Here is a 57,671-nt window from a genome sequence, read left to right as displayed (position 1 = left end):
AGAACAAATTTTAGAAGCGTATCATCAAGGTCCAGAAGCTGTTGTTTCCTTGTTTACGGAAACATTCACAGCCTTAGAAGCACGTGTTCAAGAATTGGAAGCTCGCACTAAAAAAAACTCCAAAAACAGTCATAAGCCCCCGTCATCAGACGGGCTACAAAAGCCGAAGACAAAGAGTTTGCGCGGGAAAACAGGACGGCTCACGGGTGGACAGCCAAAGCATGTGGGCTATACCCTTCATCAAGTTGAGACACCTGACCATACGGTGCGCCATTCTGTTACTTCCTGTTCGCAGTGCCAGACTTCCTTACAAGGAGAGCCTGTTATCGGTGTAAAGAAACGACAAGTGTTTGATCTTCCGCTCATCATTTTGGAAGTGACAGAGCATCAGGCAGAGAGAAAAATCTGTCCACACTGTCTTCATACAGAAGAAGCTACTTTTCCAACAGAAGTGAAAAATGTTGTACAATATGGACCGCATGTGGAACTCATGGCGGTGTATTTGGCATGCCATCAGCACTTGTCTCTCTCACGGACAGCTGAGTTTTTTCGAGATGTCTGCCACCAATCCATTAGTGAAGGAACTCTTAACACGATGATTCAACGTTGGAGTACGCGCCTTCAGCCAGTTGAAGAAGAGCTGCGTGAACTCGCTCTGATATCTCCTGTCGTACACTGCGATGAAACTGGAATCCGTAACGAAGGAAAGATAGAGTGGGTGCACACATTCAGCACAGAACGGGTAACGCTCCAATATCATCATGTCAAGCGCGGCAAGGAAGCGATGGATGAAATTGGGCTTCTTCCTTCTTACGAAGGAATCACTGTGCATGATGGCTGGTCTTCTTATTTCAAGTATGACAAGTGCCAGCATGTGTTGTGCAATGTCCATCATTTACGAGAACTGCAAGGCATCTATGACCATCGCAAAGAGGAGTGGGCCAAGGACATGATGGACTTCTTCCAGTCCGCCAAGAAAGCAAAAGAAGAAGCAAACGGAACATTAACACCCCATCAACTCCTAGACTTGGAACGAAAATACGAAGCCATTCTTACCGAAGGTGAGAAGATTCATCCACCCGCCAAGAAGGAAACGAATACGAAAGGTCGCGTCAAACAGAGTAAGGCATATAACCTTCTCCGTCGTCTAAGACTTCACAAAGATGCGGTGCTGGCATTCCTCATTCATCGGGACCTTCCGTTTGACAATAACTTAGCGGAGCGAGACATTCGCTCTATCAAAATTCGCCATAAAATCAGCGGCTCGTTCCGAAGCAAGTACGGTGCCAAGAACTATCTGCGTATCCGCAGTGTAATCGGTACTCTACGGAAACAAGGAAGATCTGTTTTTCAAACACTCAAAACGTACAACGAAACAGGAGTGATGACTCTGACTCCTATGCGATAAGCATAGGGGCTGCCGCTTGGTAGCCTCTATTTGTCTTGCATATCTTTAGGGAGCCTGAGTAGTTACCTGAATTCATTTTTTTCAAGAATACAGTTAGTAAAAGACTTTGACAAAAATACATATTTACAAAGTGTTTCTGAAATAGTTTTTCTGAAATACGCAATAGATAGTAAGTATGTGTACGAATTAAATAAAATTTTAAATACTGATAGAAATACAGATATAGATTTGCAGTAACTACTCAGGCTACCCACCTTCACGGTGGTTTCATATTTTCTAGTTTTTCAAGGTTTAGTCCCTCCCATCCCCGTTTACACTAAAGATAGACGATAAAATGGAGGTGAAGGGTATGATAAACCGAGAACAAATTTTAGAAGCGTATCATCAAGGTCCAGAAGCTGTTGTTTCCTTGTTTACGGAAACATTCACAGCCTTAGAAGCACGTGTTCAAGAATTGGAAGCTCGCACTAAAAAAAACTCCAAAAACAGTCATAAGCCCCCGTCATCAGACGGGCTACAAAAGCCGAAGACAAAGAGTTTGCGCGGGAAAACAGGACGGCTCACGGGTGGACAGCCAAAGCATGTGGGCTATACCCTTCATCAAGTTGAGACACCTGACCATACGGTGCGCCATTCTGTTACTTCCTGTTCGCAGTGCCAGACTTCCTTACAAGGAGAGCCTGTTATCGGTGTAAAGAAACGACAAGTGTTTGATCTTCCGCTCATCATTTTGGAAGTGACAGAGCATCAGGCAGAGAGAAAAATCTGTCCACACTGTCTTCATACAGAAGAAGCTACTTTTCCAACAGAAGTGAAAAATGTTGTACAATATGGACCGCATGTGGAACTCATGGCGGTGTATTTGGCATGCCATCAGCACTTGTCTCTCTCACGGACAGCTGAGTTTTTTCGAGATGTCTGCCACCAATCCATTAGTGAAGGAACTCTTAACACGATGATTCAACGTTGGAGTACGCGCCTTCAGCCAGTTGAAGAAGAGCTGCGTGAACTCGCTCTGATATCTCCTGTCGTACACTGCGATGAAACTGGAATCCGTAACGAAGGAAAGATAGAGTGGGTGCACACATTCAGCACAGAACGGGTAACGCTCCAATATCATCATGTCAAGCGCGGCAAGGAAGCGATGGATGAAATTGGGCTTCTTCCTTCTTACGAAGGAATCACTGTGCATGATGGCTGGTCTTCTTATTTCAAGTATGACAAGTGCCAGCATGTGTTGTGCAATGTCCATCATTTACGAGAACTGCAAGGCATCTATGACCATCGCAAAGAGGAGTGGGCCAAGGACATGATGGACTTCTTCCAGTCCGCCAAGAAAGCAAAAGAAGAAGCAAACGGAACATTAACACCCCATCAACTCCTAGACTTGGAACGAAAATACGAAGCCATTCTTACCGAAGGTGAGAAGATTCATCCACCCGCCAAGAAGGAAACGAATACGAAAGGTCGCGTCAAACAGAGTAAGGCATATAACCTTCTCCGTCGTCTAAGACTTCACAAAGATGCGGTGCTGGCATTCCTCATTCATCGGGACCTTCCGTTTGACAATAACTTAGCGGAGCGAGACATTCGCTCTATCAAAATTCGCCATAAAATCAGCGGCTCGTTCCGAAGCAAGTACGGTGCCAAGAACTATCTGCGTATCCGCAGTGTAATCGGTACTCTACGGAAACAAGGAAGATCTGTTTTTCAAACACTCAAAACGTACAACGAAACAGGAGTGATGACTCTGACTCCTATGCGATAAGCATAGGGGCTGCCGCTTGGTAGCCTCTATTTGTCTTGCATATCTTTAGGGAGCCTGAGTAGTTACCTCCATTTGATATTATGATTCCTCAGTCTTAAATTCTTCCCTAATCCAAAACCAAAAAACCAACCAAACTCTGATAAATAACTCTTTAGTTTTTCTTATCTTGATGGCGATGGGTACATACCCATTTCTGCACTTTGTCAGCAATAATAATACTTTAGGATGTACATAGAGTTAGTTACTAGCGAAGCTGTGATTGCCAAGAAGAAATAACTTTAATTTTGTTTGTTAGGATCGTAGAATTATCCCCAGCTTTTTTACCATAATTTAAATCTTTTCCATATAATTGATAATCTCAACAACAAAATATCCAGAATAGAGTCTTATCTTTTACTTCATACGATTAAATTGCTTAAGGTAATCAGTAAGCTCTGCACCTAAATCGTTGTCAAGTCTTCTGGAAAGAATAATCTTTATTTTTTCGATATTCATTGTGGTGAATTTAACAACTAACTCCTCCGCTCGCGTAAAGGCCTCAATTTCGATACTTCTTTCTTTGTATGGTAGAGACTTTTGCTTTTTAATTACCTCTGCATTTATTCTCTCTTCTTCATGTTGAAGAATATGTACATATTCGTGAGCAATAGCGTTATATATATTGACTTTTGCTATAATTTCCATTGCATTATAACTATGGATCCGATGTGCAAAAGAATTATTAATCTTCTCTGTCAATGTTTCAAGATAAATTTCTATACGCTGAACCTGTGCATAAGATGGAGAAAATATTAAACTCGCATCGGTATCCTCAACGGCAAACCCAGTAATATCCTTTTGATGATTTTCTGGCACGATGGGACACTCATAATCCTCCCTGATACCTAATTCCTTTTTTGTAAATTGTATAAACTGTTGTAATTCTTCACTTTTTAGGATATTTTTAAGAACAGTCTCATTGATATGTTGCCCTAAAAAAAACAAAGAAATCACCTCATTTTTATTTTTTACACTAATTGTGAAATTTGAAATCGTATGGAGAGAACACATTTTCGCGTAACATTGCAATTCGCTTTTCGACTGTCACCTCTAGCAACACATGGTTCAATGGAAATCTTTGTTCTACCCTTTGTGGATGGGGATGTTTGGGGAATAGTCGATTAGTGTTCTCCTTACCATAACCAAACACCCTGAGCTTGTCATGATGTGTTTCCAACAGTTCAGCTAACGGATAATTTGATTTTAAAATGGGGATCCCATATTTTTGCCCATTCTTTCCCCAATCAAGAACTACCTCATTTGCATTATTAAGGGCATGTTCGATATAAAACCAATTATTTTTGTCAGCTGGAAAATCATTTTCAATTGTATTACTACCTTTTATCACTGGACTTGTATTTACGACTAACAGTGTTCCATAACCATGGTGTTTGGCATATAACATCATAAAATCAACCGTATCATCACTAGTAAGTTCACTAGCAGCACTCGGGTTCATCATAAATGTAGTTAGAATTGGAAGATTCGCATTCCAGGTACGACGAAGGAAATAACGCCTATTAACCTCTGGTACACTATCCTTTCCATTATATTCTGGATGAAATACGGCTGATCCAATTGCGTGAACCGGTCTAAATCCATCATCCGGGATTGCAATCGAATCTACATTCCTAAATTCCCATTTATTATCTACAATCCATTCATTAGGTTTTTTTCCAGATTCCAAATCAGTCTCCTCCTTTAAAGTAATCAGTCCATTCACCATTATTCACACAATCAACAGTCCCCTTTTATACTTTTAATAATTCTTTAATGGTTATCTACTATAAAACTCCGAATCGATTAGTTACTTTCTACGAGAAGCAAGATATCCCTCCCAATTTAAGATAATCTCATTATAGGAGATTTCCATTCCTTAGGGATAACCCTTGTATACCTCCGAATCTCACTCAAATATTCTATGTATTTTCATTAATAATGAAATCCATCTCGGTATTGTTTTTTGGGTATATACAATTACACACCACATTAACATGGTGAATTTGACCATTTATTGTCTTTAGCAACTGAAGACCAAAGCATATAATGTTTGTCAAGCGTTGAAAAGCACTTTTCTGCATACTCTATATCGTCACTAAATTTTTCAACTGGCTTGCCTATGTAATTCATTTTCCACTATTTAATATAAAAAAGGCCAGTGGTTAGATGAACAGCTGATTCACAAAGATAACTCTTGTTTTCCTTTAAATTAATACCTCCAACATCAATCCCATCTTGAACATCTTTAATATAAAGATTTCGCTGAGCAAAATCAAAATTCTTTACGTGCTCTAAACATTTTCCTCCCCCATATTCATACTCCCGCCTAACATTTTCAGGACACTGCTAATTTGATCTTCTTTTTCGTTTAAAGATTCCAACAAGTCCAATAATTCCCTGCCCCCCCTTTCTTGCACCTGTTTTGATAGTAGGTACTTTTAATTAAACAAAACACAGGATTAAATTACCATTCTTTTTTTTGTTCTGGTGGAAGCATTATCAACCTGAGATTATTTTAGTGACCGTGAGATGGTACCTACGGTACAACCTCAGTTTTCGTGATTTAGTCGAAATGATGGAAGAACGCGGCCTATCTATTACTCATACAACCATCATGCGCTGGGTTCATCAGTATAGTCCTGAATTAGATAAGCAAGTACGGCGTCATCTTAAGCCAACCAATGATTCTTGGCGAGTCGATGAGACGTATGTGAAAGTCAAAGGTCAATGGATGTACCTATATCGTGCTGTTGATTCAGAAGGAAAGACGATTGATTTTTATTTAGGTAAAACCAGAGATCCTAAGGCTGCAAAGAGCTTTTTCAAGAAAGCTTTGCGGTCTTTTCATATTTCAAAGCCGCGTGTCATAACAGTGGATAAAAATCCAGCTTATCCTATAGCAATTGAAGAATTAAGGAAGGAAAAAAGCATGCCATCAGGTACGCAACTCAGACAAAAGAAATATTTAAACAATATCGTGGAACAAGATCATCGTTTTATCAAGAAACATGTTCGTTCTATGTTAGGATTGAAATCATTTCATACTGCTACTTACATACTGAGTGGTATAGAAGCGATGCATATGATGAAAAAAGGACAAACTCTCCAAGGGAAGAAGTCTGTCCAAAATCAAGTGAACCTAATTCATCAAATATTCGGCCTTTTAGCATAAAATAGTTCCATTAGGAAACCTTTTCGCCTCTCTATAGCTCTTCTGAAGTATTTGCACCAGAACCATTTCGATTGTTTTTTTTAGTAGATTGCAAATGGTGCTTTTTCCAACCTTCGCAATACCACAGTTCAATATCTTTTTAGCTGTAAGCGAACTGACATTTTGAGCGACTTTCATGATTTCTTGTTCCAAGCGAGTGGATTTTTTCGCTTTATAGGGTAAAAATAAAAATGGTTCAGCAAATGTTTTGCGATAGCATTGCACATTATGACAGAACATTTTGCAGTTATGGATCACATATACAACGTTCTTTCATAGCGAGAATTAGCAGAAGGTGCATTACAGGAATGGCATGTTAATGACAACTTCTCCGAGGCAACCCGAATAAATAGTGTATCTTCTAGAATTTCATGTGAGATATATCTAAGGTTTTCATCTAACAGTTTCACCACATCATCCACTTTACAGCACCATCCCTCACTTAAATAATAGGAACATATGGACAAATTGTTAGAATTTCAACCAACTTTGGAAAGAACCATTTTTTTTGCCACAAACACTCTAATTCTTTTTCAATGCAATATTTCACGAAATCCTCACGCACCGATACTGGAACTGAACCATTTAGTAAATCAAAAAGAGGATATCCGCTTATAAGTAACTCAAAAGCTACTAAAAGCACGATATCCTTTGGTTTTTTAATTATATAGAGTTCTTTGTTCTTTCCGCTTTAAAACTCAAATTAATTACTTGTTCGTTAACATTGCTTCTAGGATTAAGTCTCCCTATCCCTAGATTTGCTAATAATTCAACATCCGTTTGAGGTAGCAGTAGTTCTTGTAATATATCTTCTTCTGTCTTAATTTTATTATCTAAAATTAACTCAAAAGCCTTATTTAAAACTGTCGGTGAGGGTACTTTGATTATATCATCCAAAGGCTCTTTTGTTCGCATCTTTCTAGCCGACATTTGTTTATTAAGATATATATACTGATTTTCACTTAAGTAGCCTAAATCATAACATCTTCTTATCATAGCTTGCATAGAAACTTTCCAATATTTTTTTAGGTCTTTAAAATCCTCTAATCTGGTCCCTACAACTGTTTTGATAAAAGTATCTGCAGGCAATAGAAAAGTTGAAGCAAACCGATCTGCCTGTGCTTCCATCTTTTTAAATTCTTCCTTAGTTAGCTGTTCTTGATCATCAATGATATGATGATGCATTAAAAGATGACCTAATTCATGAGCGCAGTCAAAGTTCCTTCTTGCAGCAGAGCCCTTATCATTACCTAATACAACAATCGTCCGCTTTTCTCTTCTTTGAGAAAAAGCATCTATTTTATTGTTATGAATATCAAGAGATGATACAACAACTCCATTTAGTTCAAGAAGATGAACCATATCAGATATAGGTGTATCTCCTAGTTCCCAATAATTTCGAGTTATAATAGCAAGTTCTTCTATAGTTTTATTATCCCATTCTTTATCCTCAAACATAGATGTATCCGGAAGATTTAGTTCTGGAAATTCAATGAAACTTTCTAAGTAAGAATGGATTTGCGATAGCCATTTTACTCTTATCCGCTGCATTTCTTTTAATTTTTGGGAAGTACTTGAAGAGGCCCTGAAAAATGTATTACCGGCAGCGTCTTCTTCATTATGTCCATAAAAATACATTTTAGGAAAATCCAATGAATGGATAATATACATCAATGTTTCTGCCTTGGGTACTGCTTGACCTAGTTCAAATTGTGAAATAGCTTGCTTAGTCACATGAGCTTTTTTAGCTAATTCAGTAATGGTCATTCCACGAGCTAATCGAGCTTCTTTTAATCTTCTAGGGTTAAATGTATTTAACTCCTTATTCAATATACTCATCCTTTAAACCCCTTTTATCAAAAAGAACAAAAGGACTATTTTGTATCTTCCTCACGATCCTTTTTCAGTGCATCCTTTTTTATTGTTAAAGGAATAACATTATCTTTTTTCTGTACATTAACTTTCAGTTTAACAGATGGTTTTAGAATTCCTAAGTTGGATGTGGCTGGAGCGTCCTTTTGTTCTTCTAGCGCTGTTTTATTTACTCTTGCTGATAAGTTCATTGAGTATATCCATGTATCCTGTTCGGACGTAGTGGCACCGAGATAAACAAACTCTGGAATAGGTCCTTTTTTCCCGTTGTAAGTAACAACCATTGATTTTGGTAGAGATTCATCGAAATCAACTTCAAATAATGTTTGTTGTGGGTCAAAACGGTCATTTCCAGCAGATAAATCAGCCCGATACTCACTCACTTCCGGTAAATCCCCCAGTTTATCAACGGAACTAATTGTAATTTTTATATTTTCTTTTTCAAGAGTCAACAGAATATATTCATAAGATCCCACTTTTTTTACTTCTGTTGTTATCCCAAGAGAGGGGTTTTGTCTCACAAGTTTATCAATAGCATTATTAATACAAACGATTCTAATGTATGGGAAAGAAATCTTTGCTGTTGGATAATTTATGAATGGCCATTTTTCCTGATCTTTTTGATCATAAAAGTCTTTCAAACCATTCTTGATTCCATTTAAAAGTAGATCATAGATTTGTTCATTTAATGCAAATTCTTTTTCAATGATAGGATTCAACAGATTCACTCTCCCAAGTTCCATTAATATATTCTATGAATATTTTTACCTTTTATTTAAATTTTGTCAAGTGAATTGCCTGATAGTTATAAAAAAGTAAACTTTTATTTGTTTATTACCCATGTATTTTAAATTTTTCTCCATTAGATGTCATGACTTGTTAGAACGAGAGATACTCTAATCAAAGTTGCTAATCTTACTAAATAAGGATATAGAATACAAAATCAAGTATGAAACAAATAAAGAATGTTGAGGAGAAATTTTACAGTCAGGAAAGTATTTGAGCGTGCTCAAGAAACATTTATAGGAGTACTAACGTCAAAAAGATCTGTATTTCTACAACTCCTTGACATAATTCGGACTTTGGAAACGAAGGATAGATTCTGTTTTGTGGTAATATTTAGATTAAACTAATCCTATTGGCATAAATACAGTACAAGGAGGATATTTTTATGGATGAAGCAACTTGTAAAAAATGTGGTGAAGACTTTCTTTACAAAGTGACTGATATGCAAGTTCCTGGAGGTAAAGTTCGTGAAGAAATAAACTGCCCATATTGTGATGAATCAAATGGTTCAGTTATAACTAGCGGTTCCGTATACACTTACAGATCTAAGAGTTAAAAACCTATAAAACTCAATTAAATTGAAAATAACTGTCAGAAAACGAAACATACCTTTGGTTTCCTACTTAACATAAGGAAATCAGAGTTTTAACTTTCAGAAATTGTATTAGTAGATAATATCCGTGTTTTAAAACAATTCCCCCCCTCCGGCCGTTGAAAAAGAGCGGGTGCAGCCGTAGCTTTAAAGAGAAATGAATTAGTAAGTCTGGAGAGTTTTGTCCATTTCACTGTTATTTAAATACTTCTCGAACACATACTGAAGGGCTAAACATTACAGTTAGTCCTTATCTCTTCAATCGTGATTAGTGTTTCGCTATAATAAATTTGTTTAAAAAACACACGTTTTTGATTACAATTACGGGAAGAGGAAAGGAAGACATCGACTAAATCCAAAAAAACAGGATTAGATTTATACCTAATGAGGGAAATATTGTAGAGGAGAGCGAATTCTTTAGGATATAGAGCTATGTTTTAGATTAATTACTAAAAAATAAACTATTACTAAGATGCTTCCTTAATTAAACTATATAAAGTTGAAAGGGGTTTTTGTATGAAATTAGATATTGTACGTGGTATTGTTAAGAATGTTCATGCCACAGAATTATTAATTGAAAAGCTCACAGCATTTAAGGATGGAAGTTTAGAAGGTACATTGTTCTTAGGTTATTTGCTAAAAGCGGCGGACCAAAAGGTTATTACAGTAGATGGATTATTAATAACTGAAGAATTTGGATTAGTTGCATTTGTATTTTCAAGAGGGACAGCAGCTGATATATATGATGATCAGGATAAGATGTTTTATCAATTGCAGAATACTCTAACACAATATAATTCATTGAGAAGAGGACGAACATTAGCCTTTGAACCAAATGTAATTACATTCTTTCCTACCCAAGAAACTTATGACATCGAAAAAGTAGTGAATGGAACAGAATATCTCTTAGCTAATCCAAACAATCTAGAAAGCGTACTAGAGGAACTTCCTCCCTTTGACAAAGCTTTATATAGTAGACTTGGTGAAGCATTGCAAAAAGTCTCTACAATGAAACCTAAAAAAGACAGGGAAAATGTGTCTAAACCAAATTCTCTAGGGACTAAAATTAAAATTATTGAAAAAGAAATAGCAAATTTAGATCAGTGGCAAAAAAAGGCCGCTTTTGAGGTTCCTGAAGGACCTCAGAGAGTAAGAGGGCTTGCAGGTTCTGGAAAAACAGTAGTATTAGCTCTAAAAGCGGCTTATTTACACGCGCAGCACCCAGAATGGAATATCGCCGTGACCTTCTATACTAGGGCGCTAGGACAACAATTTAGAGACATGATTACTAACTTTTCATTTGAATATTTAGGGCATAAACCTAACTTTAAAAAGTTACACATTTTGCACGCTTGGGGTACAGATGATGAGCCAGGAATATATTCTCTTACAGCAAGGTCTCTCAATATAACCCCAATGACTTTTAATGCAGCTATGTCTAAATATGGAAGGAATGATGCGTTCGAAGGGATGTGTAAAGAATTATTGTATAATATCCCTACAGACTACCCGTCTATTTATGATGCTATATTAATTGATGAAGCACAAGATATGCCAATTAGTTTCTTTAAAATTTGTTACAATGTCACTAAAGAACCTAAACGAATAGTATTTGCCTACGATGAGTTGCAAAATTTAAGCAATCTAAGTATGCCAGATGTAAAAGAGCTTTTTGGAGTCGATGAACACGGTAACCCACTTATCAATCTGAATAGCGCTAAGAATGAAGCTCAGCAGGATATCGTTCTACCAATTTGTTATCGCAACTCTCGCTGGACATTAACATTAGCTCACGCTCTAGGATTTGGGATATATAGAAACGGTGGTTTAGTGCAGCTATTTAAAGACTTAGATTTATGGGATGACATTGGATATCGTAAGGTTTCCGGCGATTTGGATTATGATAAAAATGTTGTGCTGAAGAGAAAAGATAGTTCATCACCAAGTTATTTTGACGAACTAATTAGTGCAGAAGAAGCAATAGAAGTAAAAACATTTAATAATGTACTTGAACAATATAGATGGGTAGCAGAGCAAATAGAGAAAGATATTTCAGAGGAAGAACTTGACCCGGATGATATTTTGGTTATTTTTCCAGAAGCTTATTACTCAAAAAGTGAGTATATGGAATTCAGGCCGTTTTTAGCGTCTAAAAATATTAATTCGATTTTGGCTGGTGTAACTACTGACCGAGATACTTTCAGATTGGAAGATACAGTAACATGCTCAAGTATTTATAGAGCCAAAGGTAATGAAGCTCCTAAAGTATATATAGTTAACTCTGAACACTGTGCAGTCGGTACAGAGATGATAAGATTACGTAACACTTTATTTACAGCAATAACCCGTTCAAGAGCATGGGTAAAAGTCTGTGGTGTTGGTCCTCAAATGAATATTATTGCTAAAGAGGTAGAAACATGTATTAGTAAAAATTACACATTAGACTTTAAGGTTCCTACAATAGATGAACTGGACAGAATGAGGCTGATACATCGAGATAGAACAGAGGAAGAAAAGAAAAAGATATCTAAGGCTGCATCTAGTATTTCAGATTTAATAGAAATGGTTGAAAAAGGGGAAGTCGATCCAAGTATCTTACCGCAACTCCAAACCTTAATTAATACTGTGAAAATGAAGACAAATGATGAAACAGAAGATTAATCAAAGTATTTTAGCTATGCAGGAACAAATCGACAACTCCCTTCAACAGCTTACGAATCTTAATTTGGTAAAATTTTATAACCCTTCTAAAATCGATGTAAATAAAGAAAAAGAAACGACAAGAATATCATGGCTTAATCATGTAGGAGGGAGAGAAGTTAGTAGCAATGCTTTTCTTCAATTAAGTCAATACTTAACTATTCTAGAGCATGGAGCCTATCATGCTCTGATGTATGACTATTCCATTTTACGGGTTTCGTTTACCTATAAATTTAACAAGCTTGTTTCTCAGAACTTACTATGGTGGCCTTGTCCTGTACAAATAGAGTATGAATATGAAGAAGAATTCACGGCATTTGAATTAGTAAATCTTCTCTTAGCGGATAAAGAAAATTATAGAATGCGGTCACCTATTAGAATTGATTTTGATGCAGACAATGATACAGAAGATCATCCGAAAGCTCATATTCATACACAACACCCGAAATCAAGAATGAATACGGTCAAACCTATTTGTTTTAATACATTTTTATGTTTTATTTTTAATCACTATTACCCGCACATGGATTTCGATAATTCAAAATTTCAAAAGTGTCCTATTAGTTATCCTACTTCTAAAGACATACAATATTCACTTCAAGATAAATTGATAATCGGATAAAAAGTATTGGAAATGGAACCATATTTTTACCGAAAATTTTCAGATAGAAGCTGCCGTGTAAACGGGCAGCTTTTCTTATTCTTAGCCAGCCTATTATTTAGCATACGGTATCCCTATCATGCCTAGGATATAAAGCTTTAGTTCGATGGATAAAGAATAATATAATATCTGCATTTTAGGTATATACTGATGTGTTCAAACTCATGAGTATTCATTTAAAGTAAATGTTGGGCATAATATAATTCGGATACGCATCAGTATCTTTTTGTATTTCCGGGGGTAGTTAACATAGTGATGTTTCATATGAACAAAAATATTACAGAATTCCTCTAGCCTTTAGTTCTTTTTCAATACAATATTTCACGAAATCTTCAATGGTAAGGTCTTCATCCCTAACTAGTTGAGCCACTTTTTCCTTTACACTAGAAGGAACAACAGTGTGAATCGTTTCCAAATCACTATCTACCATAACTCCTCGATGACGAACAGATACAGTTCCTTCTATTATATTGTGTTGAAGCAGATTGATTTCCACATCATGCCCTTCCTTATTAAATGGAAGCAAGAAAGGTTTTACGAACACCTCAATCGTTGCGTCCTCCCGTTCCTTTACCTTCATATTATAAGGACCAACAAACAGAAATAATTGTTCAAGTACCTTATAAATGGGGGAACTCAGCTGACTCGGTTTTACGAACACAAACTTGGCATATCCTCTTTTGTTGATGGCTTTCATTGCTTTTAGTTCAACGGATGTCGCATATCCTTGTTCTAGTAACTCATCCAACTGTAAGATCGTTCCTCTTTCCGTCTTTGCCCAAACTGTTCCATCTGGTGTAATTTCTATAATTCTTGCGATTTCTTTTGTAGTCGCATGTACAAAAGACTGATACAAGAACGTATTCGTCTCTTTATGATAGATTGGCGTTTTACTTTCAAACTGATGATTTTCCATATAATCGATGAGATCTTCTTCTCGTACAAAAGAGATCTGTTTCCCTAAGTAAAACGCCGTAAACGAAGGAATTTTCCCTGTTTTAATCAACTTTTGTGCGGTTGATAAGGATACCCCGAGCATTTCCGCCACATCCTTGTTCGTGAGACCTGGTTTCCGGTACATCTCCTTCACCTTTTCTACGGTCTCCGGTGAAAAGTAATAGGTCCCATCAATGGTCCAGTCATTCTTATTAATGGGTACAATCTCTTTCCTTTTCACTAAGCTGTAAATCGTTTGCTCTGAAATGTGTAGAAGCCTTGCCATCTCCTTTGTGGAAATGTCTTGGTTGAGTGTTTCTTGTGTGTTTGTCTCCATTGTCATCTTCTCCTTCTCTTTTCACACCATCTATGCTGTCATCTTATAAAATTCGGTTTCTTATTTCTACTGTTCATTATCAATAACACAAAGGCATGAATGATTTTTATGTATATGAATCTATCATCTAACAATACAAAACCAAAACATAACAACTGATATCCTTTTACTCTTAGAGTATTCATTCTACTCATCTATATCTATTATACTACAATTCATTCACATATCATCAAATAAACTGAAAGTATAAGTTTATTTATAAGAAAGGAAAGAACGAATGATATTATAACAAAAATGATAGGAACGTTATGTCTATGAGGAGTGCAAATAATGGGTTATTATTTGAATATCTCATGATGTACCAGTATTTTGATTCAAGGTATAATAGTATGAGTTAGAGAAATTGAATACAGATAGTATGATGTAATCCGTATCTTATAGAATGGAGTTGATGATATTGGAATTGATAAAAAGAAATACAAGTGGGTCCTCACTCATAAAACAAGCATTATCTACAATAGATACCTTACACATGATACAGAATGAAAAAGTAAAAGAAGAAATGATCCATGATCAATACTTACCTGTATTACAATCCATTATGTATGGGAATGAAGAAGATAAAAAACATCGGTTTGATGGATTTACCGATGTAGAAATGATCTATTACTTTGTACATAGACAGAAACATGTAGATAAAAACGAAACGTTATCAGAAACAACTGTGAAGGATTATATACGAGATATCTTTCAGTTTTATACACATTGGCTACAATATCTGGCTTCCTCTGACCATGGAGAAGCTTCTCAAGAACAAACAGGAAATTATCTTCAATTTCTTGAACCGCGACATATTGAAATGTATCAAACAGAGTGGATGCCGGAACAGGCTGGTTATAAGCCAGCAACCATTGCAAGAAAGAGTATTGTCATTCGAAGTTTTTTACGCTGGTTACATAAAGAGGGATATCTACAGACACCGTTGCATTCTTATTTTGTGAGTTCAGCCGTGAAGCAAAAGCATACACCGAATCGGGATTTAACATACGAGGAGGTAAAAACGCTGTTGGAGTATTGGAAAGAGAAAAACCATCCGATTAACTACGCAATTCTGACCTTGTTAGCCACTACAGGGCTGCGGATTCAGGAAGTATGTAAGGCCAAATGGTCAGAACTCTTCTATGATTCATCGACAGGACATTACTTTTTATCGAGTACGGGGAAGAATGAAAAGCATAGGGATGCGCTTATTTTCCCTTATGTATTAGAAGCTCTTAAAGATTGTAGAAAAAGACGAAGATTACCAACTGAACTAAACCGTTTGGATGAGACTCCTCTTATTTCTACTAGAAGCCAGGAGTTTTATGATTACACCTATCTAAGTCGTTATGTAAAAAAGATTATCAAGGAGACTGAACTGCCCTTTTTAGAAACCAAGCCAAGTGACATCACTCCACACTGGTTTCGCCACTTCTTTGCGAATCATTCATTGGATAACGGAGCTAATATAGAGTACATTAGACAAACACTAGGCCATTCCATGTTAAAAACGACACTAGGCTACCTAAATAAGAATATAGAACGGAAAAATAATGCAGCATTAGTGTGGCAACAGGAAGAATTTTAACAACCTCTCTAATGTGGGTGTTAGTACTAACGGATAACCATGATGATAAAATACAGATATTACACGCCAAGGATATACAAAATTTATGCAGGCTGCTGGAACTTTCAGTTCCAGCAAACGTTAGTTAATGTAAATAGATTAATGTATAAGTTAATGTAAAAACAAATGCTGAAATTCATAGATTTTAAGTGTATCGTCAAACATTACATTAAACGAACGTTTTTTGTGTTGCTTTAAAATAAAGTTTGGTCAAATTAATACTAATAACCTTATCTTTCTGAACACATTAATTTACATCTACCATGCTGTTTTTGGACTTATCTCAGACTTACCCCAATTATCGCTTAAAGAATAATTAATTGTACAAACAAATGGCAAGGACTTCTTCTTGTCATTTTGCATTATAAGAAAAAATCATTCCATTACTCTTGAATATTGAATTTGCTAAATATTTTTGTTTGAAAGTGTGGTAAATTTGTATTTGTATACCAGTTTAAAAGTTTACTTGCTAATAATTCATGAAAGGGAGGTTTACAATGTTTTTGGATTTGCTAGCCAGTTATGTTGGAGCATTTATTTATGCGTTTATTGTTTACAATGTAATTTTGATTGTCCTAAAGTTTGTAACAAGGTACAAACTTATTAAAAGAAAAGCCGTGATTACAGCATTCAGTTTAGCTATTGTTTTAACTACCGTTTTATCAGCAGTGTTTAATTCCTGGGGAGAGGTCCTCCTTTATAATTTTCCTATGTTGATTCTAGTTTTTCTGATTGATTATAGAAAAACCATGTATCAAAAATGTCCCAATTGTGCGGAACGTATTAAAGCTGATGCGATTAAATGTAAGCATTGCCACTCATTGATTAATGATCAGAAAGAGGTCAACAATCTAAGTGTCTAAACCTAAGTAAGACATGAGAATTAATACAAATTGCGGGTGCTTGGGGTGAATGGCACAGGTTGTACATTTCGGTACGGAAAAGGCGGACCATACACGGATTATTACAGAAAAGGCGGGTGTTTCGTGTAAACGCGCCCGGCCTCCGTCTCGCTCGTGTTTTTACTGTCAAAACTCAAGTGAAAAAGGAATTATGCATAATAAAAAGCACCCTCGAAAGGATGCTTTAATTTTATTTACACATTGCTTTTTTCTTTTGCCGTACCTCTTCCGAATTCATACTTTTCATTACATTCTTTGCAGGTACACCAAATGCTTGTATCCTTAAAACCAGGAATATCATCTTTTTCGTAAATTACCTCTCCATTACCGCAAGGGCACTGATATTCTTCTCGTATTATCTCTCCACTACCAGCGCCATATCCTGCACTTGGAGTTCTAGAACTATCGACTAACTTAAGTTCCACAAGATCACCTCCCTTCGCCTAATTATCAGCGAAAACTGCCCTTTACAATTAAAAACAAGCCTAATAGATACATTAGGCTTGTTACTTACATTTTCTTAATTGCTCTGTTAACTGCATTAAAAGTCTTCATGATGGAACCATCGCGATTTCTCAAAGCTCTTCCAGCATGAGGTCCAAATTCTTTTAATACGCCTTGAGCTCCTCTTTTGTAACCTATTTTCGTAGCCTCTTTAATAGGCCTAATACCAGCGAAGCTGCTATGAACCGCAATAAGAAATCGGAATCATATTAAACCCTTGATTTCATTAGGTATTTATCTGATTGAGTGTAACAAAAGCGATCTGTTTAGATACAGTACCAATTTGCATTCTATTTGCCGCTACAATACAACAGATGCAGTGTAATAAAATACTGGCACATAATTATTTTGTAACAATATTTAGTTCAAATCCCTTGTGATACATCTAAAATTGGCTATTCTATTGCTTACTTTGCCCCTCATCGCAGCAACGCCGGAACTGGGCCTATTAGGAAGGAACAACGCTTTCCAGAGCGCTGTCTACTATGACTCATTTATGACGAACAGGTACATATCCTTCTATAGATGCTTTATTCGGTTAAATGGGAAGTAGATTCCCTCTGCTATCCCTACAATATACGAAGAATCAATATAACCGAGACCATTTCGGCTATCGAGACTGTTCAACCGATTATCTCCCATTACAAACACTTTACCCTGTGGAACAGCGACTTCTCGCAACCACAGGGATTGTTTATGTGTTTTTAATAAGTTTGAATCTAAATATGGTTCTTGCTGCTTTTCTCCATTGACGTACAGGGTGCCGTCTATCATTTTAATTGTATCACCAGCCAAGCCAATTACTCTTTTTACGTAATACCTCGACTCATCAGGTTTCTTGATAATGATAATATCCCCACGTTTGACAGGAAAAAAGTATAAAATTGCTTTATTCATAAGGAGATGATCTTGATTCTGTAAGGTTGGCTGCATAGACGCTCCTTTTACATTGAATGGGGAGAATACAAATACCTTCATCAGAAGAGAGGTAAGGGCGACAAATAATATAAGGTTTAGCCATGAGTTTTCCCCCTTTTTTCTATACCGATTCATATAATCTCCTTCTTCATCAAATGGACGTCCCAATGCTTTCTGTTGTATAGATTGTATGGTAACAGACAACCAATTTTTAGTTCTCCGATAACTGACATCTGCAAACGGAATCTCTCATACATATTGTTTAAGCTAATATCTAGCGAAGGGCCTTAATGTCTTTCATAATCTGTTCGTATGGTGGATTCTGGACTGCAGGGTAACTCTTCATTATAGTTCCATTCTTGTCAACAAGATACAAGCTTGTACCATGTATCACTTGCGTAGTGGATACTGGCTTGTCTACTAATGTTTTGAAATTTTTAGAGGCGAATTCATTAATTTCTTCCTGCTTATAACCAGTGAGAAAATGCCATTTAGAATCATCCAAATCATAATTGCCCATAAACTCTTTCAATTTAGCAGGTGTATCTACTGTCGGATCTACACTAAAGGATACAAACTCCACATCTGTAATCCCTTCTCCCTTTAATTGTTGTTGTAATCTTGTCATATTGGCAGTCATCGGCGGACAAACTGTTTCGCAGCTTGTGAAAATAAAATCGGCAACCCAAACCTTACCCTTTAAATCATTCAGTCCAAATGTTTTTTCATTTTGGTCTGTGTAGGAAAAACTCTGCAACTTCCAATTGAGTGGATCTTCAATTTTGTTTCCGCAGGCTGTTAGCAGTAATGATAAACAAATCGTACCGATAATTAAAAGTGTGCGGCGATGTTTCATAAGATTCTCCCTTCTTGGTTATAATTTCAGCAATATTGTAACAAAATTTTCGTGCAAAATTCAGAATATAATGTGAAGATTGATTGACACATATGAATACACGTGCATATAATGGGGATAAATACATGAATACTTGAATGGTTGTTCATATGTTCCAGGATTGTGAGGGAAAAAACTTATGGCAGAAGAAAAGTTAGAGAGTTGTAGTGAGACATGTAGTCAACCCGTTATCCATTATGATGTTGTCGAACAGGTGCAACAAACGCTTCGCCAAGACGAATCGCTAACAGACGTTGCAGAGTTGTTTAAGGTACTGGGAGACCGCACAAGAACGCGTATCCTGCAAGTGTTATTTGAAACTGAGATGTGTGTATGTGACTTGGCCTACGTGCTAGGGATGACGCAGTCATCTATCTCACATCAGCTACGCGTTCTAAAGCAAGCAAAGCTCGTCAAAAATCGTAAAGAAGGCAAAGTGGTCTATTATTCTTTGGCTGATCACCATGTCAAGCATATATTTGATCAAGCATTTCAGCATGTGAATGAAGATCGGAATTAAATAAAGGGAGAGAATTGTATGGGGGAACCGGCAGTAAAGCGGGAGTTTGTCTTAGATGGGCTAGATTGCGCGAATTGTGCCCTGAAGATTGAGACTGGTGTCAAGGGGTTGGAGGGCGTATCGTCTTGTTCCGTGAACTTTGTGACAAAGACCTTAACGGTAGAAACGCAACAAGGCAAGGAAGAGGAAGTAGTGCAAGAAGCCAAACAGCTTGTGAAAAAGTTAGAGCCACACGTTCAGGTGAAAGAAAAGACTACAGGAAAGGCACCTTCTCGCAAGCAAGTGTTAGTACTGCAAGGGTTAGATTGCGCCAATTGTGCAGCAAAAATAGAAAAACAAACAGGGGAATTATCTGGGGTTACAACCAGTACGTTAGATTTTGTATCGAAGAAGCTTATTATTGAAGTGGAAGATGACAAACAGCTACCAAGCATTGTTGAACAAGCAACACAAATTGTAAACCGGTTAGAGCCAGATGTAGAAGTAATAAAAGAAGATAGCCTTGCAAAAGGTATGCCGCATGAGGATCATGGGAAAGCAGAAATGCGCAGTAAGATCTTACGAATTTCTATCGGTGGTATATTAACAGGTATTGCTGCTTTTGCTCCATTAGCATTTCCGTTCGACTTTTCTTTATTTGTAGTAGCGTACATTCTCATTGGAGGCGAAATTGTTGCTCGAGCAATTAAGAATATTGCACGAGGTCAAGTGTTTGATGAGAATTTCCTCATGGCTATTGCGACACTCGGAGCATTCGCTATCGGTGAATATTCAGAAGGTGTGGCTGTTATGCTATTCTACCAAATTGGAGAACTATTCCAAAGTTTAGCAGTCAACAGATCCAGAAAATCCATCACTGCACTGATGGATATACGGCCAGATTACGCAAACTTACGAGTTGGGAACGAAACAAAGCAAGTTTCTCCAGAGGATGTTCGGATAGGAGACATTATTCTCATTAAACCTGGAGAAAAGGTACCTTTAGATGGAAAGGTGCTGGAAGGTGTCTCTATGATGGATACATCTGCTTTGACCGGTGAATCTGTGCCGCGCGAAGTAGAAACAGGTAGTGAGGTGCTAAGTGGTTTTATCAATAAGAGCGGAATTTTAACTGTAGAGGTTACAAAGGAATTTGGAGAATCTACTGTCTCGAAAATTTTAGACCTCGTACAAAATGCAAGTAGCCGCAAAGCGCCGACAGAGAACTTCATTACAAAGTTCGCACGGTACTATACACCGTTTGTCGTTATTACTGCCGCAGCATTAGCGTTTCTTCCGCCATTATTCCTAAGCGGAGCGACGTTTTCGGATTGGATATATCGTGCATTGGTATTCTTGGTTATTTCTTGTCCTTGTGCTCTAGTCGTATCCATTCCGCTCGGATTTTTCGGAGGAATTGGCGGTGCATCCAAACGTGGTATTTTGGTAAAAGGCAGTAACTACCTAGAAGCATTGAACGATGTGAAGTATGTGGTATTCGATAAAACTGGAACGCTGACAAAAGGAGTATTTGATGTCACTGCAGTACGTCCAGCAGCAGGCATGACAGAAGAAGCATTGTTACAGTATGCGGCATTTGCAGAAGTGCATTCTAGTCATCCGATTGCTGTTTCCATCCGTAAGGCATACAGTCAAGACATTGACGAAACAGCTATTCAAAGTTACGAGGAAATCTCCGGACACGGTACGTTGGTAAGTGTAAATGGAGAAGAGGTTTTGGCAGGAAACGCTAAGTTAATGAATCGATATGACATTCAGTTTACTGTACCAACAGAAATTGGCACTATGGTTCATGTGGCTGTAAATGGGAGCTATGCAGGTTATATTGTGATTTCAGATGAAGTGAAGGAAGATGCAGCACAAGCCATCTCAGCTTTGAAAGAGCTTGGTGTGAAAAAGACGGTAATGTTAACGGGAGATGCAAAGCCTGTTGGAGAAGCAGTGGGAAAACAACTTGGTTTAGATGAAATATACGCGGAGTTATTACCACAGCAAAAGGTGGAAGAGGTAGAGAAACTCGATGGTAAGAAACTCAAGAAAGAAAAGCTCGTATTCGTCGGAGATGGTATTAATGATACACCTGTATTAGCACGTGCTGATATTGGTATGGCAATGGGTGGTCTTGGATCAGATGCGGCTATTGAAGCGGCTGATATTGTCATCATGACAGATGAACCGTCTAAAATTGCAACGGCAATCGGCATTGCGAAGCGTACACGACGCATTGTGTATCAAAATATCATATTTGCACTAGGAGTCAAAAGTATCTTCTTATTGCTCGGTGCATTCGGCATTGCAACCATGTGGGAAGCGGTATTTTCTGATGTGGGAGTGACGTTACTCGCTGTTCTGAATGCCATGCGTGTACTGAAGGTAGATTGAACGTAACAATACGAAAGCCAACCATCTTAGTGAAGTCATACAGTATGGTTGGCTTTTTCTTTACCAAGGAATGATGAGGAAACGGATATGCTGCCCTCCATTGTATAAAACATAAATGATTTTCATCGGGAAAATACTAGGCAAGATACTCATTGATATTACGTAAAGGAGAGAGAACATGGGACATTCTCATAACCACGGTCACGATCATGGTCACGGTCATACACACACCCATAATGCCAATAAGAAAGCATTGCTTTTGGCGTTCTTGCTTACCACGGGTTTTATGTTGGCAGAAGCCGTAGGAGGATACCTGACAAACAGTTTGGCACTTCTTTCGGATGCTGGTCATATGTTAAGCGACGCTGTCTCTCTTGGGTTAAGCTTGCTTGCGTTCAAGATAGGAGAGAAACGCCCAACTGTGGAGAAAACATATGGATATAAACGGATAGAGATACTAGCAGCTTTATTTAATGGCATCACTTTAGTCATTATCTCCATTTACATATTGGTTGAAGCTATTCGGCGATTCCAAGAACCTGTGGAGGTGGCTGGAACTGGTATGTTGACTATTGGAATTGTAGGATTGTTGATAAACATCGGAGCTGCTTTCATCCTAATGCGGGGAGATACGAGTGAAAATCTCAATCTGCGTAGCGCCCTTCTGCACGTATTAGGGGATTTGTTAGGTTCAGTCGGAGCGATTGTTGCGGCATTGCTTATTTTATTCTTCGGATGGGAGGTTGCGGACCCCATCGCTAGTATCCTCGTATCTATTCTCGTAATCGTAAGTGGTTGGAGAGTGACAAAGGACACATTACATATCCTGATGGAGGGAAAACCGCGCAATGTCAATCTAGAAGAGATTCGAAATTCTCTAGCAACCATTCCATCTGTGCGGAATGTTCATGATTTACATGTATGGGCGGTCACATCTGATTTTCCGACTCTTACATGTCATATTACAGTAGAACCAGGAATAAATACGCAACGTGTCCTTGGAGAAGCAACAAAGCGGATTCGAGAACAGTTTCATATTGAACATGTGACGATTCAAATAGAAGATACAGAACATTGTCATAATGAAGATCATTGTGATACGTAAGGGAATTAGTTTTACAAAGGGGAAGAGAGAGGAATATGTTAGATGTCATCATTATTGGTGCGGGGCAAGCCGGGCTGAGTATGGGGTATTTTTTAAAACAGCAAGACATTTCGTTCTCGTTATTGGATGCAGCAGAACGGATTGGGGATAGTTGGCGAAAGCGATATGATTCTTTGATCCTGTTTACGCCAAAATCATATAGTGCATTGCCGGGCCTAACATTTGAAGGCAATCAGGAGGCGTTTCCTTCAAAAGATGAGATAGCTGACTATTTAGAAATATACGCAAATCATTTTTCCCTGCCGATACAGCTGCGTACCTATGTACAAAAGGTAAAGAAAACCGATACCGGTTTTGAAGTAATCACTAACAGAGGAATACTGTACAGTAAACAAGTCGTAATAGCTTCCGGTGCCTTTCAGGCTCCATTTCTACCACCTGCATCACGACAATACCCGAAGGATGTGTTTCAAATCCATTCTTCGGCGTATACCTCGCCAAAGCAGATTCCAGAGGGGCCTGTGTTGGTCGTAGGGGGAGGAAATTCGGGAACACAAATTGCAGCGGAACTTGCGATGGAACGAGAGGTAAGCATCGCAGTTAGTCACCCACTCAAATTCTTCCCCTTGCACTTCTTTGGAAGGAGTATCTTCTCTTGGCTTGAGACATTAGGTTTTTTATACGCAGGGACAGAGACAAAACGGGGTTCTTGGTTCCGCAAGCAAGGGGATCGCATCTTTGGTTTCGAGTTTAGAAATTTGATTCGAAATGGGAGAGTACGAGTGAAACCGCGAGTAGTGTATGTAGAGGAAGGCAGAACCATTTTTCAAGATGGTAGCAACATGGACGTGAAAAATATCATCTGGTCAACGGGCTTTGTTCCAGACTACGGATGGTTGGAGATACAAGGAGCGTTAGATGAGATGGGGAAACCTCTTCATTACAGAGGTATCAGCCCTGTGAAAGGGTTATTCTTTATTGGTTTACCTTGGCAGCATCAAAGAGGATCGGCGCTTATTTGCGGTGTCGGGCGTGATGCTGAATATTTGCTTCCGCTTATCAAAGGTGCATTATGTGCAGCAGGTATAGACAGTTTAGAAAAATCGGAAATCAGGTAAGAGAATTACGTTATACGAAAGAGTTCATAAAGGTATCCTTCCGGATGCCTTTGTTGTGCTGAATATACATAAAACGGACGGACAGGATGTTTTCTATTACACACTCTTTGTTCATAAAAGTTTTGAAATTCTTCGCAATTTCAACACAATTTAATTATATAATACAAATTTAGTTTATGAAGGTATTGTGAATTATCTACAATTCATAAAAACATTAGGAGAAAGAGGGAAAATGATGAGAAAATACATACTTTTACTTTTATGCTTATTTTTTGTCATAGCTGGTTGTGCAAAAGGGAAAGAGGAGGAACAAACAGAACGTACAAATGAAGTTCCTAAGCCCGTAGAGGTCTCCATTCAAACCCCGGAAACCATCAATGTCAATACGGAAGTGTCTATTCAAGCAGTTGTGACACAAGGCGGTAAACAAGTAGAGGATGCTGATGAGGTAAAATTTGAAATCTGGAAGGCAGGGCAAGAGCAACATGAGATGATAGTGGCAAAGCACGAGGGAAAAGGAGTATATTCCATTAAAAAGACCTTTTTGGAAGATGGAACGTATTCTGTTATAGCCCATACCCAAGTAGGGGATTTACATACTATGCCACAGAAAGACATCCTTGTAGGAAATGCGGAAAAAACCGTTGAAGAAAACAAAACACAAAGTGATGACGACAATCACGAAGGTCAAGTATCTATTGAATTTCATACAAATGAAGCAATTACAGTAAACAAAGAAGTTACTTTATCAGCAATGATTAAAAATCAAAACCAACCGTTAACAGAAGCTGCTATTACATTTGAAGTATGGCAAGAAGGGCAAGAAAAACGTGAATTTATTGATGCTACTGAAGGAAATGCAGGAGAATATACGACGAAAAAAACCTTCGCAGTGAAAGGCGCCTATCAGGTTCAAGTCCATGTAAAAAAAGGGGAAATACACGACCACAAGCCATTTACGATAGAGGTAAAATAGTCAAATTCATATTGTTTGTTCCGTATGAAGATAAAAAACGATTCCTTAGCATGTGTGCAGGGAATCGTTTTTTTTATGACATGTATAGTAATTTGCTTCGGTTTTATCAACTGAAGAATGTTTGAAACAGAAGAAATATATTTAATGCTATAATTAACGCTGCCACACACCATGCAAGAATGGTTGTGATCTGACGATTCACTAAACTGCCCATCAAACGACGATCACTGGTAAACATTATTAAAGGAATTAAGGCGAATGCAATCCCGAATGACAGTACCACTTGACTCATGACGAGTGCATGTGTCGGATTGACGCCAAGAGCAATGATGACAAGTGGAGGCATCATCGTAATGAATCGTCTGAGATACAGAGGAATTCGTCTTTTAATAAAACCTTGCATAATAATATCACCGGACATTGTCCCCACCGATGAACTAGATAAACCGGAAGCCAGAAGACTAATACCAAAGAGAATGGCTGAGACAGGACCAACTAAATTACCGAATTCCTGAAAAGCAACATCCAAATCTTGAACGTTTAAGCCATTTTTAAAGAAAAGTGCAGCGGCTACAATCAGCATACTAGCATTTATAGCTCCTGCAATGAACATAGCGATTAAAATATCGATAAATTCAAAACGAAAAATCTTTCGTCGATCTTCCTCCGTTTTGCCAACTACTCTTTGTTGCGTTAGAGCAGAATGAAGATAAATCGCATGCGGCATCACCGTTGCACCGAGAATACCTGCTGCAAGTAAAATACTGTCTACTCCTTTAAATTGAGGTACAAAGAACCCGTTTAATATTGGACTGATTTCTGGCTTGGCAAAAAAGAGTTGCGTAATGAATGCCAGTACAACAATGAAAAGTAGGCCAGCAATCCCTGCTTCAAGCGAACGAAACCCTCGGCGTTGGAGTTCAAGGATAGCAAAAGAGCCTATTGCAGCAATTAACGCCGCGGGAAGTAAAGGAATGCCGAAGAGTAAGTATAACCCTAAAGATGCACCGATAAACTCTGCGAGATCTGTAGCCATGACGACCAGTTCAGCTTGAATCCATAGTCCAATCGAAACTGGTTTCGGAAATTGCTCCCGAGCGACTTCAGGCAGGTTTTTACCAGTTGCAATCCCTAATTTTGCTGACATGGATTGAATTAAAATAGCCATTAAATTAGAAACAAGCACTACCCATAAAAGTAGATATCCATATTTTGACCCTCCAGCAATATTAGTTGCAAAGTTTCCTGGATCAATATAAGCAATTGCTGCAATAAACGCCGGTCCTAGAAAAGGAAGTAGTCTTTTCATTCCTTGACTTTTTCCGCTTAGAGCCGCTTGTGCAGATTGAATTGTTGTGTTGTTAATAGAAGGCTGTTCTTTTGTCACGATATTCTCACTCATACATAAATCCCCCTAGATATCATAAACTCCTTTTTTTGCTTCATACACATGTTTTTCCTTAGACCAACTTTTAACGTAAAAAAATTCGCTTTGAAAGTTTCCCTTATACAAATAATATTCTCTAAACCATCTTTTATGCAACACCTAATTTATTCTAATAGCTGAAATAGTGTGATACTGAAGAGGAATCGCTTCTACATGTAAAATTCAGTTTCAAATTTTGAGAATTATTAGTGTAATCCAGTTACAACATCATATTGTAAGCAAACTAGGTGCCCTTGTGAAAACAAGAGGGAACAGGGAATCGGGTGCAAATCTCGAACGATCTCGCCACTGTCATTAAGGAGTTCTCTATCATGTATGTCACTCAACCACACCGTTGAGGAAGAAGATAGAGCACGATGATTCAAACCTATACCTAGGTTGTAACACCAAAACAGCCTTCGCGGAAAGGAGAGGTGTGTAAAGGAAGTAAAAAGAATATTCTTAGTTGTCAGTGAGAGACTATCTGTTGTAAGAAAAATAAAAAGGAGGAATTGATTATGTCTCACTTCACTGACCATCATCACACAGGAGAAACTGTATCAGAAGCTGGTACCTATATTTGTGCAACAGGAGAAAAAAAGGAACTTAAACAAGGGGAGACTTTTCCAGATTGTCCATCCACTGGACACGCTACAACTTGGACCCATGCAAGCCATTCCCATAGAACTGGGGAAACTGTTATGGAATCAGGTCATTATGTAGATGCAGATGGTGAACATGTGGTTCTTCAGAAGGGAGAGAAATTCCCAAGCTGTCCTTCCACAGGAGAATCAGTCATTTGGACACATGAACATTAAAATTGAATTGGATAGATGCTTATTCACAAGGGACGGATTTGTATAGGAATGAACGTATCCTTTCTCAAGGATCTGTAATTTAAGGAGCTGGCAGTCAGAAAATTAAGCGTCCGACCGCCAGCTGTTTCAGTACGTCAGGTTATAGTTTTCATCCCGCCAGATAAAATAGACATTAGTAGCTTGGTCAGCCGTTAACAATGAGCAGCGCCGTGTTCTATGAGCTTTGGGTGTACAGAAGAAATGTATCTGTAATCTCATATATCTAAGCTGTGGCAAACAAGATGAAAAACATCACGACTGCTTGTATTATGTAAGAACATCTTTTGGGACAAAGGATGAAAAAGGTGATTCATTCCCTTACTAAAGTGCGAAATGTGAGTTGTTTTCTATTTTATCTACTTTTTTAATCTCCACGTTTTTAATTTGGTGGTCACTTTTAGATAAAACTTTGAATTTATAATGGTTGAATTGAATGGACTCTCCTTCTCGAATATCATGATTCTGGGTTAACATCCAACCACCTATGGTATCTACATCTTCTTCATGTATCTCTAGACCCAATAAATCATTGATTTCATGGATTAATACTTTCCCATCAACAATTTTATGATTTTCATTTATATGTTGAATCGGAGAGCGTTCATCCTCATCATATTCATCTCGAATTTCACCGACAATTTCCTCTAAAATATCTTCAAGTGTTACAATTCCAGCAGTACCACCGTATTCATCGTATAAAACAGCCAATGGAATCCGTTTTTTCTGCATTTGCAATAGCAAGTCATGAATAGGTATCGTTTCCATCACTTCAATAACAGGACGAGTGTAGGACTCGATAGACTGTATTTTATCGCTCTCCCCACTCAGGTAACGGATAAATAAGTCTTTGACGTTAACCATCCCAATAATATCATCTTTATCTTCCCCAAATACGGGATAACGGGTATACTTTTCTTTTATAATAATATCCATTTGCACTTCGAAAGTATCCTCTGTATACAAACCAACAATTTCTGTTCTTGGTACCATAATTTCTTTGGCAACACGGTTATCAAATTCAAATATATTCTCAACATATTTATACTCTGTCTGGTTAATCTCTCCGCTCTCATAACTTTCTGATAAGATGAACCGAAGCTCTTCCTCAGAGTGTGCTATCTCATGTTTAGAAGCTGGTTTCATACCGAATAGACCTGTCACTAGACGAGCAGAACCGTTTAACGCCCAAATGAAGGGGTACGCAATCTTATAAAACAGAATGATTGGACCTGCAAACACTAAGGTCAATTGTTCCGCTTTCTGAATCGCAACGGTTTTTGGCGCCAACTCACCGACTACAACGTGTAAGAACGTAACGAGTGAGAAAGCTATAATAAATGAAATCGTATTTGCAACTGTTTCTGAAAAGTTCCAACTTTTAAAAACCGGCTCCAGTATATGAGCTACTGTTGGTTCACCCAGCCACCCAAGACCGAGGGCAGTGACAGTAATCCCTAACTGACATGCCGATAAATACTCGTCCAAGTTAGACGTTACTTTTTTGGCAGCCAATGCTCCGCGTCGTCCTTCAGATACAAGCTGATCAATTCGGCTACTGCGTACTTTAATAATGGCAAACTCTGTTGCTACGAAGAAACCTGTAAGAGCGATTAAAATCACAACCATGACTAAATCAAATATGACCAATCAATCACCTTAGTTGAGCGAACTAAGGTATCCACCTCCTGGATAACTAATTTTTTTGTTATTGGTATTTTTGTGTATATTGCATGATTATAACATAAGATTCGTTTTCTATTTAAAGGTTTCATCTACTTTGCATATCGTATGCATACGATCTGAGCATGAATTCTTATTATGAGTAACCCAAAATACAACAAGCAGCCCTCTTGTGAGGACTGCTTGTTGTCATTTCTGGAATTTTTGCAACGAAGTTCTTTGGTTTGAAGCTGTGCCAACAGCAACAGATGTCATAATAACATTCATATCCAGTACTTTACTTCTTAGGCATTTTTCACTGGCTTGCACCTTTCTATTATGTAACAGAATCAAAAAATAAACATTGACAAAAATTGATTTAGGGAATAAATTTTAGACAAGAAACATATTTTTGCATTAAGGAAACTTTTTGGGGGTTGTTAAACATGTCTGAGAAAAACCAAATTTCTAGACGGGATATATTAAAGTTGGGATCTGCTGGCGTCTTTGGATTGGCAGGGAGTTATTTTCTAAATATGTTCCCACCTTTGACTCCCTCTGTTCAAGCGCAAACAAATCATAAAAATCACGGTAATGCAAATCATGATCATCAGATGATACATGATAGTACCAAGACTGCCGGATACCAAATGGCAGAAAGGCTACTAACTGAATTTGATTATGGAAAAGTAAGTACTTTGCCAAATGGACAGACACTTCGCGAATACACAGTCGTTGCCATTGACAAAGAAATTGAAATCGCAAAAGGCATTAAATTTCCAGGTTGGACTTATAATGGAACGATTCCAGGACCTACGTTTCGTTGTACGGAAGGAGACTTGCTTCGTTTTCACTTCACGAATAAAGGGAGTCATCCTCACTCGATTCATTTTCATGGTATTCATCCGCCGGAAATGGACGGAATTACTCCTATCGCTCCAGGACAAAGCTTTACTTATGAATTTGAGGCCAACCCCTATGGGCTGCAACTATATCATTGTCATGTACTGCCTCTTGCCCGTCATATTCACAAAGGGTTATATGGGAACTTCATTATCGATCCAAAAACACCAAGGGAGCCCGCATTGGAGTTGAACATGGTAATGAATGGATTCGATTTGGATTTGGACGGTGAAAACGACTTTTATACTGTTAACGGTTATGCCTTCGCTTTCATGAATCATCCCATCAAAGTAAAAAAAGATCAGCTGATTCGTATTTATCTTAGCAATTTTACGGAATTTGATTTAATCAATTCTTTCCATCTTCATGCCAACTATTTTACCTATTATCCGACAGGAAGAAATGATAATCCCTCTCAATTCACCGATACGATCATGCAATGTCAGGGAGAACGCGGCATAATCGAAGTCAGGTTCCCTTATAAAGGGAAATACATGTTCCATGCCCATGTTAGCGAATTTGCTGAATTAGGCTGGATGGGATTTTTCGAAGTAGAGTAAAGGAGAAGTGAAAAAATGAAGGCAAAATGGATTATTTCGGGTTTCATTCCTTTAGTAATGCTGATAGGAGTATTAGCATGGGTGTTAATAAAAGGAGCAGGAATAGAAAAAGATCCTGCTGCACCTATTGAAGTATTGAATATTGAACGAATTAAAGTAACAAATGGAGGTTTTGAACTTTCAGTCAGTAACACTGGTCCGGAAACACTTACGATTTCACAAGTGATTGTAAATGATTCAGTTTGGAATTTTAGTGTCTCACCTGATCCTACGCTCAAACGGTTCGAGGAAGGGAAAGTAACTATCCCTTATCCATGGGTTGAGGGAGATCCCCATGTCATTAAACTTATCACTGAAAACGGTATTGTAGTAGAAGGAGAAATCGCTGCGGCAACCTTGACTCCTGAAGCTAGCTGGAGCAGCTTTTTAAACTATGGTTTTATCGGGTTCTATGTCGGAATTGTCCCTATCACTCTAGGATTATTGTGGTATCCATTTATGAAACGCTTTAAGCGAAAATGGATTAATGCTATCCTTGCGCTCACTGTTGGCCTCTTATTATTCCTGTTTGTCGGAACACTTGCTGATGGATTTGAAATTGGTGCCGAAGCTCCCTCTGTATTTCAAGGAAATATGGTAGTTATCATAGGAGCAGCTCTTACCTTTTTACTATTAATTGGTTTTGACCAGTATCAGCAAAGAAAGGGAGAATCCAAAAATTACTCACCTTTTAAAATATCACTTCTCATGGCAATAGGCATTGGGCTTCATAACTTTGGAGAAGGGCTGGCGATTGGATCCTCCTTTGCTCTTGGAGAGGCAGCATTGGGAACCTTTTTAATTATCGGTTTTACTCTGCATAATATTACAGAAGGAATCGGGATAGCCGCTCCGCTTTTAAAAACCAAGCCTAGTGTAAAAGACTTCTTCATTCTTGGCGCACTTGCTGGCGCACCTGCCATTCTTGGTACTTGGTTCGGCGGGTTCATTTTCTCTCCAATTTTTGGCGCTTTATTCTTAGGAATTGGAGCAGGTGCAATTTTACAAGTCATTTATGTCATTACGAAAATGCTTATTCAAGATCATAGAACACATAAGGAACCTTCTGTCTCTTGGTTAAACCTTTCTGGGTTCACTATCGGACTGTTAATCATGTACTTTACTGCATTTTTTGTTAAGTTTTAAAGAAGGGATACAAATAATAGGGTTTAGAAGTGTAGTAACTTTGAGTGAAATTGCATTCTTAATCTGGTTTGTACTGGCTGCTGCTAAAATGAATAAAAAGGGAGTGTCAATGTTATTGCCTGTTAAGGGAACAAGGAGTAAGTTCGGTAAATGGATGGATGCACAAAAAGACTTAACTCGATTTGAGTTAGAAACAGCGTCGAATGTAGGTAGAAGTACGATCGGGAAACTATGTAGAGATCCGGGTTATCGACCGAGATTTGCAACGATAGTTCAAATTAATCAAGGTTTAAAAAGTCTAGGTAAAAATATTGACATAAACGATTTTTTAGCCTAAACCATTCTAAAAATGAAAATAAACGTCTAAAAAAGGATTACAAGATTTAACTACTAGGAGGAGAATATGCTGCAAAGTATCGGAATTCCAGGATTAATACTCATCTTAATACTCGTGCTTATCGTTTTCGGCCCTTCTAAATTACCGGAAATCGGAAGGGCATTCGGCTCAACTTTAAGGGAATTTAAAAAGTCTACTAGAGAGCTTGTGACAGATGATCTAAATGAAGAGACATCTAATAAAAAGGAAAAATAAGTTAAATAAATTAAGAGGAGATGTAGATTCGTCTTACATCTCCTTTTTCATGGAGTGATTAGGTTGGAAAATCGAGACATGCACATAGTTCAACACCTCGAGGAGCTGCGCAAACGCATTATCATTACTTTACTCGTCTTTCTGTTGTTTTTAGTGATGGTATTTGTATATGTTCAAGATATTTACCGTGTGTTAGTCAAAGATTTGCCATTTAAGCTAGCATTGCTAGGACCAAGTGATATCTTAATCGTTTATTTCATGATTGCCAGTGTCGTTGCCATTGCAGCAACTATACCAGTTGGTGCGCACCAAGCATGGCTGTTTGTACGTCCGGCATTAACACCAAAAGAGCGTAAAGTTACAATCGCTTATATTCCAGCACTATTTATCTTATTCGTATTAGGAATTAGTTTTGGTTACTATATTCTATTACCTCTTGTACTACATTTTTTAATGTCGCTATCAAACGACATGTTTCATACGTTCTTTACAACGGAGAAATATTTTCAATTTTTGCTTCACATGACATTGCCTTTTGGATTTCTGTTTGAACTACCCGTTGTCATTATGTTTTTAACAAGCTTAGGGATTATCAATCCGTACCGTCTGCAAAAAATCCGAAAATATGCCTACTTCATACTAATCGTCGTTTCAATTTTGATTACGCCACCAGATTTTCTATCAGATATTCTTGTAAGTATACCTTTATTACTCTTATATGAAGGCAGTGTCAGTTTATCAAAATTCGTATATAAACGACAACATAGGATTAAGGAAGGTAATTCTTGAGATACAGAACACATCATACAAAAATGCGCTATCCTTTCCATGGTGATAGAGAAAGAATAACGTATTTTTTCGTTTTGGAGGTATTTAATTAGTTTACCTTGATGGTGAAGTGGCGGTACCCCTAGTTGGAATATTTTGTGCGGAAATACGGAAGAAAACAGCTATGACAGTAGCCTCCTCTTCAGAACAGAAGGGAGGTGCTGTATATGTAGTAAAAGGGAGCTTAGGAAGAACGCTATGAAAAAGTATGTATTGTTAGGAATACCACTTATTATGTTTGTACCAAATATATTGCATTATCTCGGTTCTAATTCTATGATGCTTGCATTGCAAACTATGCTGAATTTAGCTATTATCACAATCTGCTTGATTGTTCTGTTAGGGCATACAACTCTTCAGAATGTATTGGATTGGCTAATTGGGATTTGTTTTTCGGTATATATTTGTTTGTTGTACCATAATACAGTAGAAATCAGTCTCTTTTATTCACATTTTCATTACACAGTAGAACAGGTAAAGGGAATGCTGGCACGTTCAGTCAACCTGATACCTATTAAAGGAATGATAGAAACACTGCCATATAATCCGTCTGCAATATACCAAATCTTTGGAAACGGAATTATGCTTACACCGCTCGCTTTTACTATGTTGTATTTCAAGTGGTTAAGAGACGTTAAACAAGCTATTTGGTATTCATTCCTTTGTACAGTTGGAATTGAACTCATTCAGTTTTTGGAAAGTTATGGGCAGTTTGTGTTTGGAATTGGAGAGGGCAAAAGCATGGATATTGACGATGTAATCCTCAACACAATCGGTGCTGTAATAGGAGTAGGTTGTTATCTTTTATGGTGCAAAATAGAAAACCGCTTCATCCAAAAAACAAGGGAAGTAGATGTATCTTTGTAACTTCCGATAACGGGCTTTTGTACTACAGCCTTTCTACACAAAGTTCATTACTTTGTCTAACCATTTTCCTTTCCCAATTGAAAAGGACGAAGCAACAATTGAACCTGCTACAACGGGAGATGGTTCGGTTGACCATTATTTCCAGACTACGCGTTATCTAGATAAATCTTTACAAGAGTTCTTTAACTACTTGAAGCAATCTGGCTTATATGATAACTCCGTTATCATTATGTATGGTGACCATTACGGCATTTCGGAAAAACATAATGGCTGTCATAGGCGGACAAACTGTTTGGCAGCTTGTAAAGATAAAATCAGAGAAGACCTTTTCTTTCAAGTCAGAAGAACCAAAATTTTTCCCATTCTGACCTGTGTATGAGAACTTTTCTAATTCCCAATTCAGCAGGTCTCTTAATTTATCTACCGCTGCATGCTCCTAAGATTGTAATCATGAAAACAAGCATAAGCAGTCCATTTACACGCATTTTTTTCATAGGAATCCCTTTCTCCCTGTTGTTTTTTTATGTAAGGTATGGAGCTACGAGGTAGCCCCATACAAACTTATTTGTTCCGTAACAAACACATACTGTTGAGAATCACAAGAAGCGCAGCACCTGTATCGCTTAGCACAGCAATCCAAAGCGTCAACCAACCTGGGAAGATTAGGACAAGTATTACTCTTATATGAAGGCAGTGTCAGTTTATCAAAATTCGTATATAAACGACAACATAGGATTAAAGAAGGTAATTCTTGAGATACAGAACACATCATACAAAATGTGCCATCCTTTCCATGGTGATAGAGAAAGAATAACGCATTTTTTCGTTTTGGGGGTATTTAATTAGTTTACCTTGATGGCGATGTGGATAATCCCCCTGCAATTGTTTCTTCTTACTACCATGTACAGTAAGTAAAATATCGATTATAATTATCATGATTTATCTAAAAGTTAAATATATTTGGGAAAAGGTGAAACACCGAGGGTGTTTCTTAAAAGGGAAGAACGGTGCAAATCCGACACGGTCCCGCCACTGTAATTGGAGAGCATGCGTAAGTCACTGTGCAAAATGGGAAGGCTTATGCAAACTGAATGTGTTATTCAGTAATATGCGTTTGATCCATAAGTCAGGAGACCTGCCTTTTTCTTGTTATCACAAGTAAGCCTACGAGGATAGGGGAGGTGAAATAAAGAGCTTTTTTGGGCCTTTTTCTGGCCTTTTTAGCTTTTATTTGCACTTTCTGCACTTTTGTAGAAGGTGTTTTTTATTTTTCAGAATGGAGGAAAAGATTGTAATGATAAGAACGACTTTCATAAGTGTATTCGCCTTTATAATGTTTCTATCAATGATGCCGCTCACATCGATAATGGCGGAAGAAAAAGTACAAGTTGAAGTAAAAAATGGACAGGGTAAAGAAGCACGGCCTGATTTGGATACCGCTAAAGTAGAGCTAACGCTTCCGGATATTCAAAACGGCTCCGCGCATATTGTTCTTAGTAGCCCAGAGAGAAAATTTTTCTCGCCAACAGATTTCCCCATGGTTGAAGGTACAAAATTAATAAATTCCACCTTTTCTGTGGAAAATGGGAAAGCTTCATTTGACTACATGTTCCCTATTCGCGGCGACTATCAAATGAAAGTAGAAGTCATGGACGAGAAAGGTAAATCGGTTGGAACTCATGAACTTCTCATCAATATCCATGAAAATCCGGTCGAAGTAAAAAAAGCGATTATTTTCATTGTTTCTCTAGCTCTATTTGGATTCATTGCCGGATTTGTATTGGCGAAAAGGAGGAAGAACGTACATGCGATCTAAATTCATATTAGCTTTGGTTCTCATTTTTATACTGACGATGTCATCCGCTGCATTCGCCCACGAATCACATGTAGGAGGTGCAGAAGGCTATCATGCCCGTGTAGGAGAGCCCTTCACTTTTGAAGGGAAATTGGAAACGCAAGAACAAGGGCCTTTTGAAGTGCGTTTTCAGGCAGTACGATTAGAAGATGGGGCACACATCTTATCTATGAACAGTCGCTCTGTTGACGGATCATACAAATTTGCCATGCAGTTTTTTGACGGAGCAGAACATCAAGTAACCATTTCCCTCATCGATCCGAAGACAAACTCTGTGATCTCAGAAAAGAAAATGAAGGTTGAAGTGCAAGCATTCCATCCTCCAATGTTTGTCAAAATGAAAACATTAGCATTTTTGATACTTATAATTATAATTGGAATGCTTTTAGGTATAGGTGTGACACGATTGAAAAAAGCAAATCGACTAACGGAAGGAGAGCGTACTCATGTCGTATAAATTTGAACATACCAAGAAAACAGGTTTTAAAAATATCTTTTTGTCACTCCCGATGCAATTAACCGTGGTTGCTATTTTAGCGGGTATCGTACTTTATACCACTCTTTTTTCCGGTTACGCTCCCGTTCATGATACGCTTCATGAATTACGACATTCGTTAATGTTCATTCCATGCCATTAAGGTGGTTTTTTCATTGAATCATATTTTAATTCAATTTTTCTCTATCGTGATGAACCGTTTTGCCAAGAAGCGACAAGTACTAGCACTTGAACAGACGATTTCTATGTTTCTTCGTTTTTATAACAAAAATCCAGAACAGCTTTTTTCGCTATTATATGGTTTTCGCAATGATTCTCGTTGGGTGTTACGCTACTTGGCAGGCAGGGAAATAGGAAGGTTTTTGCCGGAAAAGGCTGACAAAGTAGCGGAAACTTGGTTTAAACTGGCTGATGATAAAACACTTTATGTGAGGGAAGGTGTAGCGAAAGGGATTACATATGCAGCCGAAACTAGCTTTGACGCAGTATGGAATCTGTGGGAAAAAGCTTTTTCCCACTCTTCTGAGCATGTTCGCCAAACAGCAGCGATGACATCAATCAAGTTTTTTGAAAAGTATAAAGAACGCATAGAGCTTCTTCCTATACTAGAACTCATAAAAAAAGACACTTCGCCAAAAGTAAAAACCATCTATGAAAACTATATAGCTCCTTTTCTAGAAGATAATGATGCTAATTCTAATCTGATAAAAGACTTTACCACGACAGAAGAGCTCTCTGTTCCTGCTCAGCTTATCGATCAAGTAGTTGGACAAGATCATGCAGTGGAAATCATCAAGCTAGCTGCTCGTCAAAAACGTTCAGTGCTGCTGATCGGGGAGCCGGGAACAGGAAAAAGCATGCTGGGACAGGCAATGGCTAAGCTGTTGCCTGCTTCTACCTTAGAAGACATCATCGTGGAAACAGGAGGTAGGGAGAGAAACGTTCCCAAAATTAGAAGACTGTCTGCAGGTGAAGCAGAAACATACATTAGTCAGCGTGAAAAAGAAGCTCAGGTAAACTTTGCTTCTTTTCGTTGGGTGATAGGCTTTGCTTACCTAGTTTCTATGTTTGTTTCTCTCTTCTACTACTTCACTCGAAATAATCCAGTATACATCATAGCTGGGACAATCATGGTAGTACTTTTATATTGGTTCTCAAAATCAAGGAAAATCCAACCTGCCGATGAAATACCCAAATGTTTGGTAAGCCATTCAAACCAAAAACAAGCACCGTTTGTAGATGCTACAGGATTACATGCAGGGGCACTTCTAGGAGATGTACGTCATGACCCTTATCAATCGGGTGGCTTAGAAGCCATGCCCCATCGTTTGGTTGAACCGGGTGCTATTCATCTCGCTCACCATGGTGTACTTTTCATTGATGAGGTATCTACTCTCTCAATAGAATCACAGCAAGCCTTGCTTACTGCCTTTCAAGAGAAAAAACTAGCTATCACTGGACGTTCTCCAGGTTCCAGTGGAACAATGATCCGCACAGAACCTGTCCCAAGTGACTTCATTATGGTTTTGGCGGGCAACTTACCTGATGTGGAAAAGATTCATCCTGCACTGCGTTCAAGGATTCGCGGATACGGATATGAGATTTATACGAATACAACAATGGATGATACGGATGATAATCGCTATAAATTGGCTCAGTTTGTTGCACAAGAAGTCCGCAGGGATAAGAAAATACCCCATTTCACCCGTGAAGCTGTCGAGGCAGTCATTGAGCGGGCAAAAGAAATGTCACCTCACTCCAATAAGCTAACCACACGATTTCGTGAACTAGGCGGACTTATACGGGCCTCTGGGGATATCGCTGTTCAATCCAGTGCACCTCTTGTTCATCAAGAGCATGTTCAAAAAGCACTTCAAATTTCTCGTACATTGGAAGAACAATTGGATAATGCACCAAAAATAGTTAAAGACCTTTATTCTGCTCCTTGTCCGGGGAAAATTAAAGTGTTAGGTATGCACAAGGACAGCATCGGAAAAATATTTCAAATTTATTCAGATGTGCAGCCTTTAGAATACATCGATATCAACATACCTAATGTATGGAATGATAATTTTGATATTCTGCCTGTTGAGGCCGCTTTAAATCGATTACGTTTGAATGGAAAATATTACATTGAAATCGAAGGAATTCAAAGAAGCGTAAAACTAGAGGGATTAAGTCTTGCAATCATAATATCTGCTATATTAGCAAAACACGCTTTATCATTACCTGATTATGTAGCTGTTTGCGGCAATGTAAATATAATGGGTATCGTCACAGAAACTCCTTACTTTTTGAAAAAAGTAAGGGTAGCAAAACAGTCAGGAATTAAAAAAATTATTGCTCCAGCAGCCAATCAGATGAAAGAGACTCCTAATAATATTGAATTCATTTGGGTTCAAACATTAAGCGATGTTTATCAGGCTATACAGTCCATGGAGTGTATCAAGACGAGTTAGGTGAATAAAATCATAGAAGGGATAGCGCCTCATGCTCATCAACCTGCCCTCGTTAGTGCAATAAGAAAAACCGAAATCCCTTTTTTATTAAGAATTAAGATATTTCGGTTCATCTTTTTTATAAACGATTTAACTTTGTTTCAAACTGTAACTTTCTTTATTATTTGAAGTAACTTCTCCAGAATTATATGTCGCTAGTTTGTAAATAAAAGGCTCCTTTTCAGGTCATAGCCATCAACTTTAGTAAAGCGCATCCGATGCTAGAGGCATCGGATGCGCTTTTTTACGGGACCTGAGTAAAATCCTGTATTTTGGGCATACTCAAATACAGTTTCCTTCTGGCGCATTTTATGCGACGGCAGGAAGCTGAGCCGTTGATCTTTCTATTAAGCCTAGGATTTCGAACGGCGTTGTTTTTCGATGCCGCCGTGCTTTTTTCCCATTTCTACACACATCTTGAAAGAGCCTGGTAAGCACTGAAATAGGATGTTGGAAGGTGCAGAACAGTGCGGCGTGTATCCTTGCGAGATAAATCTGTATCATATATGCACATTTAAACTCACTCATTTCTTTTTGTTGTTTCTCCCATAGAAGCCTTCGCATCTGATATGTAGTGCTCGCCACAAGACATAAGCGCAGAAGTTGTCCATACAGGTGACACTGAAACCGCTCCAACTTCATCGGCCTCACGACGTGGACTCGAAAGATAGATTTCCATGTTTTAAAGAGGATTTCTATCTGCCATCGTAAGGAATAAAAGGTGTATACCTCCGTAGCTGGCAGCTTCTCAGGAGAACTGTTTGTAATAAGAAGATTAACCCGGCTCGCAGCCTTCGGCATCTTCTTTTTTGTTTTCTTATGGTGTGCTAAACGCTTATGCCATTCCTCTTGTGTAAGACGATACATAATCAACCTTGTTTGGTGCTTGTACTCAAATCCAATATAGACCTCTGGCAATTCTAATGTCTCTCCCTCTTGTAAATCTTTGGTCAATTCTTCTATGTTTAAAAGAATCCAGTTTCCGTCTTCCCCTTTTTGATAGACTTGTGTGTTCCAACGAACTCTCGATATGTAATAAGCTCCAATCTCTGTCATATGCTCCAGATCGGGAACCCGAGGTCACGAAGTGCAAGATCTCCAGCTTCTAGTGTCTTTGTCCGCTCTTGTCCATGTTTTGCATCGCTGCTGACTCCATGGTTCACCTCAACCTCCATGAATTCTCCAGAAAGAAGTTCGTACTCCAGCTGAATTTTCACTCCTGCTTCCGATCCACCGCCTCCGTTCCCTTTATAGGTTGCGGCATAGGCGGAAGAAATCTGAAAGGATGTGGAGTCTAAAATACGAATTCTCTTAAAATAATTCGTGATTGGAATGACTGGACAAACTTTTTGTCGGAAAGCATGAAGAAACAACTCCTTTAGAAATTGTACAGTACGGTCATTCCAACGCTTATTCAGCGCTTCGGCAGATACACAGATACCAGTAGCTTCATTCAACCGGGTACAAAGACGAACTAAAGATTCAGAGCTGACAGTCTGACCGAGGAAGACACATAAAGAAACAAGATCTTGTGCTCGAAATTTTCGTTCTCGTTGAATCATACCTGTTTGATGTGCGAGTTCCTGTAAATGTGTAGTGGAGAATTTTCTTCGGAATTCTTCGCCGAGTATGCGTAACTCTTCAGCTAGTGTGCACTTATTTGTAGACATAAATTAGGACACCCTTCCATGCAGTACTGCATGGAAGGGTGTCCTAATTTTATATGTTTTATGCATTTTCTTAAGTTGATGGCTATGGCCTTTTCAGGTAGCCTTTTATTTTGTTTTTTATCTTGTTCAGAAAGTCACTATTTTCTGAACACATGAATTTCATTCTTAGTTTCGTAGATTTTCCTATTATCGGAGAATAATTTGAATGTATTGCTGTAGTCTGTAGACAAGAATATGCCTTCTTTTGTACCCATCGCAATCACACTTGCCTTATCAGGTTACAAAGCTTATATATCTTGGATAGTCACTATTTTATAAAGAGAGAGTTCAGGCCATGTACCTAAAACTTTATTAAAATTATCGGAAATTAAAATATCTGTGATTCTATATTAAGCCTTAAAGTTGCTGTATAAGGGTCTAACTATATCACAGTAAACATACCTTGTTATTGGTTGTCCAATAACAAAAGGGGGTATATTGATGGAATATAGACCAGATACTCAACAAATGCATGCAAAAACCATGAAATCTCTTCAAGATTGTGCCATGATGTGTGCAAAAGATTGTCGTAATTTTGCGATGTAAGATAAATTAACCTGAAGAAAGAGCTAGCTCCCAACTCTTTCTTCAGGTTATATCCTCTCTTTATCGCTTACTTGATCTATGCTTCCACAATAATTTTTCCTGTAAACATATTCATCCCACAATTAAATGTGTATGTTCCTATTTTGTCTGGTGTAAATTCCACGATGTTGTCTCCTTCATCTAGGCTCTTTTCTATATTAAAATCCTTGATGATTAAGTGAGATAAACATCCACCTTTATAATCTTTTTGAAAGCGGAGTTTAACAGGTACCCCTACTTTCACTTTTATATTCTCGTTTTTGTATCCAAGTTGTTCGACAGTTACAATGGCTTCTTGGTATCCTTGTTTTTGTTCTGCTTTCACAGGTTTTGATTCTGAAGTTGTGTCGTCAACTGAAGCTTCTGTATTTGTCGTACCTGTAAGCTCTTGTATGTATTGAGACACAGGTTGGAAGAACACCACTAGTCCAATAAACAAAAAAGACACCGTATACAAAATAGGCTTCAAGACAGGATTTTTTTGAAATGATGGAGTACTTTTTTCTATTGGTTTTGCTTCTTGGTGGATTAATTACGGTATAAGAACCGTGACCACTATAAAGATCACATCCATAAATAAAGTTACTTGGTATGGATTTTGAGAGATGACCATCGTCCCTAACATGGCACCCATCATACCTCCCATAATTCCTATAAGACTCCATCTAAAGAAGCAAGCAGGCCGAACGGACGCCCGATACTGTATCCAATTATCATACCTACCAATACCGCAATCATGACAGGAGTCGTTAATTTCCCATTCATAATGACTCCGAATATGGTCCCAACCAATACACTAGACATCAGGGAAACAGCCATTGCAATCATCATAGCAGTCATATTCGATAACTGTTGTTTTACACGATGGGCCGTAATTGTAACATATCCAGTTAGTACTAACACAATCCCTAGACTGATTACATATAACATATTTGTTCCCCTTTCATCTAGACCAAGCATCAATCATCTCACATAAATAGGAATTGATAACCGACAACAACTGAATAAACAGGTCATACAGATAAGGACTGGTTCATAAATAACCAGCCCTTATGCCCTGATGTATTGTTGTAATTTTATCTGGTACTGCTTTTACTGGCAATTTACATCGTTTATTGCAGCATGTCCTTCATCATTTTCATGCAGTCTGTCACACTCATACCTTTAGCGATACAATCTTTTATCATTTTTGCACAGTCTTGCATACTCATCGCCATACAATCTTCTTGAACTGTCGTAGTTTGGGATTCAGCTGGACTAGCAGCCAAAGCAGTTCCACCAAACGCCATTAATGCAATAAATGATGCACCTAAAAGAACCTTTTTCATCATTTCTCTCCTCCATCATCTGGTCATACAGATGGTAAACTGACCATCTACTACATAATTGTAGTAGATGTAAAACATCCAGTCAATCTCATACTACACGTTTGTAGTATTTAAACACTGATCGGAGAGACAACCTTCACAAAAATGACACACATCCTATGAGGAAAACAATAAAAAGAATATAAGCGATAGACCTCATCCACTCTAACAGGGAAATGGATGGACGTTTATATGATCCTGTTAAAAGAACTTCAATTCTGGTATTCGTATCTTGAAAAGAATGATTTTGAAAGTGTACCGTGGCAAGTGAAGACGGTACGCTTGTCAGTAATTTGTATAATGCCGATGCAACAGCTTTCGTTCCTACCTTATGAATCGCAAAGGTATCTGCTTTTATTTCCTTTTCCATCTTATAGCGTTCATACAACTTTCGGGAGATAGGTAAGAAGGAACATACACGTGCTACACTAAAGCATACTGACAATTTAAATGGATCTCTATTTCGATAATGATAATACTCATGTTCCAATACAGCCTCTAATTCATGTGACTGCAATAAGTCGATTAAGCTGGTACTGATTAAGATTTGAGGATACATGAATCCATACGTGAAAGCTAAAGGTTGAGCAGAATTTACAACCTGAACCTGTACAGCATATTTTTGTTGAAAAACCTCAAGTACATTTGATTCATAACAACCTGTTCTGTGTAAATTTAATTTAGTGATAAATGTTTTCGTCTTTTTAGCCAGACGTAAAAAGTACACAATGGAACATACAAAGAGCACCCCTAAGGTAATCGAGGTAAATGTAAGAAAGTGATTATGCTGCATATTAAAGCATTCCAACATCCAATACATACAACTCGGCATCATGCGAGAATGTAGAGTAGGGAAAAATCCGATAATTAGAGTACTTACACCCAACAACCATAAAACGTATCGATTTGAGATTTGAAAGAATCGAAACATTATTTTTCATCCTGCTCTAATTTTTGAATGAGTTCTTTCAGCTTGTGAAGTTGATTAGGATTATGGCCAACAGCATCTACAAACTGTGTAATAGCAACATCTCCGTAATGATGAAGGAGACGTTCCACTTGTTCAGAGGATTGTTGCTGAATGAGTTCGCTTGGACTATAAGAAGGCTTATATACGTATCCTTTTCCTAACTTACTACGTGTGAGAATCCCTTTTTTATCTAATCGAGTCATGATTGTCATAATAGTGGTATAGGCATAGTCATTTTGTTTATTTAATTCTGTTAACACATTTTGAACCGTTACTTCTTTTTTAGACCAAATCACTTTCATCACCTCAAATTCCAGCGGTCCCAGAATTTTTAATAATGCTTTGTTTTCATCATTACTCATTTTACTCATCCTACTTTCGGAATACCTTGTATACTTCCATTTAAGTATAAAAGAAATTAATTTCTAAGCAATCGAACTCTTACAAAAGAGTCTAACTTTTCCGTACATGTTCTAAAATCTAAATAAAAAAGCAACCAAATGCCATTATAGATTTGGTTGCAAATTGCTCTCTTGATGTATGCTACTGTATTGTAAATTCTTACTTCATCAAATATGTTCTACCTAAATAAGCCTAACCACTCCTGCTTTCCATGAAATTATCTTCAATACCAAAAAAACATAGCCATCAAGCTAAAATTTTGCAGCATCCCAAAACGATAAATCTTCTTTAAAAATACTATCATCAGATTTGTCCTGTTATTTGTCTCCCCAGTAGAAATTATGAGATTCTACTTATCCAATCAACAGGGAAATTTCTGTTATGCGAGTACCATGACTATTCCCGATGAATTACACATACATATGGAAAAGATGGAATAGGAAGGAGGGTACCTAGATGGAGAGTATAATATTACCAATTATGACAGCTGCACTTGCCTTTGGCGGGTTGTTAGTAGGAGGAACGGTGGGTATAACAGCTCGAAGTATGGTGACCAATCAAATGTATAGTTTGTATGCCTTTTGCGGAGGAATGTTGGCGGGGTTACTTACTTTTGAACTCATTCCAGAGACGTTCTCTGAATATGAGAAGACTGGGCTCTTACTTGGGGTAAGTATGGGGATTTTGTTGATGGTACTGCTTCATATGCATTTTCATCATTCACACAGTCAAGAAGGAAGAGAAGGTGAAGCGTGGCGATCCTTTCTATTCTTATCTCTTGCAATCTATATCCACAATGTTCCGACAGGTGTAGCATTCGGTATATCCATGAAGAACTTTGACACAGCAATCCCCCTTTTGTTTGCTGCTGTTATTCATCATATTCCGGAGGGACTTGCGCTAGCGGTACCTTTCTTATTTACTCAGTTTCGTATTGTATATTTTCTTTTGACGATTACATTATTATCACTCGTATTAGGAGTTGGAACTGTACTCGGCAGTGTGGTAAGAAGCGATCATATTCATTTAAATGGTGTACTGATGGGACTTGCAATTGGAACATTGGGGTACGTAACCGTGAACGAAATGTTATTAAAAGCACAGAAAAAGATGAGTGTATTCAGTTTCTTGTTATTGGCTGGCGGAGGATTAGTATTAATGCTGTTGTATGTAGAGAATTTTATCCAACATTAATATGAATCATCTCTAGATTGTATTTAAAACATACATGACACCCCCTACCCAAATTTTCACTTTGAATAGAAGGTATCGACAATCTATAACCTATAGGTTATTCTTCAGAAAATCATATTAAAACCATTTTAAATATATGTCCCTTTTTTATTGCTTCTTATAAAATGAATGAGTATTCTGATAGCATATAAAATAGTTATACTATACACACACATCGCAATAAAGAAGACGATAATGGACTGTGTTATTTGTACATAGAGGTTTGACATTAATATTGCAATTATGAGCCAAATTGCTGTTAAAATCATTTTATTTCGTTTCATACAGTATCCCCCTACATAGCGTATATAATATATTTTAATATATCAAATACATCCAGAAGATGGTAAAATTGAATAACTACCTAATTTTCATAAAAGTTAATTATAATAGGGGGAATTACGCATGATGGAATATCTATATTTTCCACAGGATAAAACAGAGTATATTCCAGCTGTCCTTACATTTTTTATCATTACAATTATTTCATTTATGGTGGTTAGATTGCTTATTCGTTTATCTAAAAAAGAAGCAGCAAAATTTGAGGGATTAGAAAGGCAACTCCAGACAGCAAATCATTCTAAAGAAGAGGATAACAGGAAGAACAAGTAATAACCACCTAAGTTACTACTTGGATTTCTCGTCTCTTTATATCTCTCCCAAGTGTTTGCGCCAGAACCTAAATTCTTATTATGAGTAATCCAAAATACAACAAGCAGTCCTTTCGAGTACCGCTTGTTCAGGCTATTGACAAAGTCAACAGCCGTTTTTTGTAGTTGCTAACTAGTCAATATATGTTGTTTTTCTTTGGAGTAAACAGCTAAATATGTAAATGAAAAAGAAACAAAGTCTCCTCTTCATATAACTTTTTGAAAAAGGGTTTGTCTACACTTTTAGGAAGATCCTTTGATTAGGATCTTCTCATTTTTTTCTCAAATTTACAGATAGGGCGCGAATTCTTTGAAATTTAAAGGCGTAAATAAAATCAATGATATTAGTCGAGAGGAGTTGGCAAATTACTGCATAAATCACAATTTGATAATCTATGACAAGGGCAGTTAATAGAAAAATAAAAAGGTTGATGCCCATCATAACTTTTCCAGGACTCCAATTCTTATAGGAGGCAATCATGAGTGCTGGAATGACCATTCCGCCGCTTGAGGCTCCTACTTTAATCAGTAAACCTACTCCAATACCAAAAAGAATACTTCCCCCAAAAATATCTAGTGCTATATGTACATGTGGAAGATCAACCATAGGAGTTAGAATGCTAATGGTAGTCGAGGTGGTTGCAACCGAAATGATGGTTCGAATCGTCCAAGAATATCCGAAATAATTCAAGGCGAAAAATAAGAAAACAACATTTGCTAACCACAAGGAAAAGCCGAGGGATAAAGGGAACCAATGATTCATCAGAAGAGCCAAACCTGCAGCTCCTCCGGAAGGTATAGAGTGTGGAAACAAAAACAAGGACATGGACATACCTTGTAAAAAGGCACCAAATACTGTGCCAAAATAAGTTAATAGAATTCTCTTCATCAGTAACGAAAATGATTCCTCAAATGAACATCTATACCCTCCACATTTATTCCTCCCTAAAGGCTTGTTAAAGTGGACCCCATCGTCAAGACACGGATTTTAAGAAATTAAGGTGGTGTAGACCGAGGGGGTTCTACTTAGATAGCTGCCAAGAGGAGGAATTTGGTTTGGCATAGGGGGAGTTCCCACCGAGCTTTATTCTTACAAAGTATTGTCTTTCTTTAGGGACTAGCCTGTCAAGAGATGAAAGAACAGGGAGAGGTTAGCCCGTAAGAAAGATTTATAGAGAAAGAGATATGGTTTCTCTACATGAGGAAAATAGAGGCTGGAGTCTGGTAGTTCAGAGCTTGATGTGGTCGCTCATGGTTGTAAAATGTCAGATAGTTCGTCAACTCTTTACGAGCTTCCTTCGGACTGCCGTAGCCCTTTAAGTACACCTCTTCATACTTGACAGTACGCCAGAGACGCTCTGTGATGATATTATCCAAAGCACGTCCTTTACCATCCATACTGATGAGAATCTCTTTTTCTTTTAGTACATCTGTGTACTGAGGACTAGTGAAATGACTGCCCTGGTCACTGTTCATAATGACAGGTCGCTGTTGCCGTAAAGCGTTATGGAGAGCTACCAAGACAAAGTCGATCTCAAGAGATTGGTCTAGCTCCCAACTCACGACATAACGAGAATACCAGTCGATAATAGCGACAAGGTACAACCAGCCTCGTTGTAGGCGGATATACGTAATATCAATGCCCCAGACATGATTTGGACGATCAATCACGAGATGACGCAAGAGGTATGGGTAAATACGGTGTTGGTGGTTCCGCTTGCTTAAATTGGGACCAGGCGCAATACCCGCGATCCCCATCTCCCTCATGTGTCGCTGTACAGCTTTCCGGTTTACGATGAGACCCTGAGACTGCAAGTGAATGGCGATGCGCCTAGAACCGTAAAACGGGTATTTGGTGTAGACTTCGTCTATTTTATGCTTGAGCACAACTTCCTCCGGCGAGGGCCCTACGGGCTTATAGTACAAGCTAGAGCGATTGAGACTCAACAGCTCAGCCTGCGTTTTGAGTGGCAACTCAGCATCCTCCCATTCAATCATGGTCAATCGTTCTTCTCTAGTCCTTAATGCCAGATTTTTTTTTAAGCCACGACAATTGCGTGGTTAGTTTGCCGACTTCGGCATATAAACTCTCAATCTGTTCTTCATATTGTGTTTTTATTTGTTCCAGTTTCTTATTTTCGTTACCAAACAGCTGTGGCATCTGTTCGACAACAGATTTTTTCCACTGCCGAAGTTGATTCACATGGATCCCATGCGTGGAGGCGATTTCGTTTAGCGTTTTTTCCTCACGCAAGATTTCTAGCACGATTTGAGATTTGAATTCTGATGTGTATCTGTTTCTTGGTTTCATAAATCTACTTTAACATCTCCTTATTTCGTGTCTAGATTCTTGGGTCCATTATATGTCTTCCTTGTTTATTTTATGAGGTATGATAAAAGAATATGTTGAATTACTTTGTGTTATTTCCTTTATTTAGGTAGAGTTTGGCATAGGCTTCTAAATAAAACTCGGTATTATATAGATTTCGATACAGCTGTTCAAATACGTATGTTTCGTTTTGTGCTCTGGAAGTTAGATTTCTTAATACTACTTTTGGATTTCTCATAGAGCCTCACGCTCCTTCCCAATTTGGTATTAAACTAGATAAACTGTTCTCCTTCGCCATGTAATAGGCTTTCCCTATTTCGGACTACTACGAGAACTCCGTTGCCTTATCAGATATTCAGCATCATCTTTCTTGCCTTTTAGCTTGAAATTTATCACCTTATTGGGCATTATGCATAGCTGTATTTACAGCGTTCTGACTTAGGCAATCCCCGTTTAGACATTTAGAAACATAGCACTTCATAGTTTCGGATGTGATTTTCACTCTTTTCTTCCATTATAGAAGACGGACGAAGCAGTATCACTCCATGTTTCTCGAGGTTTTTAAGAAACATGCATACTTCAACACAGCGTAAATCGTTACCTCCCGCTGAAGGTCCGCGTAGTCCTCCTTGAGCTATCATTCAAGCAATCCAGCCTTCATCCTTGTCTATGAATTTTCATCTCGTCATTCAGTCGTGTCTTGGTAACTAGACAACTTACGGCTTTTCCAACATGCTACACTCCCCGCTTGGTTTCCCTTACGGATAAGTTGGCTGATGATGATAGTCTAATAGATGGACAGGTCGAACAGAGAGTTTATAATAAACAATAGCAAAAAAGTTCGAGGTGTCCAGATGACAAAGACAAAATATGATGCAGAGTATAAGAGGCAAGTAGCTCAGCTATGCTTGGAGGGGAACAAAACAACTGCCCAAGTGGCAAAAGAATTAGGCATTACGTATAAGACGTTATACCGTTGGGTGACGGAGTACAAAGAAAGTAATGGAACAAGCTTTGTAGGTTCAAGAAATCTGAAGCCGGAAACAGAAGAAGTAGTGAAGCTGCGCCGTCGTAATGCAGAACTTGAGGAAGAGTTGGCAATCCTAAAAAAGGCGCTAGGCATCTTCAGCAGAGATCAGAAGTAAAGTATGCGTTCATCCATGAGCACCAGGATGCTTTTCGCATTGTGAAGATGTGTCAATTGTTAGGTGTATCCAAAAGCGGTTACTATGCCTGGCTCAAGCGTCCAAAGAGCGAGCGGGCAAAAAAGAAAGAAGAACTGGTCCGCCAAGTGAAAAACGAGTATTTACAGTCAGGGCGAATTTATGGGAGTCCGAAGATTACACAGGAACTACGCAAGAAGGGAAACAAGGTGTCACAGAAGACGGTGGCACGCATTATGAGCAGGGAAGGTCTGCGTTCCATTACGGTACGAAAATATAAGAGGCAACAACGAACAGTAACCACCGTTACAAGGTACATGACAATGTGCTGGGCCAGAACTTTGCGGCAACAGCGCCAAATCAGGTTTGGATGGCGGATATTACGTATGTGGAGACAGGCGAAGGCTGGCTGTACCTTGCGAGCATCATGGACCTGTACACACGTAAAATTGTAGGTTGGGCCTGTGACTCCCGCATGACAAAAGAACTTGTGATACAAGCATTTCAGCGTGCAATTAGCAGAGAGCAGCCACAAGGAAGCCTCCTGCATCATTCGGATCGTGGAAGCCAGTATGCCTCAAATGACTATCAGGCGCTCCTTCAGGCACATGAGATAGAAGTGAGCATGAGTCGAAAAGGAAACTGTTATGACAATGCGGTAATCGAATCGTTTCATAGCTTATTGAAAAAAGAGTGGCTGTACCCAAGGAAGTTTAAGACGAGAACCGAAGGAAAACAAGCCATTTTTGAGTACATTGAATGTTTTTATAACCGAAAGCTAAGCCGTGCCGCATTGGGATATGTCTCGCCCTGCGAGTTTGAAGCACAATATTATGCTAACCAGAGACAAGCAGCTGCATAAAATCGGCTATTTCTCTCTGTTTAACGTGTCCATTCTATTGACATAGATCCATGATGATAGGGTAAAGAATGTGATATTTCCCTACTGCTTTGCTAAAGCAGATTTTCTAAATGCCCTTATGGGCGCACTACCTCACGCGGGCTGACGAGCGAGAAATTCAGTGAGCCTACATGAGCACGGTGAACAGCAACCACATTATTTTTCGTGTTCAGACACATGACTAGGAACATCTCTCTGTCATCATCACCAATGAATTGAGTTGCGATACGTGCAGCATCAGATGGAGTGCGAATCGTCTTCACCTCAACTTCTACACTTACTCTTACCCGTTTGATTCGTTGAATTTCATAAATTTTTTCCATATTGATTCATCCCCTTTCTTTGTTCGAGAACAAAGGAAGGAATGATCTGTGGGGGAGCGTAGGCAGCCAAAGGATCCCATTAGGGATTTGGCTGCCTAACAGCAAGGGGCTCGATGCCCCTTGAAAACCGCCAGTTATATACTCTTTTTCACTCCGCAAGTGATAGTTTGATCAATCCTTTTTATAAAATTTCAAACACACAATATAGCCTAAAAATTGTGCAAGGAATGGGTAGTATTTTTTGAGAACCCCACTCAAAAAATCTCCACCCTCAACAAAGAAAAAGCCGGCTCCTCAATCGTCGCCTAATGGCTATCGCCATTTCTTTTTCTCCGTTGTCCTTGCACAATTTTTTTCGGCTCGTTGTGGCTCTCTCGCCAAGCCGATAGACCAAAAGCAAGATTTGGGCTATCGACTTGAACGAGCAATTATACGAGCTGAACCGCCAGATCATCCGTCCATTGTATTGCTCTTACTCTATAACTCTACACACTTGTGTAGCGGACTCTGCCCCCACATCCCCGGCCAACCTCTGCCCAAAAACAAGGGAATTACTGAAATCTATTTATTGTTGCCTATTGCCAACTTTCACTGAATTTGAATTATAATATTTTAACCAAATGGGAAGCTTAAAAATTATAAATTAATCATATATCTACGTAAGGGAAGGGATTTAATGGATTTTCATGATGTTTTCTTAAAAGCTGAAGAATTAAGCTTTCTCGAGCAATTTCTTAGGACTTCATTCTTATACTTTGTACTTTTTGCTGCCGACAGAGTTATGGGGGTTAAGCAACCGGGTATTATTACGTCTTATAATTTTTTAATGGCTGCGGGAATCAGTCATATCGCTGCATCAAGGATGGTTATGCCTGATTCCAGACCGATCGATGCTATCGCAATCATTCTTGTTTATACAGCGATTATGTTGCTCGTTTCATATGGATATTATAAGTTCCCATCCTTTGTTTCACAAACTCCGACAATCATTGTGAAAAAAGGAAAAATTATAAAAGAAAACTTAAAGAAATCTAAACTGACGATCGATAACATGTTTTCAATCATAAGGGAGAAAGAAGCTTTTAACCTTGAAAAAGTCGATTATTTGGTAGCGGAAGCAACTGGAGATTATAGTGTCGCAATCAACAACAATGAACTGCCTGTTACAAAATCGATGATGGCAATTCAAACAACTCCAAACGAATTATCTCAACTCCTTATCTATGAAGGTAAAGTCGATCAAAAAGAGTTAAAACGAAATAATTTAGATATATCTTGGGTGTATCAGCAGCTAGGAAAATACAACATCTCAAACATTCAAAATGTGTACGTTGGAATGCTTACTCCCAAAAAAGAATTATACATAAATCAAAGGGAGGATTAAAATGCCCCAAGTTTTCGGCGAAATAGAGGACATCACATTATTCGGATATACGCTTAGAACATTCATCATAGGTATAATCGTATTTCTTGTTGGAAGATTTGTGACAAAAAGGGCAGTTAATCAATTAACAACATACGATTTTGTCTTAATATGGATATTAGGAGCGATTACAGTTTCTCCCTTATTGGACGGAAAGGTCACGTTCACTCGAACAATCGTTCCATTGTTAACTCTATTCTTCTGGCATACTACGCTTAGCATAATCTCCTTAAAAAACAGGTCTTTCTCTCTTTTCTTTAATGGAAAACCTTTGCTGTTAATTGATGATGGGAAGATCGTGAGGAAAAATCTAAAGAAACAATTTATCAATATTGACTTGTTACTGTCAGAGCTCAGAGTAAAGAAAATTTTCGATATTTCAGAAGTAAGGTATTGTATTTTGGAACCAAACGGACACTTAAGTGTAATGAAATATGATTCTCATAATCCCGTGACACCGAAGGACATGAAACTTATGGCTAAACCTGTCGACATTCCATTAGTACTTATTAATGACGGCAAATTATTCAAAGAAAACCTTGAAAAAGCTGGGGTTGATGAACCATGGATTCAAGCAAACCTTAAAATGTATAGTATTAACGATATAAAAGACGTTTATCTAGCAACGATTGATAATTTTAAAAAACTATATGTTTCTAAAAAGTAAAAATCTTTTTGTCATCAATCTCAGTACCCTAATGCTCTATTTTTTATCGATCTACCATTAGTTGAAAATTATGCCCGATCGTTGAAGAATGATACTGGATTAAAGTCCTAAGTATTCGCTTAGCTTTCTTCCACCAACTTCCTTTGCAAAACAGACCTTATATATATTTGTCATTTCACAAATTTGTTTCATGTCCCCCTCATTGTACCATTCATTTGGAAGGAACGATAGGTTCCAAAGATTTGTATGTATAGGATATTAGAAGGGAAAGGCTGTTGCCATCATCTTTCATCCATCTTGCCGTGTTCTCTCCCCCATTGGGAACATGGCTTTTCGTATTGAATGTAGACTTTTAAACATTAGTTTACATTGAACGCAAAAAAACCGTGTTCGAATAAAAAAAGAACACGGTCATGCAGATAGAGGGTTTAACAAGAAAGTTCCATTCTAATTTACCAATAATCGATTAATTTGTAAAAATATATGAACTTACTTAGTTTTAAAAAGCCCTGTACAAAAATACTTTGCTCCTGATTGCGCTAACGCTGGGACTAGGCCTATTAGTATGCTTGTTAATCAGATTAGTTTCTTTCTTTAATAATTCATTTGTTCAAGCAAAAGAAAAAATCCAAAAGATAAAATCATTGAGCTTTACACTATAAGGATTTCTTTCTTTTTTAATGATGCATAAAGTATTTGATATATATGTGTACAATGACTAAACCTGCTGATACAAAGATGCTAAAGGAAAGTAAGTTCATATTTTGTTTGGCTTTCCACAGTATTTCGTGTATAGCTACGTATCCCAACGTTCCTATAGCACTTCCCATAATAACACCTTGTAAATGTTTTGAATCCTCTTGTACAAATCCCCCTAATATTGTTCCTATCCCTAATACAACGGATAATAAAAGAATTGTTCCAATAAACGATGTAAGCTTAGATTGAGTAAATAGAAATGGTATCATAAGACTTAATCCTTCTGGAATATGATGAAAAATAATAGCAAGCAATAACGAAGATGCCGATTCATTATTATGGACTAAAGCAGATCCAAATGCCATCCCTGTAGGGATATTATGAATACAAATAGCCAGTGATAAAAATAAAAAGGTTTGTAAAGCTTGCTGATTTGTCCCACTTGATTTATGACCATGAAAGTATGTGTGAACAAGTATCATAAATAAAAAGCCGACCCCTATCCCTAATACAGGACCAACAGGAGAATGTTCTGAAAAAGTATCGGGGATAAGCTCCAAGAAGAGTAATCCCGCTAAAATCCCACCACAAAATGCATATAAACTATACATTTTTTCTTCTATTACTTGTTTCGTAATCACTCCCACCGTTCCACCTAACAACAATCCTCCCAAAGCAAAGATTGTTGCCATGAAGGGGATTACATACGTTCCCATCTCTTCACCCACCGTCTATCTTCTCTTATTTTATCCTATTCTTACTATACGTCTGATAGTCCAAGTACTTTCGCTACCGCTTTTTGGGTTTAAATCATGTAACCCGTAATATCAGAAACCATGTTACTGATTTTAATTGAGATTTTGCTTTAGAGATGGTTTTTGATAGAGGTTTAAAGATATTTTCATCACATTTTAGGTTGGATTTTTTAAGTCTTAAATACTATAGGTTTTGAGAATCTCTTAGCTTATAAAAACGTTAAAATGTGCGTGCTACCCCGTTATAAAAGGGATGCTGTTAACGAAGCTACATGCATGTAGTTAATATAATTTGATATTATTGAAGTTTAATATAAAGTGTATAATATACCTAAGATATATTATACATTTCAAAAATTTAAGCACTTACCAGTACTATTCAATGGAGTACTCGATCGTATAGCTTATAAAATTAATGTTTATACCAGTAAGGTAATGAAACCTAGGACTTTCGTTAAGGTATGAGAACAAAAAATAGAGGAGGAATTATGTTGCCCAGCGACATTTTGTTTATGGAGATAATTGTTACAGCAGGAGGATTTATTGGTATCCTAGCTTTATTTGTTCATATTGCAAAGACACTTAAAACGGACGAAGTAAGCTAGGGTTAAGGAAAAAATCTATTCTTTTTAAGAGGTTCTCGTACTTACATTGCTTTGAAACAAAAGAAACCGTCATTCAAGCTGGTAAACGGTACATTCACCTTTACAATACCGAACGGTTTCAGAAGAAATGAAATAACCTGAGTTCAATTGAATATCGAACTCAGGTTTGTGCTGAATTGAATAAGGATCTTTGTTATTTTTTACTGTCCCGCTGGCTGCTCGGCAGGTTTTAATGCATCTTTTAAATCTTTATCTTTTATTTTAACATCCGCTTTCTTAAGTTCTTTATCTACAAAATCGTTCATAAACGTAGAATCCTGCATTTTTTGTTTTACAAGCTGATCTTTAATCTTTTCTTTCTCTTGTTCAAAAGGTTTCAACTCTTTAATGTCTGTTACTTTGATGATATGGTACCCGTATTGTGTTTTTACAGGATCGCTCACTTCGCCTTTTTTCAGCTTATAAGCAACTGCTTCAAATTCTGGATTCATTTTGCCAGGACCGAAATAATCTAAATCGCCACCTTTGTCTTTAGACCCTGTATCTGTAGAATACTGCTTCGCTAACTCTTCAAATGATTGACCTTGATTAAGTAAATCCTTAACCTTCTTCGCAGTTGCTTCATCCGCTACAAGAATATGACTTGCACGAATTTCCGGCTTATAGTTCGCCTTTAACTCTTTATCGGTAAGAGTGGCAGCTACCGCTTTTTTGAGTGCAAGACTCGCACGAATTTCCTTTTTGAATGTATCTTTCGTCATGCCATTTTGTGCAAGAAGAGTCTCGAATTGGTTACCGTATTGCTTCTTCGCATTATCGAATTCTTTATCTACGTCTTTATCACTTACCTTATACTTTTTTGTGAAAACTTTCTCAACTACTAACTGCTTAAGAATACCTTGACCAGCGCTCTGCTTCATTGCATTGTAGAATTCTTCTTTTGTTACGTTTCCAGCACTCGTCTTTACAATTGTTTCGGAAGAACCGCAAGCAGAAAGTGTGAGGACACTGGCTGCAGCTAGTGCAATAAATACTTTCTTCATTCAATAACACTCCTATATATGTATTTTTTGATGATACAACAAGTAATATAACATATTTTGTCCATATATGACTTTTCTTCTTTTTTAGTATTATTTAAATGTATATAAATATAAGTTACAGAGGAGTATCCTAATTGTGTTTACAACACTCTCGGGTACTCCTTATCTTTATTGCGAGTACTATCTGTTACAGAAAGTATGCCAGATAGATAACTTTTGTTATGAATAGCGGTTTTTGATTGAATGATTTTCCTTTCCTTTTAGTTATCTTGTTTGGCTGTAGTAGCCGAACTTAAAGTTTTTATAGGATGGCTGCAAAGTTTATCTACCATTGATATAAAGTGGAGATAATAAATGAGATGTATTGACACATTAAGATTCAAAACCATATAATGAAATCAATACATGAACAATTGAGTAATCATTCATATATTGATGAAAATGCAGACAAGTTCACGTATATTATACAACTAGCTCCTATAATGGCTGTATGGAAAGATAGCTTTTTGACAGTTCTGAATATGTATAAAGGATATATATATGTCACATTTTTTTAAACGTTTATTAGGTGATCATCACCACAACCATCATCGTCGTCACCATGGGCATGGTCATCACGATCATTATCATGATTACTACGAAGAACCTCGTCCATATCGCTACGAGGAACCAAGAGTTACTCCAACTCCTTCCCCTATCATTATTTGTGGGCGTTGCGGCATTTCTAACGATGGAAGTCATAAGTTCTGCTATGAATGTGGAGATAAGCTACAAAAGACTCCTGTGGCTTGTCCAAAATGCAATACTCCTGTCATGGGACATGCAAAATTTTGTCAGCAATGTGGAACACCAATTGGCTGAAAAAACCTTTAACAGTTTGGTAAACAAATCAACAACAGCAAAAATATATCCGCTTTTGCATTCGACGTTTTCCGTTGAAAAATGCCGACAATAACGAGTAGGGGGTGTTTGAATGTTAAAACGGATTGTACAGTTATTCTTTTTGATAATAGGCGGGGCTTTAGGTATGATCCTCATTCCTAAATTAGCAGGTGTACTTCATATCGTTCCTATTTCATGGTTGGAAGAGTCTTATATTCGGGCTATTATAGGTGCAATCGTCTTGTTTATTACAACATTCTGGACGGTAGATTATATCGTTTATTTGATTAAATACGCCGAAGAGGCATTGGTGAAGGCACCAGTGACAGAAGTTTTATTTGGAGGTTTAGGTCTTATTTCCGGACTTATAGTAGCTTATTTAATCCTTCTTCCTCTTAAGATGATTACAATCCACGTAATCAGTACGGTGCTGCAAATTTTTGTAACGCTTTTGCTCGGATATATTGGCTTTCGAGTAGGCTTTAAAAAACGAAACGAGTTAATTGCGCTTTTTTCATTGCCACAACGCGTTGGAAAGCGTAAAAACAATACCGAGGAAGAGGTTGAGAGACAATCTGCTACTTTTAAAATTTTGGATACGAGTGTTATTATTGATGGAAGAATTGCAGATATTTGTCAAACCGGCTTTTTAGAAGGAACAATGATTATTCCGCAGTTTGTATTGGAAGAACTACAGCATATTGCTGATTCTTCTGATACTCTAAAGAGAAATCGAGGAAGACGCGGCTTGGATATTCTGAATAAGATTCAAAAAGAGCTTCCGATTAAAGTTGAAATTTATGAGAGAGACTTTGAAAATATTCAAGAGGTGGACAGCAAATTGGTGAAGCTCGCTAAAATCATGGGCGGAACCGTTATTACAAATGACTTTAACTTAAATAAAGTATGCGAACTCCAAGGTGTCGCTGTTTTAAATATCAAT

The 57,671-nt window shown here is 37.8% G+C and carries 50 protein-coding genes, 5 pseudogenes and 2 riboswitches (2 of these 57 cut by a window edge); of the genes and pseudogenes, 32 read left to right on the top strand and 23 right to left on the bottom strand.

Annotated elements, in window-relative coordinates:
* Together tnpC (AC6HZ4_RS04900) and tnpC (AC6HZ4_RS04895) are read left to right on the top strand one after the other, a co-directional pair.
* A protein-coding gene (gene tnpC, locus AC6HZ4_RS04900) for an IS66 family transposase (protein ID WP_497492759.1) crosses the window boundary here: on the top strand, window positions 1-1,408 show its 3' portion. The gene continues 11 nt to the left of window position 1, outside the view; the window shows 1,408 of its 1,419 coding nt (coding positions 12-1,419); its start codon lies beyond the left edge, outside the window; the stop codon is at window positions 1,406-1,408.
* Between the two features lie 349 nt (window positions 1,409-1,757).
* Complete coding sequence (gene tnpC, locus AC6HZ4_RS04895; protein WP_497492759.1) at window positions 1,758-3,176, top strand: IS66 family transposase; 1,419 nt, start codon at window positions 1,758-1,760, stop codon at window positions 3,174-3,176.
* Window positions 3,177-3,569: 393 nt separating this feature from the next.
* Here tnpC (AC6HZ4_RS04895) and AC6HZ4_RS04890 read toward each other — a convergent pair whose 3' ends face one another.
* Window positions 3,570-4,160: a hypothetical protein gene (locus AC6HZ4_RS04890; RefSeq protein WP_497493891.1), complete on the bottom strand. Its 591-nt coding sequence runs from the start codon at window positions 4,158-4,160 to the stop codon at window positions 3,570-3,572.
* Between the two features lie 28 nt (window positions 4,161-4,188).
* On the bottom strand, window positions 4,189-4,902 hold the full coding sequence (locus AC6HZ4_RS04885; RefSeq protein WP_497493890.1) for a DUF1643 domain-containing protein: 714 nt from the start codon (window positions 4,900-4,902) through the stop codon (window positions 4,189-4,191).
* Window positions 4,903-5,673: 771 nt separating this feature from the next.
* Between AC6HZ4_RS04885 and AC6HZ4_RS04880 the strand changes: the two genes are divergently transcribed.
* Window positions 5,674-6,387, top strand: coding sequence for an IS6 family transposase (locus AC6HZ4_RS04880; protein WP_497495601.1), 714 nt, complete (start codon window positions 5,674-5,676; stop codon window positions 6,385-6,387).
* 702 nt (window positions 6,388-7,089) lie between these two features.
* Here the strand turns inward: AC6HZ4_RS04880 and AC6HZ4_RS04875 are convergent.
* Both AC6HZ4_RS04875 and AC6HZ4_RS04870 read right to left on the bottom strand, forming a co-directional pair.
* The gene (locus AC6HZ4_RS04875; RefSeq protein WP_497493889.1) at window positions 7,090-8,265 is read right to left on the bottom strand and encodes a helix-turn-helix domain-containing protein; all 1,176 of its coding nucleotides are present in this window, start codon (window positions 8,263-8,265) and stop codon (window positions 7,090-7,092) included.
* A 35-nt stretch (window positions 8,266-8,300) separates the two neighbouring features.
* The gene (locus AC6HZ4_RS04870) at window positions 8,301-9,017 is read right to left on the bottom strand and encodes a hypothetical protein (RefSeq protein ID WP_497493888.1); all 717 of its coding nucleotides are present in this window, start codon (window positions 9,015-9,017) and stop codon (window positions 8,301-8,303) included.
* A gap of 452 nt (window positions 9,018-9,469) precedes the next feature.
* Between AC6HZ4_RS04870 and AC6HZ4_RS04865 the strand changes: the two genes are divergently transcribed.
* From AC6HZ4_RS04865 to AC6HZ4_RS04855, 3 genes are all read left to right on the top strand, one after another.
* Window positions 9,470-9,640: a hypothetical protein gene (locus tag AC6HZ4_RS04865; RefSeq protein WP_497493887.1), complete on the top strand. Its 171-nt coding sequence runs from the start codon at window positions 9,470-9,472 to the stop codon at window positions 9,638-9,640.
* A gap of 552 nt (window positions 9,641-10,192) precedes the next feature.
* Window positions 10,193-12,337 carry a DEAD/DEAH box helicase gene (locus AC6HZ4_RS04860; RefSeq protein WP_497493886.1) on the top strand — a complete coding sequence of 715 codons (2,145 nt, stop codon included), beginning with the start codon at window positions 10,193-10,195 and terminating at the stop codon, window positions 12,335-12,337.
* Window positions 12,318-12,998 carry a DUF2290 domain-containing protein gene (locus tag AC6HZ4_RS04855; protein ID WP_497493885.1) on the top strand — a complete coding sequence of 227 codons (681 nt, stop codon included), beginning with the start codon at window positions 12,318-12,320 and terminating at the stop codon, window positions 12,996-12,998. The genes AC6HZ4_RS04860 and AC6HZ4_RS04855 overlap by 20 nt, the downstream gene beginning before the upstream one ends.
* Window positions 12,999-13,314: 316 nt before the next feature.
* On the opposite strand, the gene AC6HZ4_RS04850 is transcribed toward AC6HZ4_RS04855, so the two are convergent.
* Window positions 13,315-14,310, bottom strand: a complete 996-nt coding sequence (locus AC6HZ4_RS04850; RefSeq protein ID WP_497493884.1) for a helix-turn-helix domain-containing protein — start codon at window positions 14,308-14,310, stop codon at window positions 13,315-13,317.
* Between the two features lie 457 nt (window positions 14,311-14,767).
* Here AC6HZ4_RS04850 and AC6HZ4_RS04845 point away from each other — a divergent pair, with 457 nt between their 5' ends.
* A complete protein-coding gene (locus AC6HZ4_RS04845) occupies window positions 14,768-15,937 on the top strand; it encodes a tyrosine-type recombinase/integrase (protein WP_497493883.1) in 1,170 nt (389 codons plus the stop codon).
* Between the two features lie 536 nt (window positions 15,938-16,473).
* Window positions 16,474-16,839 (top strand): zinc ribbon domain-containing protein, encoded by a 366-nt coding sequence (locus AC6HZ4_RS04840; protein WP_497493882.1) that lies wholly within the window; start codon window positions 16,474-16,476, stop codon window positions 16,837-16,839.
* A gap of 233 nt (window positions 16,840-17,072) precedes the next feature.
* Here the strand turns inward: AC6HZ4_RS04840 and AC6HZ4_RS04835 are convergent, their stop codons facing one another.
* From AC6HZ4_RS04835 to AC6HZ4_RS04825, 3 genes are all read right to left on the bottom strand, one after another.
* The gene (locus AC6HZ4_RS04835; protein WP_497493881.1) at window positions 17,073-17,303 is read right to left on the bottom strand and encodes a hypothetical protein; all 231 of its coding nucleotides are present in this window, start codon (window positions 17,301-17,303) and stop codon (window positions 17,073-17,075) included.
* Window positions 17,304-17,901: 598 nt separating this feature from the next.
* The gene (lepB, locus tag AC6HZ4_RS04830; RefSeq protein ID WP_497493880.1) at window positions 17,902-18,435 is read right to left on the bottom strand and encodes a signal peptidase I; all 534 of its coding nucleotides are present in this window, start codon (window positions 18,433-18,435) and stop codon (window positions 17,902-17,904) included.
* Window positions 18,436-18,574: 139 nt separating this feature from the next.
* On the bottom strand, window positions 18,575-19,156 hold the full coding sequence (locus AC6HZ4_RS04825; RefSeq protein ID WP_497493879.1) for an SCO family protein: 582 nt from the start codon (window positions 19,154-19,156) through the stop codon (window positions 18,575-18,577).
* A 178-nt stretch (window positions 19,157-19,334) separates the two neighbouring features.
* Here AC6HZ4_RS04825 and AC6HZ4_RS04820 point away from each other — a divergent pair, with 178 nt between their 5' ends.
* The 5 genes from AC6HZ4_RS04820 to AC6HZ4_RS04800 all read left to right on the top strand — a co-directional run bounded on the left by AC6HZ4_RS04820 (window position 19,335) and on the right by AC6HZ4_RS04800 (window position 25,296).
* A complete protein-coding gene (locus tag AC6HZ4_RS04820; protein ID WP_497493878.1) occupies window positions 19,335-19,715 on the top strand; it encodes an ArsR/SmtB family transcription factor in 381 nt (126 codons plus the stop codon).
* A gap of 18 nt (window positions 19,716-19,733) precedes the next feature.
* The gene (locus AC6HZ4_RS04815; protein ID WP_497493877.1) at window positions 19,734-22,097 is read left to right on the top strand and encodes a heavy metal translocating P-type ATPase; all 2,364 of its coding nucleotides are present in this window, start codon (window positions 19,734-19,736) and stop codon (window positions 22,095-22,097) included.
* A gap of 178 nt (window positions 22,098-22,275) precedes the next feature.
* On the top strand, window positions 22,276-23,202 hold the full coding sequence (locus tag AC6HZ4_RS04810) for a cation diffusion facilitator family transporter (RefSeq protein WP_497493876.1): 927 nt from the start codon (window positions 22,276-22,278) through the stop codon (window positions 23,200-23,202).
* 35 nt (window positions 23,203-23,237) lie between these two features.
* A complete protein-coding gene (locus AC6HZ4_RS04805) occupies window positions 23,238-24,320 on the top strand; it encodes a flavin-containing monooxygenase (RefSeq protein ID WP_497493875.1) in 1,083 nt (360 codons plus the stop codon).
* Between the two features lie 232 nt (window positions 24,321-24,552).
* Window positions 24,553-25,296 (top strand): FixH family protein, encoded by a 744-nt coding sequence (locus AC6HZ4_RS04800; RefSeq protein ID WP_497493874.1) that lies wholly within the window; start codon window positions 24,553-24,555, stop codon window positions 25,294-25,296.
* 106 nt (window positions 25,297-25,402) lie between these two features.
* On the opposite strand, the gene AC6HZ4_RS04795 is transcribed toward AC6HZ4_RS04800, so the two are convergent.
* A complete protein-coding gene (locus AC6HZ4_RS04795) occupies window positions 25,403-26,698 on the bottom strand; it encodes an Nramp family divalent metal transporter (RefSeq protein ID WP_497493873.1) in 1,296 nt (431 codons plus the stop codon).
* A 253-nt stretch (window positions 26,699-26,951) separates the two neighbouring features.
* A riboswitch (cobalamin riboswitch) is annotated at window positions 26,952-27,134 on the top strand.
* A gap of 106 nt (window positions 27,135-27,240) precedes the next feature.
* Between AC6HZ4_RS04795 and AC6HZ4_RS04790 the strand changes: the two genes are divergently transcribed.
* Entirely contained in the window at window positions 27,241-27,540 is a 300-nt protein-coding gene (locus tag AC6HZ4_RS04790) for a hypothetical protein (RefSeq protein WP_497493872.1), read from the top strand.
* Window positions 27,541-27,900: 360 nt separating this feature from the next.
* On the opposite strand, the gene AC6HZ4_RS04785 is transcribed toward AC6HZ4_RS04790, so the two are convergent.
* Complete coding sequence (locus AC6HZ4_RS04785; protein WP_497493871.1) at window positions 27,901-29,226, bottom strand: hemolysin family protein; 1,326 nt, start codon at window positions 29,224-29,226, stop codon at window positions 27,901-27,903.
* Between the two features lie 458 nt (window positions 29,227-29,684).
* Here AC6HZ4_RS04785 and AC6HZ4_RS04780 point away from each other — a divergent pair, with 458 nt between their 5' ends.
* The 7 genes and pseudogenes from AC6HZ4_RS04780 to AC6HZ4_RS04750 all read left to right on the top strand — a co-directional run.
* Entirely contained in the window at window positions 29,685-30,701 is a 1,017-nt protein-coding gene (locus tag AC6HZ4_RS04780; RefSeq protein WP_497493870.1) for a multicopper oxidase domain-containing protein, read from the top strand.
* 15 nt (window positions 30,702-30,716) lie between these two features.
* A complete protein-coding gene (locus AC6HZ4_RS04775; RefSeq protein ID WP_497493869.1) occupies window positions 30,717-31,886 on the top strand; it encodes a ZIP family metal transporter in 1,170 nt (389 codons plus the stop codon).
* A 40-nt stretch (window positions 31,887-31,926) separates the two neighbouring features.
* Entirely contained in the window at window positions 31,927-32,223 is a 297-nt protein-coding gene (locus AC6HZ4_RS04770; protein ID WP_497493868.1) for a transcriptional regulator, read from the top strand.
* 66 nt (window positions 32,224-32,289) lie between these two features.
* Window positions 32,290-32,478: a twin-arginine translocase TatA/TatE family subunit gene (gene tatA, locus AC6HZ4_RS04765; RefSeq protein WP_410778034.1), complete on the top strand. Its 189-nt coding sequence runs from the start codon at window positions 32,290-32,292 to the stop codon at window positions 32,476-32,478.
* Window positions 32,479-32,556: 78 nt separating this feature from the next.
* Window positions 32,557-33,267, top strand: coding sequence for a twin-arginine translocase subunit TatC (gene tatC / locus AC6HZ4_RS04760; RefSeq protein ID WP_497495600.1), 711 nt, complete (start codon window positions 32,557-32,559; stop codon window positions 33,265-33,267).
* 237 nt (window positions 33,268-33,504) lie between these two features.
* A complete protein-coding gene (locus AC6HZ4_RS04755) occupies window positions 33,505-34,173 on the top strand; it encodes a VanZ family protein (protein WP_497493867.1) in 669 nt (222 codons plus the stop codon).
* A gap of 25 nt (window positions 34,174-34,198) precedes the next feature.
* A pseudogene (locus AC6HZ4_RS04750) lies at window positions 34,199-34,444 on the top strand (sulfatase-like hydrolase/transferase); the annotation flags it as partial.
* On the opposite strand, the pseudogene AC6HZ4_RS04745 reads toward AC6HZ4_RS04750, so the two are convergent.
* Window positions 34,436-34,667: pseudogene (locus AC6HZ4_RS04745) on the bottom strand (SCO family protein); the annotation flags it as partial. The pseudogenes AC6HZ4_RS04750 and AC6HZ4_RS04745 sit on opposite strands and share 9 nt — an antisense overlap.
* A gap of 457 nt (window positions 34,668-35,124) precedes the next feature.
* Window positions 35,125-35,330: riboswitch (cobalamin riboswitch) on the top strand.
* A 176-nt stretch (window positions 35,331-35,506) separates the two neighbouring features.
* On the opposite strand from AC6HZ4_RS04745, the gene AC6HZ4_RS04740 reads away from it, so the two are divergent.
* Genes AC6HZ4_RS04740 through lonB form a run of 4 tightly spaced genes read left to right on the top strand, consistent with a single transcriptional unit; the run spans window position 35,507 to window position 38,983 of the window.
* Window positions 35,507-35,989 carry a hypothetical protein gene (locus AC6HZ4_RS04740; RefSeq protein ID WP_497493866.1) on the top strand — a complete coding sequence of 161 codons (483 nt, stop codon included), beginning with the start codon at window positions 35,507-35,509 and terminating at the stop codon, window positions 35,987-35,989.
* On the top strand, window positions 35,979-36,485 hold the full coding sequence (locus AC6HZ4_RS04735; RefSeq protein ID WP_497493865.1) for a hypothetical protein: 507 nt from the start codon (window positions 35,979-35,981) through the stop codon (window positions 36,483-36,485). The genes AC6HZ4_RS04740 and AC6HZ4_RS04735 overlap by 11 nt, the downstream gene beginning before the upstream one ends.
* Window positions 36,475-36,666 carry a CbtB domain-containing protein gene (locus tag AC6HZ4_RS04730; protein WP_497493864.1) on the top strand — a complete coding sequence of 64 codons (192 nt, stop codon included), beginning with the start codon at window positions 36,475-36,477 and terminating at the stop codon, window positions 36,664-36,666. Before AC6HZ4_RS04735 ends, AC6HZ4_RS04730 begins: the two co-directional genes overlap by 11 nt.
* A gap of 13 nt (window positions 36,667-36,679) precedes the next feature.
* Window positions 36,680-38,983 (top strand): ATP-dependent protease LonB, encoded by a 2,304-nt coding sequence (lonB, locus tag AC6HZ4_RS04725; RefSeq protein ID WP_497493863.1) that lies wholly within the window; start codon window positions 36,680-36,682, stop codon window positions 38,981-38,983.
* Between the two features lie 348 nt (window positions 38,984-39,331).
* On the opposite strand, the pseudogene AC6HZ4_RS04720 reads toward lonB, so the two are convergent.
* The 6 genes and pseudogenes from AC6HZ4_RS04720 to AC6HZ4_RS04695 form a co-directional block, all read right to left on the bottom strand.
* A pseudogene (locus tag AC6HZ4_RS04720) lies at window positions 39,332-40,692 on the bottom strand (IS4 family transposase).
* 661 nt (window positions 40,693-41,353) lie between these two features.
* Window positions 41,354-41,755 (bottom strand): cupredoxin domain-containing protein, encoded by a 402-nt coding sequence (locus AC6HZ4_RS04715; protein ID WP_497493862.1) that lies wholly within the window; start codon window positions 41,753-41,755, stop codon window positions 41,354-41,356.
* A 212-nt stretch (window positions 41,756-41,967) separates the two neighbouring features.
* Window positions 41,968-42,246, bottom strand: a complete 279-nt coding sequence (locus AC6HZ4_RS04710; protein WP_497493861.1) for a hypothetical protein — start codon at window positions 42,244-42,246, stop codon at window positions 41,968-41,970.
* Window positions 42,247-42,428: 182 nt separating this feature from the next.
* Entirely contained in the window at window positions 42,429-42,647 is a 219-nt protein-coding gene (locus AC6HZ4_RS04705) for a hypothetical protein (RefSeq protein WP_497493860.1), read from the bottom strand.
* A 133-nt stretch (window positions 42,648-42,780) separates the two neighbouring features.
* Complete coding sequence (locus tag AC6HZ4_RS04700) at window positions 42,781-43,614, bottom strand: M56 family metallopeptidase (protein WP_497493859.1); 834 nt, start codon at window positions 43,612-43,614, stop codon at window positions 42,781-42,783.
* A complete protein-coding gene (locus AC6HZ4_RS04695; RefSeq protein ID WP_497493858.1) occupies window positions 43,614-44,015 on the bottom strand; it encodes a BlaI/MecI/CopY family transcriptional regulator in 402 nt (133 codons plus the stop codon). The genes AC6HZ4_RS04700 and AC6HZ4_RS04695 overlap by 1 nt, the downstream gene beginning before the upstream one ends.
* A gap of 496 nt (window positions 44,016-44,511) precedes the next feature.
* On the opposite strand from AC6HZ4_RS04695, the gene AC6HZ4_RS04690 reads away from it, so the two are divergent.
* Together AC6HZ4_RS04690 and AC6HZ4_RS04685 are read left to right on the top strand one after the other, a co-directional pair.
* Window positions 44,512-45,249: a ZIP family metal transporter gene (locus AC6HZ4_RS04690; protein WP_497493857.1), complete on the top strand. Its 738-nt coding sequence runs from the start codon at window positions 44,512-44,514 to the stop codon at window positions 45,247-45,249.
* 444 nt (window positions 45,250-45,693) lie between these two features.
* Window positions 45,694-45,900 (top strand): hypothetical protein, encoded by a 207-nt coding sequence (locus tag AC6HZ4_RS04685; protein ID WP_497493856.1) that lies wholly within the window; start codon window positions 45,694-45,696, stop codon window positions 45,898-45,900.
* Window positions 45,901-46,209: 309 nt separating this feature from the next.
* Here AC6HZ4_RS04685 and AC6HZ4_RS04680 read toward each other — a convergent pair whose 3' ends face one another.
* From AC6HZ4_RS04680 to AC6HZ4_RS04670, 3 genes and pseudogenes are all read right to left on the bottom strand, one after another.
* On the bottom strand, window positions 46,210-46,827 hold the full coding sequence (locus tag AC6HZ4_RS04680) for a YitT family protein (protein ID WP_497493855.1): 618 nt from the start codon (window positions 46,825-46,827) through the stop codon (window positions 46,210-46,212).
* 305 nt (window positions 46,828-47,132) lie between these two features.
* Window positions 47,133-48,249, bottom strand: a protein-coding gene (locus tag AC6HZ4_RS04675) for an IS3 family transposase (protein WP_497493854.1) whose coding sequence is annotated in 2 segments (ribosomal slippage) — window positions 47,133-47,979 and window positions 47,978-48,249 — 1,119 coding nt in all. Because the reading frame shifts where the segments join, the coding sequence is not laid out codon by codon here.
* A gap of 103 nt (window positions 48,250-48,352) precedes the next feature.
* Window positions 48,353-48,505 (bottom strand): annotated as a pseudogene (locus AC6HZ4_RS04670) (maturase); the annotation flags it as partial.
* Between the two features lie 616 nt (window positions 48,506-49,121).
* Here AC6HZ4_RS04670 and AC6HZ4_RS04665 point away from each other — a divergent pair.
* Window positions 49,122-50,292: pseudogene (locus AC6HZ4_RS04665) on the top strand (IS3 family transposase).
* A gap of 116 nt (window positions 50,293-50,408) precedes the next feature.
* Here the strand turns inward: AC6HZ4_RS04665 and AC6HZ4_RS04660 are convergent.
* Entirely contained in the window at window positions 50,409-50,654 is a 246-nt protein-coding gene (locus tag AC6HZ4_RS04660) for a JAB domain-containing protein (protein WP_497493853.1), read from the bottom strand.
* A gap of 676 nt (window positions 50,655-51,330) precedes the next feature.
* On the opposite strand from AC6HZ4_RS04660, the gene AC6HZ4_RS04655 reads away from it, so the two are divergent.
* Window positions 51,331-52,038, top strand: coding sequence for a DUF421 domain-containing protein (locus AC6HZ4_RS04655; RefSeq protein WP_497493852.1), 708 nt, complete (start codon window positions 51,331-51,333; stop codon window positions 52,036-52,038).
* A gap of 1 nt (window position 52,039) precedes the next feature.
* Window positions 52,040-52,744 (top strand): DUF421 domain-containing protein, encoded by a 705-nt coding sequence (locus AC6HZ4_RS04650; protein ID WP_497493851.1) that lies wholly within the window; start codon window positions 52,040-52,042, stop codon window positions 52,742-52,744.
* Between the two features lie 677 nt (window positions 52,745-53,421).
* Here AC6HZ4_RS04650 and AC6HZ4_RS04645 read toward each other — a convergent pair.
* Window positions 53,422-54,159 (bottom strand): ZIP family metal transporter, encoded by a 738-nt coding sequence (locus AC6HZ4_RS04645; RefSeq protein ID WP_497495599.1) that lies wholly within the window; start codon window positions 54,157-54,159, stop codon window positions 53,422-53,424.
* Between the two features lie 844 nt (window positions 54,160-55,003).
* Window positions 55,004-55,846 carry a peptidylprolyl isomerase PrsA gene (gene prsA, locus AC6HZ4_RS04640; RefSeq protein WP_497493850.1) on the bottom strand — a complete coding sequence of 281 codons (843 nt, stop codon included), beginning with the start codon at window positions 55,844-55,846 and terminating at the stop codon, window positions 55,004-55,006.
* 540 nt (window positions 55,847-56,386) lie between these two features.
* On the opposite strand from prsA, the gene AC6HZ4_RS04635 reads away from it, so the two are divergent.
* Together AC6HZ4_RS04635 and AC6HZ4_RS04630 are read left to right on the top strand one after the other, a co-directional pair.
* Complete coding sequence (locus AC6HZ4_RS04635) at window positions 56,387-56,707, top strand: double zinc ribbon domain-containing protein (RefSeq protein ID WP_497493849.1); 321 nt, start codon at window positions 56,387-56,389, stop codon at window positions 56,705-56,707.
* 112 nt (window positions 56,708-56,819) lie between these two features.
* Window positions 56,820-57,671 carry the 5' portion of a PIN/TRAM domain-containing protein gene (locus AC6HZ4_RS04630; RefSeq protein WP_497493848.1) on the top strand. 243 nt of this gene lie beyond the right edge of the window, so the window shows 852 of its 1,095 coding nt (coding positions 1-852); it begins with the start codon at window positions 56,820-56,822; its stop codon lies beyond the right edge, outside the window.

It is taken from the genome of Ectobacillus sp. OTK, assembly GCF_059698935.1.
Note: the sequence above shows the minus strand (reverse complement) of the source record. Positions and strands in the feature narration are given on the sequence as shown.

Excerpts from the sequence above, each read along its gene's own strand:
- AC6HZ4_RS04800 (WP_497493874.1), top strand. The coding sequence starts at position 24,553 with ATGATGAGAAAATACATACTTTTACTTTTATGCTTATTTTTTGTCATA.
- prsA (WP_497493850.1), bottom strand. The coding sequence starts at position 55,846 with ATGAAGAAAGTATTTATTGCACTAGCTGCAGCCAGTGTCCTCACACTT.
- AC6HZ4_RS04705 (WP_497493860.1), bottom strand. The coding sequence starts at position 42,647 with ATGATGAAAAAGGTTCTTTTAGGTGCATCATTTATTGCATTAATGGCG.
- AC6HZ4_RS04815 (WP_497493877.1), top strand. The coding sequence starts at position 19,734 with ATGGGGGAACCGGCAGTAAAGCGGGAGTTTGTCTTAGATGGGCTAGAT.
- AC6HZ4_RS04820 (WP_497493878.1), top strand. The coding sequence starts at position 19,335 with ATGGCAGAAGAAAAGTTAGAGAGTTGTAGTGAGACATGTAGTCAACCC.
- AC6HZ4_RS04650 (WP_497493851.1), top strand. The coding sequence starts at position 52,040 with ATGCCCCAAGTTTTCGGCGAAATAGAGGACATCACATTATTCGGATAT.
- AC6HZ4_RS04790 (WP_497493872.1), top strand. The coding sequence starts at position 27,241 with ATGTCTCACTTCACTGACCATCATCACACAGGAGAAACTGTATCAGAA.
- AC6HZ4_RS04695 (WP_497493858.1), bottom strand. The coding sequence starts at position 44,015 with ATGAGTAATGATGAAAACAAAGCATTATTAAAAATTCTGGGACCGCTG.
- AC6HZ4_RS04775 (WP_497493869.1), top strand. The coding sequence starts at position 30,717 with ATGAAGGCAAAATGGATTATTTCGGGTTTCATTCCTTTAGTAATGCTG.
- AC6HZ4_RS04855 (WP_497493885.1), top strand. The coding sequence starts at position 12,318 with ATGATGAAACAGAAGATTAATCAAAGTATTTTAGCTATGCAGGAACAA.
- AC6HZ4_RS04795 (WP_497493873.1), bottom strand. The coding sequence starts at position 26,698 with ATGAGTGAGAATATCGTGACAAAAGAACAGCCTTCTATTAACAACACA.
- AC6HZ4_RS04635 (WP_497493849.1), top strand. The coding sequence starts at position 56,387 with ATGTCACATTTTTTTAAACGTTTATTAGGTGATCATCACCACAACCAT.
- AC6HZ4_RS04730 (WP_497493864.1), top strand. The coding sequence starts at position 36,475 with ATGTCGTATAAATTTGAACATACCAAGAAAACAGGTTTTAAAAATATC.
- AC6HZ4_RS04755 (WP_497493867.1), top strand. The coding sequence starts at position 33,505 with ATGAAAAAGTATGTATTGTTAGGAATACCACTTATTATGTTTGTACCA.
- tatA (WP_410778034.1), top strand. The coding sequence starts at position 32,290 with ATGCTGCAAAGTATCGGAATTCCAGGATTAATACTCATCTTAATACTC.
- AC6HZ4_RS04700 (WP_497493859.1), bottom strand. The coding sequence starts at position 43,614 with ATGTTTCGATTCTTTCAAATCTCAAATCGATACGTTTTATGGTTGTTG.
- AC6HZ4_RS04875 (WP_497493889.1), bottom strand. The coding sequence starts at position 8,265 with ATGAGTATATTGAATAAGGAGTTAAATACATTTAACCCTAGAAGATTA.
- AC6HZ4_RS04810 (WP_497493876.1), top strand. The coding sequence starts at position 22,276 with ATGGGACATTCTCATAACCACGGTCACGATCATGGTCACGGTCATACA.
- tnpC (WP_497492759.1), top strand. The coding sequence starts at position 1,758 with ATGATAAACCGAGAACAAATTTTAGAAGCGTATCATCAAGGTCCAGAA.
- AC6HZ4_RS04860 (WP_497493886.1), top strand. The coding sequence starts at position 10,193 with ATGAAATTAGATATTGTACGTGGTATTGTTAAGAATGTTCATGCCACA.
- AC6HZ4_RS04690 (WP_497493857.1), top strand. The coding sequence starts at position 44,512 with ATGGAGAGTATAATATTACCAATTATGACAGCTGCACTTGCCTTTGGC.
- tatC (WP_497495600.1), top strand. The coding sequence starts at position 32,557 with ATGCACATAGTTCAACACCTCGAGGAGCTGCGCAAACGCATTATCATT.
- AC6HZ4_RS04685 (WP_497493856.1), top strand. The coding sequence starts at position 45,694 with ATGATGGAATATCTATATTTTCCACAGGATAAAACAGAGTATATTCCA.
- AC6HZ4_RS04805 (WP_497493875.1), top strand. The coding sequence starts at position 23,238 with ATGTTAGATGTCATCATTATTGGTGCGGGGCAAGCCGGGCTGAGTATG.
- AC6HZ4_RS04660 (WP_497493853.1), bottom strand. The coding sequence starts at position 50,654 with ATGGAAAAAATTTATGAAATTCAACGAATCAAACGGGTAAGAGTAAGT.
- AC6HZ4_RS04780 (WP_497493870.1), top strand. The coding sequence starts at position 29,685 with ATGTCTGAGAAAAACCAAATTTCTAGACGGGATATATTAAAGTTGGGA.
- AC6HZ4_RS04710 (WP_497493861.1), bottom strand. The coding sequence starts at position 42,246 with ATGTTATATGTAATCAGTCTAGGGATTGTGTTAGTACTAACTGGATAT.
- lepB (WP_497493880.1), bottom strand. The coding sequence starts at position 18,435 with ATGAATCGGTATAGAAAAAAGGGGGAAAACTCATGGCTAAACCTTATA.
- AC6HZ4_RS04735 (WP_497493865.1), top strand. The coding sequence starts at position 35,979 with ATGCGATCTAAATTCATATTAGCTTTGGTTCTCATTTTTATACTGACG.
- AC6HZ4_RS04850 (WP_497493884.1), bottom strand. The coding sequence starts at position 14,310 with ATGGAGACAAACACACAAGAAACACTCAACCAAGACATTTCCACAAAG.
- AC6HZ4_RS04865 (WP_497493887.1), top strand. The coding sequence starts at position 9,470 with ATGGATGAAGCAACTTGTAAAAAATGTGGTGAAGACTTTCTTTACAAA.
- AC6HZ4_RS04655 (WP_497493852.1), top strand. The coding sequence starts at position 51,331 with ATGGATTTTCATGATGTTTTCTTAAAAGCTGAAGAATTAAGCTTTCTC.
- AC6HZ4_RS04840 (WP_497493882.1), top strand. The coding sequence starts at position 16,474 with ATGTTTTTGGATTTGCTAGCCAGTTATGTTGGAGCATTTATTTATGCG.
- AC6HZ4_RS04825 (WP_497493879.1), bottom strand. The coding sequence starts at position 19,156 with ATGAAACATCGCCGCACACTTTTAATTATCGGTACGATTTGTTTATCA.
- AC6HZ4_RS04680 (WP_497493855.1), bottom strand. The coding sequence starts at position 46,827 with ATGAAGAGAATTCTATTAACTTATTTTGGCACAGTATTTGGTGCCTTT.
- AC6HZ4_RS04740 (WP_497493866.1), top strand. The coding sequence starts at position 35,507 with ATGTTTCTATCAATGATGCCGCTCACATCGATAATGGCGGAAGAAAAA.
- AC6HZ4_RS04645 (WP_497495599.1), bottom strand. The coding sequence starts at position 54,159 with ATGGGAACGTATGTAATCCCCTTCATGGCAACAATCTTTGCTTTGGGA.